The sequence below is a fragment of the Sphingopyxis sp. BSNA05 genome, from assembly GCF_013265645.1.
Lineage (GTDB): Bacteria > Pseudomonadota > Alphaproteobacteria > Sphingomonadales > Sphingomonadaceae > Parasphingorhabdus.
Genome location: NZ_PYIA01000120.1, coordinates 1 through 56,325 on the forward strand (window position 1 = coordinate 1; position 56,325 = coordinate 56,325).

Annotated in this window: 61 protein-coding genes, 1 tRNA gene and 7 pseudogenes (1 of these 69 only partly in view); 20 read left to right on the forward strand and 49 right to left on the reverse strand. The window is 58.3% G+C overall.

The window, feature by feature from the left end; all coding sequences use genetic code 11:
• The 8 genes and pseudogenes from C8024_RS14275 to C8024_RS14310 form a co-directional block, all read right to left on the reverse strand.
• The coding region (locus tag C8024_RS14275) for an aminopeptidase (RefSeq protein WP_173206371.1) at positions 1-2,509 on the reverse strand (2,509 nt) is incomplete at its 3' end.
• Complete coding sequence (locus C8024_RS14280) at positions 2,491-2,967, reverse strand: ABC transporter permease (protein ID WP_173206374.1); 477 nt, start codon at positions 2,965-2,967, stop codon at positions 2,491-2,493. The genes C8024_RS14280 and C8024_RS14275, both read right to left, overlap by 19 nt.
• Before the next feature lie 14 nt (positions 2,968-2,981).
• Positions 2,982-3,879, reverse strand: a pseudogene (locus C8024_RS14285) (ABC transporter ATP-binding protein).
• Between the two features lie 205 nt (positions 3,880-4,084).
• Positions 4,085-4,435 (reverse strand): annotated as a pseudogene (locus tag C8024_RS14290) (SGNH hydrolase domain-containing protein); the annotation flags it as partial.
• Positions 4,436-4,472: 37 nt separating this feature from the next.
• Positions 4,473-4,928, reverse strand: coding sequence for a hypothetical protein (locus C8024_RS14295; protein ID WP_217272221.1), 456 nt, complete (start codon positions 4,926-4,928; stop codon positions 4,473-4,475).
• Complete coding sequence (locus C8024_RS14300) at positions 4,889-5,377, reverse strand: acyltransferase (RefSeq protein ID WP_217272222.1); 489 nt, start codon at positions 5,375-5,377, stop codon at positions 4,889-4,891. Before C8024_RS14300 ends, C8024_RS14295 begins: the two co-directional genes overlap by 40 nt.
• Before the next feature lie 272 nt (positions 5,378-5,649).
• Entirely contained in the window at positions 5,650-6,138 is a 489-nt protein-coding gene (locus C8024_RS14305) for an acyltransferase (protein WP_173206385.1), read from the reverse strand.
• A gap of 53 nt (positions 6,139-6,191) precedes the next feature.
• A tRNA-Tyr gene (locus C8024_RS14310) sits at positions 6,192-6,277 on the reverse strand.
• Positions 6,278-6,412: 135 nt separating this feature from the next.
• Here C8024_RS14310 and rlmB point away from each other — a divergent pair.
• Both rlmB and C8024_RS14320 read left to right on the forward strand, forming a co-directional pair.
• A pseudogene (rlmB, locus tag C8024_RS14315) lies at positions 6,413-7,158 on the forward strand (23S rRNA (guanosine(2251)-2'-O)-methyltransferase RlmB).
• A gap of 2 nt (positions 7,159-7,160) precedes the next feature.
• A complete protein-coding gene (locus C8024_RS14320) occupies positions 7,161-7,904 on the forward strand; it encodes a hypothetical protein (RefSeq protein ID WP_173206388.1) in 744 nt (247 codons plus the stop codon).
• 65 nt (positions 7,905-7,969) lie between these two features.
• On the opposite strand, the gene C8024_RS14325 is transcribed toward C8024_RS14320, so the two are convergent.
• Positions 7,970-8,287: a 2Fe-2S iron-sulfur cluster-binding protein gene (locus C8024_RS14325; protein ID WP_100092549.1), complete on the reverse strand. Its 318-nt coding sequence runs from the start codon at positions 8,285-8,287 to the stop codon at positions 7,970-7,972.
• A gap of 92 nt (positions 8,288-8,379) precedes the next feature.
• On the opposite strand from C8024_RS14325, the pseudogene C8024_RS14330 reads away from it, so the two are divergent.
• A pseudogene (locus C8024_RS14330) lies at positions 8,380-8,996 on the forward strand (DNA-3-methyladenine glycosylase).
• Positions 8,997-8,999: 3 nt separating this feature from the next.
• On the opposite strand, the gene C8024_RS14335 reads toward C8024_RS14330, so the two are convergent.
• From C8024_RS14335 to C8024_RS14350, 4 genes are read right to left on the reverse strand one after another with little or no spacing between them, the layout of a single operon-like run.
• On the reverse strand, positions 9,000-9,761 hold the full coding sequence (locus tag C8024_RS14335) for an SDR family NAD(P)-dependent oxidoreductase (protein ID WP_254305951.1): 762 nt from the start codon (positions 9,759-9,761) through the stop codon (positions 9,000-9,002).
• 32 nt (positions 9,762-9,793) lie between these two features.
• Positions 9,794-10,318 (reverse strand): hypothetical protein, encoded by a 525-nt coding sequence (locus C8024_RS14340; RefSeq protein WP_367947356.1) that lies wholly within the window; start codon positions 10,316-10,318, stop codon positions 9,794-9,796.
• Between the two features lie 2 nt (positions 10,319-10,320).
• On the reverse strand, positions 10,321-11,856 hold the full coding sequence (locus C8024_RS14345) for an ABC transporter permease/substrate-binding protein (protein ID WP_173206396.1): 1,536 nt from the start codon (positions 11,854-11,856) through the stop codon (positions 10,321-10,323).
• Positions 11,853-12,626, reverse strand: coding sequence for an ABC transporter ATP-binding protein (locus tag C8024_RS14350; RefSeq protein WP_173206399.1), 774 nt, complete (start codon positions 12,624-12,626; stop codon positions 11,853-11,855). Before C8024_RS14350 ends, C8024_RS14345 begins: the two co-directional genes overlap by 4 nt.
• A gap of 109 nt (positions 12,627-12,735) precedes the next feature.
• Between C8024_RS14350 and C8024_RS14355 the strand changes: the two genes are divergently transcribed.
• Entirely contained in the window at positions 12,736-13,569 is an 834-nt protein-coding gene (locus C8024_RS14355) for an SDR family oxidoreductase (RefSeq protein ID WP_173206402.1), read from the forward strand.
• Positions 13,570-13,572: 3 nt separating this feature from the next.
• Here C8024_RS14355 and C8024_RS14360 read toward each other — a convergent pair whose 3' ends face one another.
• Entirely contained in the window at positions 13,573-13,869 is a 297-nt protein-coding gene (locus C8024_RS14360; protein WP_173206404.1) for a 4a-hydroxytetrahydrobiopterin dehydratase, read from the reverse strand.
• A 175-nt stretch (positions 13,870-14,044) separates the two neighbouring features.
• On the opposite strand from C8024_RS14360, the gene C8024_RS14365 reads away from it, so the two are divergent.
• Together C8024_RS14365 and C8024_RS14370 are read left to right on the forward strand one after the other, a co-directional pair.
• Complete coding sequence (locus C8024_RS14365; RefSeq protein WP_367947357.1) at positions 14,045-14,548, forward strand: ATP-binding cassette domain-containing protein; 504 nt, start codon at positions 14,045-14,047, stop codon at positions 14,546-14,548.
• Positions 14,548-15,195, forward strand: coding sequence for a heme exporter protein CcmB (locus tag C8024_RS14370; protein ID WP_173206516.1), 648 nt, complete (start codon positions 14,548-14,550; stop codon positions 15,193-15,195). Before C8024_RS14365 ends, C8024_RS14370 begins: the two co-directional genes overlap by 1 nt.
• 16 nt (positions 15,196-15,211) lie before the next feature.
• Here the strand turns inward: C8024_RS14370 and C8024_RS14375 are convergent, their stop codons facing one another.
• Positions 15,212-15,832 (reverse strand): TetR/AcrR family transcriptional regulator, encoded by a 621-nt coding sequence (locus tag C8024_RS14375; protein WP_173206409.1) that lies wholly within the window; start codon positions 15,830-15,832, stop codon positions 15,212-15,214.
• A 157-nt stretch (positions 15,833-15,989) separates the two neighbouring features.
• On the opposite strand from C8024_RS14375, the gene C8024_RS14380 reads away from it, so the two are divergent.
• From C8024_RS14380 to C8024_RS14400, 5 genes are all read left to right on the forward strand, one after another.
• The gene (locus C8024_RS14380) at positions 15,990-17,471 is read left to right on the forward strand and encodes a TolC family protein (RefSeq protein ID WP_367947358.1); all 1,482 of its coding nucleotides are present in this window, start codon (positions 15,990-15,992) and stop codon (positions 17,469-17,471) included.
• Positions 17,472-18,842, forward strand: a complete 1,371-nt coding sequence (locus C8024_RS14385; protein ID WP_173206411.1) for an HlyD family efflux transporter periplasmic adaptor subunit — start codon at positions 17,472-17,474, stop codon at positions 18,840-18,842.
• Complete coding sequence (locus C8024_RS14390; RefSeq protein ID WP_173206417.1) at positions 18,839-20,755, forward strand: efflux RND transporter permease subunit; 1,917 nt, start codon at positions 18,839-18,841, stop codon at positions 20,753-20,755. Before C8024_RS14385 ends, C8024_RS14390 begins: the two co-directional genes overlap by 4 nt.
• Positions 20,653-22,074: an efflux RND transporter permease subunit gene (locus C8024_RS14395; protein WP_173206420.1), complete on the forward strand. Its 1,422-nt coding sequence runs from the start codon at positions 20,653-20,655 to the stop codon at positions 22,072-22,074. The genes C8024_RS14390 and C8024_RS14395 overlap by 103 nt, the downstream gene beginning before the upstream one ends.
• 143 nt (positions 22,075-22,217) lie before the next feature.
• The gene (locus tag C8024_RS14400; RefSeq protein WP_367947359.1) at positions 22,218-22,940 is read left to right on the forward strand and encodes a siderophore-interacting protein; all 723 of its coding nucleotides are present in this window, start codon (positions 22,218-22,220) and stop codon (positions 22,938-22,940) included.
• Positions 22,941-22,943: 3 nt separating this feature from the next.
• Here C8024_RS14400 and C8024_RS14405 read toward each other — a convergent pair whose 3' ends face one another.
• From C8024_RS14405 to C8024_RS14415, 3 genes are all read right to left on the reverse strand, one after another.
• Positions 22,944-23,249 carry a DUF1971 domain-containing protein gene (locus C8024_RS14405; protein WP_173206425.1) on the reverse strand — a complete coding sequence of 102 codons (306 nt, stop codon included), beginning with the start codon at positions 23,247-23,249 and terminating at the stop codon, positions 22,944-22,946.
• Positions 23,249-23,611 carry a hypothetical protein gene (locus C8024_RS14410; RefSeq protein WP_173206428.1) on the reverse strand — a complete coding sequence of 121 codons (363 nt, stop codon included), beginning with the start codon at positions 23,609-23,611 and terminating at the stop codon, positions 23,249-23,251. The genes C8024_RS14405 and C8024_RS14410 overlap by 1 nt, the downstream gene beginning before the upstream one ends.
• A gap of 73 nt (positions 23,612-23,684) precedes the next feature.
• Positions 23,685-24,149: a group III truncated hemoglobin gene (locus C8024_RS14415; RefSeq protein WP_173206431.1), complete on the reverse strand. Its 465-nt coding sequence runs from the start codon at positions 24,147-24,149 to the stop codon at positions 23,685-23,687.
• A 202-nt stretch (positions 24,150-24,351) separates the two neighbouring features.
• Between C8024_RS14415 and C8024_RS14420 the strand changes: the two genes are divergently transcribed.
• The 3 genes from C8024_RS14420 to C8024_RS20400 all read left to right on the forward strand — a co-directional run bounded on the left by C8024_RS14420 (position 24,352) and on the right by C8024_RS20400 (position 25,196).
• Positions 24,352-24,708 carry an Rrf2 family transcriptional regulator gene (locus tag C8024_RS14420; protein WP_367947360.1) on the forward strand — a complete coding sequence of 119 codons (357 nt, stop codon included), beginning with the start codon at positions 24,352-24,354 and terminating at the stop codon, positions 24,706-24,708.
• 138 nt (positions 24,709-24,846) lie between these two features.
• Positions 24,847-25,011, forward strand: coding sequence for a winged helix-turn-helix domain-containing protein (locus tag C8024_RS23585; protein WP_367947365.1), 165 nt, complete (start codon positions 24,847-24,849; stop codon positions 25,009-25,011).
• The gene (locus tag C8024_RS20400) at positions 24,957-25,196 is read left to right on the forward strand and encodes a MarR family winged helix-turn-helix transcriptional regulator (protein WP_217272223.1); all 240 of its coding nucleotides are present in this window, start codon (positions 24,957-24,959) and stop codon (positions 25,194-25,196) included. The genes C8024_RS23585 and C8024_RS20400 overlap by 55 nt, the downstream gene beginning before the upstream one ends.
• Here the strand turns inward: C8024_RS20400 and proB are convergent.
• Positions 25,193-26,359: a glutamate 5-kinase gene (gene proB, locus C8024_RS14430; RefSeq protein WP_100092565.1), complete on the reverse strand. Its 1,167-nt coding sequence runs from the start codon at positions 26,357-26,359 to the stop codon at positions 25,193-25,195. The two genes, C8024_RS20400 and proB, sit on opposite strands and share 4 nt — an antisense overlap.
• A gap of 183 nt (positions 26,360-26,542) precedes the next feature.
• Here proB and C8024_RS14435 point away from each other — a divergent pair, with 183 nt between their 5' ends.
• A complete protein-coding gene (locus tag C8024_RS14435; RefSeq protein WP_254305952.1) occupies positions 26,543-27,325 on the forward strand; it encodes a pyrroline-5-carboxylate reductase in 783 nt (260 codons plus the stop codon).
• Positions 27,326-27,369: 44 nt separating this feature from the next.
• Here the strand turns inward: C8024_RS14435 and C8024_RS14440 are convergent, their stop codons facing one another.
• The 10 genes and pseudogenes from C8024_RS14440 to C8024_RS22605 all read right to left on the reverse strand — a co-directional run bounded on the left by C8024_RS14440 (position 27,370) and on the right by C8024_RS22605 (position 33,863).
• On the reverse strand, positions 27,370-27,645 hold the full coding sequence (locus C8024_RS14440) for a PepSY domain-containing protein (protein ID WP_173206525.1): 276 nt from the start codon (positions 27,643-27,645) through the stop codon (positions 27,370-27,372).
• A gap of 43 nt (positions 27,646-27,688) precedes the next feature.
• Entirely contained in the window at positions 27,689-28,027 is a 339-nt protein-coding gene (locus C8024_RS14445; protein WP_254305953.1) for a hypothetical protein, read from the reverse strand.
• On the reverse strand, positions 28,015-28,278 hold the full coding sequence (locus tag C8024_RS14450; protein WP_173206434.1) for a hypothetical protein: 264 nt from the start codon (positions 28,276-28,278) through the stop codon (positions 28,015-28,017). The genes C8024_RS14445 and C8024_RS14450 overlap by 13 nt, the downstream gene beginning before the upstream one ends.
• On the reverse strand, positions 28,275-28,724 hold the full coding sequence (locus C8024_RS20405) for a Fe2+-dependent dioxygenase (protein ID WP_367947366.1): 450 nt from the start codon (positions 28,722-28,724) through the stop codon (positions 28,275-28,277). The genes C8024_RS14450 and C8024_RS20405 overlap by 4 nt, the downstream gene beginning before the upstream one ends.
• Positions 28,655-28,840 carry a hypothetical protein gene (locus tag C8024_RS20410; protein ID WP_217272234.1) on the reverse strand — a complete coding sequence of 62 codons (186 nt, stop codon included), beginning with the start codon at positions 28,838-28,840 and terminating at the stop codon, positions 28,655-28,657. Before C8024_RS20410 ends, C8024_RS20405 begins: the two co-directional genes overlap by 70 nt.
• Positions 28,837-31,383 carry a TonB-dependent siderophore receptor gene (locus C8024_RS14460; protein WP_217272224.1) on the reverse strand — a complete coding sequence of 849 codons (2,547 nt, stop codon included), beginning with the start codon at positions 31,381-31,383 and terminating at the stop codon, positions 28,837-28,839. Before C8024_RS14460 ends, C8024_RS20410 begins: the two co-directional genes overlap by 4 nt.
• A gap of 16 nt (positions 31,384-31,399) precedes the next feature.
• On the reverse strand, positions 31,400-31,966 hold the full coding sequence (locus C8024_RS14465; protein WP_173206437.1) for an energy transducer TonB: 567 nt from the start codon (positions 31,964-31,966) through the stop codon (positions 31,400-31,402).
• A gap of 175 nt (positions 31,967-32,141) precedes the next feature.
• Positions 32,142-32,566, reverse strand: a pseudogene (gene exbD, locus C8024_RS14470) (TonB system transport protein ExbD).
• 4 nt (positions 32,567-32,570) lie between these two features.
• Positions 32,571-33,308, reverse strand: a complete 738-nt coding sequence (gene exbB, locus C8024_RS14475) for a tonB-system energizer ExbB (RefSeq protein ID WP_217272227.1) — start codon at positions 33,306-33,308, stop codon at positions 32,571-32,573.
• 426 nt (positions 33,309-33,734) lie between these two features.
• Positions 33,735-33,863, reverse strand: a complete 129-nt coding sequence (locus C8024_RS22605; protein ID WP_302051637.1) for a hypothetical protein — start codon at positions 33,861-33,863, stop codon at positions 33,735-33,737.
• Between the two features lie 39 nt (positions 33,864-33,902).
• Here C8024_RS22605 and C8024_RS14480 point away from each other — a divergent pair, with 39 nt between their 5' ends.
• Positions 33,903-34,616 (forward strand): hypothetical protein, encoded by a 714-nt coding sequence (locus C8024_RS14480; RefSeq protein ID WP_173206440.1) that lies wholly within the window; start codon positions 33,903-33,905, stop codon positions 34,614-34,616.
• Positions 34,617-34,618: 2 nt separating this feature from the next.
• A complete protein-coding gene (locus C8024_RS14485; RefSeq protein WP_173206443.1) occupies positions 34,619-35,473 on the forward strand; it encodes a sulfotransferase domain-containing protein in 855 nt (284 codons plus the stop codon).
• Positions 35,474-35,537: 64 nt separating this feature from the next.
• On the opposite strand, the gene C8024_RS14490 is transcribed toward C8024_RS14485, so the two are convergent.
• The 5 genes from C8024_RS14490 to C8024_RS14510 all read right to left on the reverse strand — a co-directional run bounded on the left by C8024_RS14490 (position 35,538) and on the right by C8024_RS14510 (position 38,578).
• Positions 35,538-36,158, reverse strand: a complete 621-nt coding sequence (locus C8024_RS14490) for a sugar-transfer associated ATP-grasp domain-containing protein (protein WP_173206446.1) — start codon at positions 36,156-36,158, stop codon at positions 35,538-35,540.
• A 78-nt stretch (positions 36,159-36,236) separates the two neighbouring features.
• Positions 36,237-36,803, reverse strand: coding sequence for a hypothetical protein (locus C8024_RS14495; protein WP_173206449.1), 567 nt, complete (start codon positions 36,801-36,803; stop codon positions 36,237-36,239).
• Positions 36,796-37,035 (reverse strand): hypothetical protein, encoded by a 240-nt coding sequence (locus C8024_RS14500; RefSeq protein WP_173206368.1) that lies wholly within the window; start codon positions 37,033-37,035, stop codon positions 36,796-36,798. Before C8024_RS14500 ends, C8024_RS14495 begins: the two co-directional genes overlap by 8 nt.
• Entirely contained in the window at positions 36,987-37,322 is a 336-nt protein-coding gene (locus tag C8024_RS23590) for an asparagine synthase-related protein (protein WP_367947361.1), read from the reverse strand. Before C8024_RS23590 ends, C8024_RS14500 begins: the two co-directional genes overlap by 49 nt.
• Positions 37,214-38,578, reverse strand: coding sequence for an asparagine synthase-related protein (locus C8024_RS14510; RefSeq protein WP_173206458.1), 1,365 nt, complete (start codon positions 38,576-38,578; stop codon positions 37,214-37,216). Before C8024_RS14510 ends, C8024_RS23590 begins: the two co-directional genes overlap by 109 nt.
• A 276-nt stretch (positions 38,579-38,854) precedes the next feature.
• On the opposite strand from C8024_RS14510, the gene C8024_RS14515 reads away from it, so the two are divergent.
• Positions 38,855-39,139 (forward strand): lasso peptide biosynthesis PqqD family chaperone, encoded by a 285-nt coding sequence (locus C8024_RS14515; RefSeq protein WP_173206460.1) that lies wholly within the window; start codon positions 38,855-38,857, stop codon positions 39,137-39,139.
• A 35-nt stretch (positions 39,140-39,174) separates the two neighbouring features.
• Positions 39,175-39,648 carry a lasso peptide biosynthesis B2 protein gene (locus tag C8024_RS14520; RefSeq protein WP_173206463.1) on the forward strand — a complete coding sequence of 158 codons (474 nt, stop codon included), beginning with the start codon at positions 39,175-39,177 and terminating at the stop codon, positions 39,646-39,648.
• Between the two features lie 84 nt (positions 39,649-39,732).
• Here C8024_RS14520 and C8024_RS14525 read toward each other — a convergent pair whose 3' ends face one another.
• Positions 39,733-40,452, reverse strand: coding sequence for an SDR family oxidoreductase (locus C8024_RS14525; protein ID WP_173206467.1), 720 nt, complete (start codon positions 40,450-40,452; stop codon positions 39,733-39,735).
• 103 nt (positions 40,453-40,555) lie between these two features.
• A pseudogene (locus C8024_RS14530) lies at positions 40,556-42,720 on the reverse strand (CapA family protein).
• A 138-nt stretch (positions 42,721-42,858) separates the two neighbouring features.
• Between C8024_RS14530 and C8024_RS14540 the strand changes: the two are divergent.
• Positions 42,859-44,055 carry an FAD-dependent oxidoreductase gene (locus tag C8024_RS14540; protein WP_217272228.1) on the forward strand — a complete coding sequence of 399 codons (1,197 nt, stop codon included), beginning with the start codon at positions 42,859-42,861 and terminating at the stop codon, positions 44,053-44,055.
• Between the two features lie 8 nt (positions 44,056-44,063).
• Here the strand turns inward: C8024_RS14540 and C8024_RS23595 are convergent.
• The 13 genes and pseudogenes from C8024_RS23595 to C8024_RS14595 all read right to left on the reverse strand — a co-directional run.
• Positions 44,064-44,923 (reverse strand): annotated as a pseudogene (locus C8024_RS23595) (dicarboxylate/amino acid:cation symporter).
• A 53-nt stretch (positions 44,924-44,976) separates the two neighbouring features.
• A complete protein-coding gene (locus tag C8024_RS21975) occupies positions 44,977-45,300 on the reverse strand; it encodes a dicarboxylate/amino acid:cation symporter (protein ID WP_254305955.1) in 324 nt (107 codons plus the stop codon).
• Positions 45,294-46,529, reverse strand: a complete 1,236-nt coding sequence (locus tag C8024_RS14550; protein ID WP_367947362.1) for an amidohydrolase family protein — start codon at positions 46,527-46,529, stop codon at positions 45,294-45,296. The genes C8024_RS21975 and C8024_RS14550 overlap by 7 nt, the downstream gene beginning before the upstream one ends.
• Positions 46,523-46,894 carry a hypothetical protein gene (locus C8024_RS21980; protein WP_254305956.1) on the reverse strand — a complete coding sequence of 124 codons (372 nt, stop codon included), beginning with the start codon at positions 46,892-46,894 and terminating at the stop codon, positions 46,523-46,525. The genes C8024_RS14550 and C8024_RS21980 overlap by 7 nt, the downstream gene beginning before the upstream one ends.
• Entirely contained in the window at positions 46,891-47,598 is a 708-nt protein-coding gene (locus C8024_RS14555; protein ID WP_367947367.1) for a M14 family metallopeptidase, read from the reverse strand. The genes C8024_RS21980 and C8024_RS14555 overlap by 4 nt, the downstream gene beginning before the upstream one ends.
• Complete coding sequence (locus C8024_RS14560; RefSeq protein WP_173206488.1) at positions 47,490-48,140, reverse strand: M14-type cytosolic carboxypeptidase; 651 nt, start codon at positions 48,138-48,140, stop codon at positions 47,490-47,492. The genes C8024_RS14555 and C8024_RS14560 overlap by 109 nt, the downstream gene beginning before the upstream one ends.
• Positions 48,141-48,143: 3 nt before the next feature.
• Positions 48,144-50,246 carry a TonB-dependent receptor gene (locus C8024_RS14565; protein ID WP_173206491.1) on the reverse strand — a complete coding sequence of 701 codons (2,103 nt, stop codon included), beginning with the start codon at positions 50,244-50,246 and terminating at the stop codon, positions 48,144-48,146.
• Between the two features lie 62 nt (positions 50,247-50,308).
• Entirely contained in the window at positions 50,309-51,205 is an 897-nt protein-coding gene (locus tag C8024_RS14570) for a TonB-dependent siderophore receptor (protein ID WP_217272229.1), read from the reverse strand.
• Between the two features lie 231 nt (positions 51,206-51,436).
• A complete protein-coding gene (locus C8024_RS14575; protein ID WP_173206497.1) occupies positions 51,437-52,336 on the reverse strand; it encodes a LysR family transcriptional regulator in 900 nt (299 codons plus the stop codon).
• Positions 52,337-52,539: 203 nt separating this feature from the next.
• Positions 52,540-53,460 carry a DUF2860 family protein gene (locus C8024_RS23600; protein ID WP_173206500.1) on the reverse strand — a complete coding sequence of 307 codons (921 nt, stop codon included), beginning with the start codon at positions 53,458-53,460 and terminating at the stop codon, positions 52,540-52,542.
• Positions 53,444-53,653: a hypothetical protein gene (locus tag C8024_RS14585; protein WP_173206502.1), complete on the reverse strand. Its 210-nt coding sequence runs from the start codon at positions 53,651-53,653 to the stop codon at positions 53,444-53,446. The genes C8024_RS23600 and C8024_RS14585 overlap by 17 nt, the downstream gene beginning before the upstream one ends.
• Positions 53,647-55,272 carry a glycosyltransferase family 2 protein gene (locus C8024_RS14590; RefSeq protein ID WP_173206505.1) on the reverse strand — a complete coding sequence of 542 codons (1,626 nt, stop codon included), beginning with the start codon at positions 55,270-55,272 and terminating at the stop codon, positions 53,647-53,649. The genes C8024_RS14585 and C8024_RS14590 overlap by 7 nt, the downstream gene beginning before the upstream one ends.
• Positions 55,269-56,325 carry the 3' portion of a hypothetical protein gene (locus C8024_RS14595; protein ID WP_173206508.1) on the reverse strand. The gene runs 509 nt beyond the window's last position, so the window shows 1,057 of its 1,566 coding nt (coding positions 510-1,566); the start codon falls outside the window, past its right edge; its stop codon occupies positions 55,269-55,271. The genes C8024_RS14590 and C8024_RS14595 overlap by 4 nt, the downstream gene beginning before the upstream one ends.

The window sequence follows — 56,325 nt, forward strand, 5'->3', positions numbered from 1 at the left end:
TGAGATAATTGTCGAGCTCATATTTGAGGAAGCGGCGGATTTTATCCTCGCCGTAGATCTGCTTCATCACCATCAGTGCCGAATATTGCGCCATGGTTTCCACCATCAGTGTCCCGCCCTGCATATTGGCGCTGATTAGCTGATGCGCCCAATATTGATGGCCGAATTCATGCGCTGTCACATAGGTCACATAGTCAATATTGTCCGGATCGGTTATATTGGCCAGAAACCCTATCCGCTCGGAATAGGGGACGGTCCCGGCAAAGGCCTGCGCGAAGCTGGCATAGCCGGGAAACTCGATTATCCGCGCATAGTCGAACTGATAGGGTCCGAAATTCTTCTGGAAATAAGCCAGCGATATTTCGGTCGCATCCAGCATGGTCTCGACATTATAGCCATGCTCCGGTTGATAATAGACCGCCATGTCGACGCCGTTGGCGCTGCGTTCGGCGACCGCATATTCTGCCGACTGGATCGAGAAAAAGGCGAGGATCGGATTGGTCGAGACAAATCTCGCGATGCGCCGGTCGCCCTTCACCTCGTCCGATATTTTGCTACCGGGCGCGATCGGGGTCTGCTCCTTGCTGGTACTCAGAGTGATATCGGACATTACCCAGTCGGCATTGCCAACATAATTTTGCTCCCGCGCGCTTTCGTCGCCAAGCTTCGGTGGCCGAAGTTCCGAGGGTAGCCCGTATTTGCGGCGCGTTGTCCGGTCGGTCAGCAATCCGGCGCGATTCATCCCCAGTTGCGGCGAAAATTCGCTGTTGTTCAGGAAAGTACCGTTGCTGACGAGGCGCACATCATTGTCACGGGCCTTAAAGCCCCTGGCCTGGCGACGGGCCTTGAAGGCGATGCTTCTATGTTCGCCGACCGCCATAGGAGTGTCGAGCCGGTAGATGCGATATTTATATTTTTCGTCGTTCATTTCCAGCTTTGAATCGGGAATATCGACGGACAGGACCTCGACGACAGGATCCTGGAAACGCACGTGCAGAACCTCTACCGGAGCGCCGGTGTCGTTCACAATGTCCGCAGAACCGGAAACGTCCAGCTTTTTCTCTTCGGGGAAAATATCGATATCCAGCTTGATGCTGGTGAAGGCCGGCTGCTTCAGCCCTTCATATTTCAGATATTTCTTCTCATATTCGGCCTGCATTTTCTCAAGGCCGTCACGCGCGACATATTCGTTCAGCACATTGGTGTTCTGGTAGATGTAAAAGCCGGTCGCGGCAGTGAACGCTACCAATATCGCCAGCAATCCGCCTGCCGGACTGACCAGCCGGCGCGGCAGCTGACGGATGCGCGGCAGCAGGCTCGTTTCAGTCCCGCGCCGCCAGATGAAATGCGCCAGCAGTGCCAATATCGCAGCAAAGGCACCCCAATAGAGACGGACCCACCAGGCGCCGACACCGCTGACCATATCGCCGTTGATATCCGAAAGCGGCACCGGAATGCCCTGACCGAACAGATAGAGCGGATGATTCCATCCGATGATGTTGAAGACAATCGTCGCCACCATGTAGAGGACCATGATGCCCCAGCCGATATATTTGTTCGGGCTGAGCGCCTGGACAAATACCGACAAGATGCCGAGCGTGACCATTTCCACCGTGCCGGGCAACAGATACCATTGCAGATATTTGCCGAATTCCAGATCGGTATAGCCCTTGCCCAGCTGAATGAGCATCGCCGACAACATGGAAATGACCAGTGCAGCCAGCAGCACGCCGATAACCGCCAGGGCCTTGGGCACCATATAGGCCCAGTTCGGCAAGGAGGTGGAATCGATGATCTCGTGCATTTTCCGGTCGCGATCACGCCAGACCAGCTCGCCGCCGTAAAAAATGGCGAGGATCATTGGAAATAGCGTGAAACCGCCTTCGAGGATGCCGATCACATAGAATGTCCTGGGATAGGCAGGCGTGCCATAGGGCACGGTGTTCAGCAGAAGGGCGGCCCCGGAGGAGAACAGGCCGATGAAGACGATGATGAAAAAGGCAGGGCTTTTGAAGATCTGGGACATTTCGAAGCGCGTTCGAGCGGCCAGTCTCGCCCAGGTGGCTGCGCCCGGCCTGGCGGCGGGCAAGGTTGCGAGCAATACCGGCTTCTCCTTAGCGAGCGCTGCGGCCTTCTTCTGCTGCTTCTTCAGCTTCCGTTTCGACACCCCGCGCTCGGCAAAGCTGAAGCGCGAATAGGCGAAGGCCAGGAACGCCAAGGAAATGCTGATCCAGATCAGCCGGTTGGCCAGCAGCACCCCGTCAAAGGGCGCCATCATGCTGTTGCTTTCCGCTGCGGTCCAATAGCGGGTTATATATTCATAGGCGGCTCCGCCAAACGGCTCGGCATAGGCGCTGAACAAGAGCAACGCGGGATCGAATTCGGTGACCGCGCTGAACACCAGATAAAGCACCAGAAAGATGATGACGGCGACATAGCTGTACATCATCGACCGGGTGACGGTGGCAACGGCGAAGAAAAGACAGGATGTCAGGAATATCGAAGGCAAGGCCAGCAGGAAATAGGCGTAGAGATAATCACCGAGCCGGTTGGGACCAAGCGTTTCCGGGTCGACCAGGGCATGTGACTGCCGAGAAAAACCGCCAGGGGCACGGTCAGAAAAGCGATCGCGGATATGCCGAAAGCGCCGGTGAACCGGCCGATCAGATAGTCAAACTTGCTAACCCGGGTCGACCGCACCATCGGCCCGAACCCGCTGTCATCATCCCGGACAATGACATTCGCGACGAAGGCGGTGGTCACGAACATGAAGAAAATCGACAATATGATCGTCGTTTCGGCCAGCGCCGCCGGGCTGTTGGCGTGGACATTGCCGCCATCGCCGATGCGCACATTTTCCGATGTTGCCGCCCCGAAGGTGAGCAGGAAGAAGATAGTGGTAACCACCCAGAAAACCGGGTTGCGAAGCTGGTAACGCAGTTCAAACGCAGCGATTTTGCCGAACATCCTGTCTCTCCCGCTCAGGCCGCCGTGGCTTCGGTGATGATATCCTTGCGCGCGCCGGCCAAAGTCGAGAAATAGACATCCTCCAGCCCGCCATTCACCGCTGCGAAGCCGTCCTTCGGATCGCTGGAGCTGAGGATGTGGATGACCGTCGAGCCCGCGAAAAGGCGGGTGGAGATGACTTCATATTTGGCTCGATAGTCGTCGAGCTGCTCGCGCCGGATCGTTTTGGACCAGATCGTCCCGCCGGTTTTCTCGATCAGGTCGAGCGGTGCACCCTCGAGCTCGATCCGGCCGTTGGCGATGACCGCCATCTGCGGGCAGAGGTCGGCGACATCCTCGACAATATGGGTCGACAATATGATCACGACATTCTCGCCGATTTCGGCGAGCAGGTTGAGGAAGCGGTTGCGTTCCTCGGGATCAAGGCCCGCTGTCGGCTCGTCGACGATGATCAGCTCGGGATTGCCGATCAGCGCCTGGGCGATGCCGAAACGTTGTCGCATCCCGCCGGAAAACCGGCGATCGCCTTTTGCGGACATCCCAGAGATTGGTCTGGCTGAGCAGGGTCTCGACCGTAGCCTTGCGATCCGCTGCCGACGCGATCCCCTTCAATACAGCCATATGGTCGAGCATGTCATAAGCCGAAACACGCGGATAGACGCCGAAATCCTGCGGCAGATAACCAAGCGATTCGCGCAGTTTCTCCGGCTCCTGCAAAATATCCAGATCGCCGAAATAAATCTCGCCCTGCGTGGGAGTCTGCAGCGTCGCCACCGTCCGCATCAAGGTCGATTTTCCCGCGCCATTGGGACCGAGCAAACCGAACATGCCCTTGGGGATCGACAGGCTGACATCGTCCAGCGCTTTCGTACCGTTCGGGTAGATATGGGTCACATTCTTGAGTTCCAGCATACACGGATTCCTGTTTCAATCGCGATCAACAAGACGGTGTATTACCCAGATAGTGCACCTGATGCAATGTGCAATTTCGAAAATCCGGCAGAGCGCGACAAACAGGATGGTGCAACAGCCCGGCGCGTCACAGCGCCCGACACCCATTCATGGGCAGCAGGCCAGCACGAATACCCGGTCCGGGCGACAATACATGACGCTGGCGCTACTCCAAAAGACCTTGTTCAAGGGCACGCCGCACAAAGTAGCGCGCGCCGTCCAACGTCCAGTGATGCCCGTCAAACATCGCCTTCTTCCCATCAGGCGTCATCAGATGACAAGACCCGACCGCATCGTCACACACCAAATCCCTGCGCGAGACAAACCGGATATCCAGTTGCTCAGCAAGGTCACGCAAAGCCAGGTTGAGCGGCGCGACGCTGGCAACCTCATAGCGCGGAGCAAGCGCATTCAGTTTCTCAAGGCTCGCGTGATCACCGGAACGCCGCAAGTACCAATCGAATATCGGCAGCACCCCGGGTGATTCAAACTCTGCCGTGTTCCCAATCAGAATGACCCTTTTTCGCGCGTGCGCATGCTTTTAAGGGCGGCGCTCAGGTTCGCCATCTTGGTGGAATCATATTTTGTCGCGACCATGACAATATCGGCTGCGGCAAAGTTCGGCGAGGCGAAAAGTGTATCCACTTCGGACTTGCCAAATTGTTGCGAAGGCCATAGCGCGCGACCTCATACCCATCAGCGTTCAGATACAGCCCATTGAAGAAATCCTTGCTGTGGGAATTTCCGACGACCAATATCTTCGGACCGCCTGCATCTTTGAACCAAAGATCTTCTTTCTCGTGGCGTGACGCCACATGGGCCTCCGGTTCGCCTTCGCTTGAATCGGGATTCAAATCCTTCAGGATCGACCAAGATTGCTTTTGCAGCACTTCATTATCGTAGATATTGTCCTGATAGAGCGCGTCGAGCTTGGCAAGCCGGTGCTGCGACAGCACATCGGTGAAACTGCTTAGCCCCGCAAAACCGCGATCGCGAGAGTGGCCGTGCATGTCGTCGCCACAAAGGCCCGGCCCGGTATGCGAAAGCGAAACGGCTTTTCGATCGCGTAGTAGCCCGCAGCCGAGAGGGCGAGGGTTACAACAATCCAAAGCGCGTGGTCCGCTGCGGTCACGCCGTCCAAGTTGGTCAGTCGACCGAAGGCAAACACCGGAAAGTGCCAAAGATAAATTGAGTAAGAGAGCTTTCCGATGAACACGAAGGGAGAGGTGGACAGAAGTTTCGTCACCGGTTCACCCGGCTGGGTAAACCACAAAAGCCCACAGCACGCCAAGATGAAAGGCAAAGTGGGCAGGCCAGGATGTGTGTATTGGCCAAAGTGAAAGGCGACAAAATAGCCGACGATAACGAGAAGCGAAAACAACGGAATAAGCCCGCGATCCGTCCACTGCGCAGAGCATCCGGGCGTTTTGAGACAGATATGCAAGCCCGGATCCGGCAAGCAATTCCCACGCCCGGCTAAGGGGAGAGAAAAACGAAAGATCTGCCCGGTGGATCGTGGTCATATGGGCGATCACAAGGCTGATAAGGGCCATGGCAACGATTCCGATCCAGATCGCATTTTTGTACCGATCTTGAACAAACCGAGCAGAACCAGAGGGAAAAGAAGGTAGAACTGCTCTTCGATCGCAAGGCTCCATGTATGCAGAAACGGTTGCAGCAGGCTTGACTGCGCTCCATAGCTGCCAAGCTGATCTGCCCAGAAAAGGTTGCTCACGAAAAAAGATTGGCAATCAGCGACGAACCAAAACGGCTTAGCTCACTCGGAAGCAAAACGGCCAAGGCCACAGGAAGACTGACCAGCATGACCAAGAGCAAGGGGGGAAGAATACGTCGCGCACGCCGTGCATAGAACCGGCCAAAGCTGATCCTGCCCTGCGTTTGCAATTCCTCCAAGAGGATTTTGGTAATCAGGAAACCTGACAGAACGAAAAACAAATCAACGCCAAGAAAGCCCCCTGGCAGAATAGAGCTTCCTGCGACGGTGATCTTCAGGTGATAAATCAAGACAGCCGCAACAGCGATGCAGCGCATACCGTCGATTTCCGGGCGATAGGTAAGTTTATGTCCTGAACTATGCATTGGGAAACCGTTCTGTAAATGCCCAGCCTCTTGCCGAATTCCCTCTACGAATGCAACTTCGACTTGCCCCCGTACAGCGTCACGCTCAGGCTTATGTGCCAAAGGCCCGAAGCCGGCCATATTTCGACGAAAACGCAGAAGGGGATAGTCAGGGATGTTGGGATATAGGGTAATGGTGGACAGGATAGGATTCGAACCTATGTACGCTTACGCGGGCAGATTTACAGTCTGCTGCCTTTAACCACTCGGCCACCTGTCCATCCGGGTATCCAAGGCCGCCATCGGCGACAAGAGCGGCTCAATGACGAAGGGATGACAAACTGTCAATGCCTGCCCATTGAAATTTGCAGAAAAAAAGGCTGTCGGCAGCAGACATAGCGTCTAGAGAGCCAATATGGCACGCAAGAACAAATCGATAAAGAAAACCGGTGGTGGTCTCAAATTCTGGGGACGTCATGCTGTAGAAGCCGCGCTCGACAATCCGAGACGGGTGATCAAGAAAATCTCGATCACCCGCGAGGCCCTGGCAACGCTTGAGATTCCCGACGATATTCCGGTGGTGATCAGTGACGTTGCCGATCTGGGACGCGTGATTCCGCGCGATGCACCGCATCAGGCATGGTCGCCGATGTCGACCCCCTGCCCGATATCTGGCTCGGCGATATACTCGACCAGCAGAGCGAGCGACCGTTGCTGCTGCTGGATCAGGTCACCGACCCGCATAATGTCGGCGCGATATTGCGCTCCGCCGCTGCCTTTGACGCGGCGGCGATCATCACCCAGGACCGGCATGCCCCGCCCGAATCGGGGGTCGTGGCAAAATCGGCATCCGGGGCGCTGGAAATCGTCCCCTGGGTCCGCGTGGTCAATCTGGCCCGCGCCCTCGACGATATTGCCGATGCCGGATACTGGCGAATCGGACTCGATGGCGATGCTGCCGACGAGCTCGAGCCGGCGATGGGCACGGGCAAGATCGCGCTGGTCATGGGGGCTGAAGGCGAAGGCCTGCGACAGAATGTCGCGGGACATTGCGACACATTGGCCCGCTTGCCGATGAGCAGCAAGATGGAAAGCCTGAACGTGTCGAACGCCGCCGCGATCGCCTTATATGCGGAGTTTACCAGACAAAGGGGAGAATAGCCGTGGAGAGATTTTGCAAATGGTTGCTGGCTCTGGTCGCGCCGCTGCTGCTGGTCGGCTGCCTGCTCATTCCGGGCAAATTCGAATCGGAACTGCGCCTGATGAACGACGGCAGCTATAGTTTTGTCTATAATGGGCAGATGCAGCTCGCTGAGGGCGGTGACGATGCCATGTCTTCGCCGTCGGGCATCGCAGATGGCGAGCAGGCTGAAAGCGGTTCAAGCGAGGAAGACCAGAAAAACGCCGCGATGCGCTCTATTTTCGGAGGAGCGGTACCCGGCGATGATGAAGGCCTGAAGCTTTTTGCCGCGAAACTCGCCAAATATGATGGCTGGAACAAGGTCGAATATATCGGTGATAATATGTTCGAGGTCGAATATGCCATCAGCGGCCAATTCGACCGGATGCTGGCTTTTCCCACGATACCGGGGGCAACGATGCAATTTCCCTTCGTCCAGGTCATCAGGCGCAGCAAGGGCGAACTCGAGATACTGACGCCGGCCATGGCAAGCGCTGGCGGACTGGTGGGCAATTTGCGCCCGCCTTCGCTGGGCGGTCCATCGGACGTATCAAAAGCGCAACTGATCGACGGGACCTTCACCATCGTCACCGATGGCACCGTGCTGTCCAACAATACCGAAGATGGCCTCACCGTCGATGGTTCGCTGAAAAACATGCACTGGAAGGTAGACGCGACGAGCGGCCCGGAAGGAAGCCCGCGCGCGATTGTCAAACTGGCCAACTAGATTTTGAACCGGACAAAAAAGGGGCTGCTGAAAAGCGGCCCCTTTTTGCATTCGGTCTGAAGCAATCAGTCTTCTTCGGCGATCCGGACCTTCAGGCCGTCGAGTTCGTCGGACAATTCGATCTGGCAGCTGAGCCGCGAATATTCGTCGCGATGGTCGCTGCTTTCCAGCAGGTCATCTTCGTCTTCGCTCATTTCCGGCAATTTGGCTTTCCAGTCCGCGTCGATGTGGACATGGCAGGTTGCGCAGGAGCAGCAGCCGCCGCACAGAGCGAGCAATTCGTCAAATCCGTTGTCGCGGATCGCTTCCATGACGCTGACTCCGGCATCGACGGAAACCGCTTTTTCTTCGCCATCGCGGCCGGTTACGTGAATCGTTGGCATAGCTACCCCTTAGTGACTGTTCATTGAAAATCCCGCACGCTATGTCTGGACCTTCAAAAAGAATCAAGGGCCGAAACAAGAGCGGGAAATCGATGGGCCTATCAAAAGAAATGATCAAAGCCGGACTGGACCATGCCGCTGCGGTTGAACCGCGACTGGCCGCCGCCATTGAATCCTCCGGCTATCCCGAGCCGCGCATCCGGCCGGAAGGCTATGAAACTCTGCTCCGTACCATCGTCGGCCAGCAGGTCAGCGTGGCGTCGGCAGCAGCGGTCTGGAACAAGCTGGAAGCGCGGCTGGGCGACGGTTGCCCGGCTGAAGCGCTGATTGCCACCGAATTTGACGAGCTGCGCGCCTGCGGCCTGTCGCGCCAGAAACAGGGCTATGCGCGAAGCCTGGCGGAGCTGATATTGTCCGGCGGGCTCGACCTCAAAACCTGCCGCAGGATGACGAGGAGGCGATCGCGCTGCTGACCAAGGTCAAGGGCATTGGCCGCTGGTCGGCGGAAATCTATCTGCTGTTCGCGCAGGGCCGCCCCGATATCTGGCCGGCTGGTGATCTTGCGATACAGGTGGGTGTTGGCGATTTTCTCGGCCTGCCGGCGCGCCCATCGGAAAAGGAAGTTCGCGATATCGCGCAAAGTTGGTCCCCGCATCGCGGCGCCGTGGCGATATTCACCTGGCACCATTATCATGTGATGGTGATGTAGCGGCTAGAGATCGACCGGATGATTCCACCAGGCGCTGTCGGTAAAGGCACGCATATCGAGTTCAAACGTCCAGGCCGAGCGGTGCTGGTGCGCGATATGGAAATAGGTGTCGGCGATTGCCGCCGGTTCCATGATCTCGTCCTTGCCGTTAGCCTTGGCTTCCCGCAATTTGGCGAAACGCTCCGGCCCGAGCAGCTTGCCCAGCGTGTCCGGCGCGTTGACCGCGCTATCGATCAATATATGCGCGACATGGATATTCTGCGGCGCAAATTCCGCGTTGAGCGTCTGGCACAGCATCCGCCGGCCGCCCATCGCGGCCGCGTGACTATGCTGCCCGGCATTGCCGCGCATCGCCGAGGTCGCGGAGGTCACCAATAGCGCCCCTCCCCCGCGTTCAACCATCTTCGGGAACAGCTTTTGTGCCACCCGGAACACACCGAGCGTGCCCATCCGCCAGCCCAGTTCAAATGTCTTCAGCGGCGTATCCGCCAGCGCCCGGTTGCCGATCTGCGCCCCGAGATTATAGACCACTACATTGATCGGCCCGATATCGGCCTCGACATCGTCGATCAGCTTCTCGATCGCGCCCTCGTCCACCGCGTTGAGCAAATGGCCCGAGGCCTTGCCGCCGGCGGTTTCGATTTCGGCGACCATATCGTCGAGACCGGCCTGATCGCTGCGACGACACAAGGCGACATGATAGCCGTCCTGCGCGAAACGCTTGCCGACATGGCCGCCAATGCCGGCGCCTGCCCCGATGATCATGCAAACGTCCGTCATATCGCGCGCCTCTTTTATTATTTCAGAAAGGGATTGAGCTTCATGACCTCTTCCATGAAGGACCGCGGCTTTTTCCAGTTGGCCGTTTTCAAATTGGTCTTGAGGTCCAGCGTCTTGATCACGTCATTGATGAAATGCACGCAATTGCGCTTGTTGAGACTATAGCTTTTCTGCGGGATAGCCTGCCATTTTTTGACCACGCCGAGCAGTTCGCGATATTTCTTGTCGCTCACTTTCACGGTGAAATGCGGGTTGCTGCTCGCGATATAGTCGGCGGATGGAGCTTTGACGTGGCCCTTGACCGATCCGAACAAGATGCCCGGCGACACGTTGATTGCGGTAAAGCCGAATCCGGTGTCGACTTTCTGGCCATCGGCCAGTTCCCCCTTCGCGACGAAGAAAGCGTGCGGGAAATTCTTGCCGAAATCATGCGAATAGAAAGTGACCGTCACTTCCGCCCGCGCCGCGACCGAGAAGCTTGCCATGAACAGCAGTGCGACCAGACCGGCCATTCTTAACAGATTTGCAAAAGCAGATTTCACATTCATTCCCTCAATTTATCGTTCAGCCAGCGTGCGGCTTGCCGGGGTGTTTTCTTGTCCGCGTCCCGGTCGACCGTATAATTGGCCTCGCGCATATTTTCTACCGTGATTGCGCCGATCAGGGGTTTTAGTGCGGCAACAAATTTATCGTCGCCACCGCGCTTCGGTGCCAGCAACAGTATAGCTTCGTAGGATGGAACGGCCCCCTTTATATCGTCCAGCACGACGAAATTATTGGCGGCAATCCGCCCGTCTGAGGAAAAAGCCGAGATAACGTCAACCTCGCCACTGGCGAGCGCCGGATACATGAAGGTCGGGCTGAACGAGCGGGCATGTTTGAAGCGGATCGGATAGGCATCGCGCACCATTTGCCATTCGGGCCGTTCGAGAAACTCGACATCGGTGCCGAAATTGAAATCACTAGACACCCGCGCCAGATCATCCAGTGTCCGGAGCGATTTTGTCCGGGCGTCTTCCGGCCGCACGGCGAAGGCATAGGTATTTTCAAAGCCCAGCGCGCCGAGCATTTTAACCCCGTGATTGGCGCTGGTCCATTGACCGATCGTGTCGAGCATCGCCGATTTCGGCTGGCTGTCGCTGCGCTGCATCTGGTTGGTCCAGATCGTGCCGGAATAGTCGACATAGACATCGACATCGCCCTCAGACAAAGCCTGATAGACCACAGCGGAACCCAGCCCGTCGCGGTAGCGAACGGCATAGCCCGCCTCTTCCAGCCGCGACCCGATCAGCCGCGCGAGTATATATTGTTCGGAAAAGCCCTTGGCCCCGATCACCACAATATTGTCGCGGGCGATCATCAGCGGCAGCGTCGCGACCAGCAGGCCTGCGGCAATAATCGCCATCCCGGCCCATGCCAATATCCGGCGCCGTTCGCGGATGCCCCGCTCGATCAGCCCGAGCAGAAGATCGACCGAAATCGCAAGCGCCGCGGAGAACAGGCAACCGGCCAGCACCAATGTCCAGTTCTGCGTCTGCAATCCGGCGAAAATCAGATCGCCAAGGCTGGGCTGGCCAACCGTGGTGGACAGCGTCGCTGCGCCGATGGTCCAGACCGCAGCGGTGCGGATACCGGCCATGATCGTAGGCGCCGCCAGAGGCGCTTCGACATAATATAATTTCTGGCTGCTGGTCATGCCGAGACCGTCCGCCGCTTCCTTCGCTGCCGGATCGACCCCGGACAATCCGGTCACCGCGTTGCGCAGGATCGGCAACAAGGCATAGAGAGTCAGCGCGAGCAGAGCCGGCAGGAAACCGAAGGCGGAGATGCCGCCACCGATCAGCGCCGATATACCGAGCAGCAGCGGATAGAAGAGCGCCAGCAGCGCCAGTCCGGGGATCGTCTGGATCAGGCTGGCGAGCGTCAGCGCGACCGCAGCCACTCTGGGTGACCGCGCCGCCCAGATGGCGAGCGGGAGGCAGATGAGCATCGCCAAGGCAAGCGCCGAGACGCTGATCTGGACATGGGCGGCGAGCAATTCCGGCACCCGCGACAAAGCCTGTTGCCACGCCTCGGTCATGACTTTTTACCCAAGGCGATGAGATGCGCGGCCTGCGCCCGGGGGATGGCGACCAGCGCCTCGGCTTCTTCGCCGACATTGCCGGACAGCAGCTCGGCGGGCGTGGCATCCGCCTTGATCTGCCCGCCCTCCATCACCAGGATGCGATCCGCCAGATAGAGCGCTTCGGCCATGTCATGGGTGACGATGATCGTGGTAAGACCGAGCCGCTGGTGCAGCGCCTTATACTGGTCGGTCAGGCTATCGCGGGTCACCGGGTCGAGCGCGCCAAAGGGCTCGTCCATCAGCATCAGGCCGGGCCGCGTCGCCAGCGCCCGGGCGACGCCGACGCGCTGTTGCTGGCCGCCGCTCAACTGATCCGGCATGCGCGAGGCCATGTCCTGCGGCAGTTCGACCAGATCGAGCAATTCGGTGACCCTCTCGTCCCTGCCCTCTGTCTCGCCTGCCAGTTCCAGCCCGATGGCGATATTGCGCGCGATGGTCATATGCGGGAACAGGCCGATATTCTGGAACACATAACCGATACGGCGGCGCAGGATATGGGGATCGACCGAGTCGATGGCTTCGTCAGCGATGAAAATTGTACCGCTATCCGGTTCGACCAACCGGTTTATCATCTTCAGCAGGGTCGATTTTCCCGAGCCCGACAGGCCGACCAGGGCGACCAGACTGCCCGCCGCTATTTCCAGCGAAACCCCGTCAACAGCGCGAACCGTACCGTAATGGCGGCTCAGCTTGTGCAGGCTGATGGAAGGACCGGAAACAGGCATCGGAATATATAGTGACGCGCTTTATCGCGCATGTCCAACTTGACTTGACGTTCGCGCCAAAAACCGCTCGAATGAACATCAATGTTAATAACGAGGCGGGAGCGGATTCATGGGCTATCAAAGTGGGCAGAAGACTATTTTCATCACCGGAGGGGCCTCCGGTCTCGGTCGCGAAGTCGGTCGCTATTTTGCAGCGCAAGGCTGGTTCGTCGGGATTGCCGATGTCAATGACAAGGGCATGGCCGAAACGGCAGCGCTGTTGCCCGACGGTCAAAGCTCTATCCACAAGCTCGACGTCACCGACCGGGCGCAATGGAAACAGGCGGTTTCCGAATTTGGCGCGATCACCGGCGGCACGATGAATGTCCTGTTCAACAATGCCGGTATCGGTGAAGGCGGTGCGATCCAGGATATGGAGGACGCGGCCATCGACCGGATGATCGCGATCAACCTGACCGGCGTAATTAGCGGCACCCGCGCCTGTTTCGAGATGCTCAAGAGCACGCCTGACAGCTGCATTCTCTATACGGCTTCGGCAGCGGGCATTTACGGGGTCGCCGACCTGAGCGTCTACAGCGCGACCAAATTTGCCGTGCGCGGCCTGGCCGAATCGCATGATATCGAATTGCGCAAATATGGCATCAAGTCGCGCTCGCTGATGCCGGGCTTCATCGACACCAATATCATTTCCGAGGTCGTCGAAGGCACCAACCAGAGCGGCAAGGAACGGCTTGAGGAAGCGGGCGTCATGGTCAGTCCGGTCTCTATCATCGGTCCAGCGGCCTGGGGCGCGGTGCACGGCGACAAGCTGCACACCCCGGTCAACAAAATGGCGAAACAGCTGGCTTTTGCCGCCCGCTGGATGCCCGGCCGCGTGCGCAAACAGTCGGTCAGTCTGGCGAGCAACCTTGGCGACGTTCTTGCCGGATCGGAAGAGAAATAGCGCCTAGGCGCAGGCCTCGATCACAGCAGCCAGATCGAGGTCGCGCTGCGACAATCCGCCATTTTCACCCGCGTCATGCGTGGTCAGCAATATGTCGACGCGATTGAAGACATTGAACCATTCGGGATGGTGATCGGCCTTTTCTGCGTGCAAGGCGACGCGGGTCATGAAGGCGAAGGCTTCGGTGAAATCGGAGAATTTGAACGAGCGGCTGATGGCATCGCGCTCCCCGTCATATTGCCAGCCCGGCAGCTTGGCGAGAGCCGCCTTGCGTTCGTCGTCATTCAGTTGCGCCACCATATTTATCGCTCCTTGCTTGGCTTTCACGCCAATCCATGTCTTAAGTCTGTGCGATGAGCAAGACCCAGTCAACCGGAAGCCATAATCGGCTAGTCGTCGAGGCGTTGAGCTGTGTGCGCGGCGAACGACTATTGTTCCGCAACCTTACTTTTCGCTGCAGCCGGGACAGGCCGGATTGCTCACCGGCCCCAATGGCGTCGGCAAATCCAGCCTGCTGCGGCTGCTGGCCGGTCTGCTCCAGCCGGCGGCGGGAACCTTCATGGCTCCGGACAGAAAAGCCCTATGCGATGACCGGCTGGCGCTGGACGAACATCTGCCGCTCGAACAGGCATTGGCCTTCTGGGCGAAACTGGACGGCAAGACACCGGACGATGCCGCTGCTGCGATGACGCGGGCGGGGCTGGACCATCTGGCAGAAGTGCCGGTGCGCTATTTTTCAACCGGGCAGAGACAGCGGGCGCGGCTGGCACGCACCTATCTGGCAGATGCCAGGCTGTGGCTGCTCGACGAGCCAGCCAATGGCCTGGATAGCGATTCGGTGGATCAAATGGGACGCATGTTACAGGAGCATCTCGATAGCGGTGGGATCATTCTTGCGGCCAGCCATATCCCGCTTCCGATTGCTTTTGATTACGCCCTGCAGCTCGAACCGCTGGAAGAGTTGGAGGCATGTTTGTGATGCACAGCTTTGCCACCATCATCTGGCGCGATGTGCGGCAGAGCTATGCGAGCGGCGGAACCTGGCTGCCGGTGATATTCTATCTTTCGGCAGCAACATTATTTCCCTTTGCTGTGGGTCCGGACCGCGCTTTGCTGCTGCAGACCGGCGGCGGCATCCTGTGGATCGCGGCCTTGCTGGCGACTCTGCTGCCGCTCGACCGGCTGATCCAGCCCGATCTGGAAAATGGTGTGTACGACCAGATGATCGTACGCGGCCTGTCCGACGAGACAATCGCCGCCGCGCGGCTGGTGTCCCACTGGCTGGCTTTTGGTCCGCCGCTTCTGCTGGCTGCATTTCTGGCGAGCGGACTGATGGGTCTGGAATGCGAAGCCCTTGGCAGGCTGCTCGCGAGTCTGGCGATCGCGACACCGGCGCTGGCCGGCCTTGCGGTGATGATCGCGGCACTCACCGCCGGGATGAAGGGAGCGGGCGCGCTGGGCGGACTGCTGCTGGTTCCGCTTGCCATTCCCCTGCTGATTTTCGGCGCGGGAAGCCTTTCGGCGCAGGGCAGCAGCGCCCTGCTGTTTCTCTCGGCCATTTCGCTGCTGCTGGTCGCCATCACCCCTTTTGTCGCGGGTGCTGCGCTGGGCGCGGTTCGGGAATAAACCGCTTTTCGCCAGATTATTTCTGGTGGATGAGCATCCAGGCATCGACGGCCCGCTTGGCGCGCTCGCGTTTCTGTGGCGTGGTCAGCTTGATTGTCTCGCCATAGCGAAGAAACACATCGATTCTCCCGATCACGAGACTCACGAACATTTCTGCCGAAAAGACCAGATTGTCACTCTGGATTTCGCCCTTGTCCCGCGAGATTTTGAGCAGATCGATGAGATTTTGCAACAGCGCACGGGGGCCATTGTCGAGAAAATAGGCGCCGACTTTGGGATCCCGGTTGACTTCTGCGGCCATTATCCGGTCAAAACGGATTCTTTCCTCTACCATTATCGCGCTCAGCATATTTTCGGCCGCCGAGATCAGGGTCTCGCGCAGACTTCTGGTCTTTGAATTTTCGCCGACCAGGCTTTCGCTCATTTCACGGCATTGCGCCTTGACCACCTCGGCGAAAAGATTTTCCTTGTTTTTAAACCAGCTATAGATGGTGACCTTCGAGACTTCGGCGCGCGCGGCGATCGCCTCGATGCTGGAGGCGGAAAAGCCGGAAGTGAAGAATTCGATACGGGCAGCGGCCAGAATCTTGGCGATCTTGCGCTGGCTGGACGGGCGGTCGGCCCGTTCTTTCAGCATATCAACCTCCGTATTTTCCACGATTATATTCCTTTCCGGACGAAAATATTTACAAATTGAACGCTTGCGTTCAATTTAAACGTTGACGTTCAATTTCTTTGATGGCATATTATTGATGCTTGGTAAAGGCCAAGCCGATTCAACCGCGGATAAATTTGTGACAAAACAGTTCAGGAGCCCCCGTTTTACGCTGCTTGCGATGGCGTTCGCCGTCAGTGGCTGCGCGAGTCTCGCACCCGATTCGCCAGCCCCCGGGATCGCCGCCGGCATGCCGCCAGCCTTCGAACAGGGCGAGGCCGATGGTCGCTATCAACCCGCGCGCTGGTGGACATCGTTCGAGGATCCGGTGCTCGACAATCTGCTCGACGAAGCGCTGAGCAAGAATCTGGATCTGGCAGAGGCGTCAGCCAGATTGCGCGCCGCCGAGGCGCGGGCGCGTATCTCCAAAAGCGGTCTGTTCCCGCAGATCAATGCCGGACTGGACAGCAGCTATTCGGATTCCCCGACCGCCGGAACCAGCTTTGGTGCGGTGGCCGGAGGAGGACGGCTGCAGAATGAAACCTATTCCTCCAGCCTCGCCTTTTCCTATGAGCTGGATATCTGGGGCAAGCTGCGCAATGATGCGCGGGCCGGCCGCGCCGACGCCATTGCCTCCGCCGCCGATCTGCAAGCCGTTCGCCTGGCGGTACTGGCGGAAGCGATCACCAGCTATTTCGACATCGTCGATGCGCGCCACCAGATCGCGCTCACCACCCGCATCATCGATGTCCTCGGTGATCGGGTCGAGCAAAGCGAGAACCGCTATAGCCGCGGCCTGATCACCTCTTTTGAACTCTATCAGGTCCGTCAGGATTTCCGCAACGTACAAGCCAGTCTGCCGCAGCGGGAAAGCCAGCTGGCGGCGACGGAAGGTCAACTGGCCGTTCTGGTCGGCCGATATGCCAATAATATGGACGAGCTGATCGGCGGGAGCCTGACCCCCAAGCTGGACTTCGCACCGGTCCCCTCCGGCCTGCCGATCGACCTGCTGGCCCAGCGGCCGGATGTCTTTGCCGAAGGCCAGCGGCTCGAATCGGCACGCTATAATCTCGGCGCGCGGCGAGCGGAACGCTTCCCGTCGCTCAGCCTTTCTGCGAGCACCGGCAGCCAGGCGGGAGCAGCATCGGATGTGTTCGACATATTTGACAATTGGGTGCTGAACCTGGGCGCGGGCCTGACCGCCCCGCTGTTCCAGGGTGGCCGGATCCAGGCCAATATCGAGGTCGCGGATGCCGAATATGCGCAACAGACAGCCGTCTATGCGCGCACCGTGCTGACCGCCTATCAGGAAGTCACCACGGCTATCGAACGGTATGAAGAAGAGCGGCAGCGCTACCGGTTCCTGTTCTCCCAACTGGACGAGGCGGAAGCGGCAGCAGGCCTGCAGTCCCGCCGCTTTGCCAATGGCGTCGGCAGCTATGTCGATTATCTCGACGCGTTGCGGGCGCAATATCAGGTAGAATCATCGCTTTCATCGGCCGCGCGCGACGTGGCATTGGCACGGCTCGGCGTACACCGGGCCCTGGGTGGCAGCTGGGACGATGTTCCCCAGGCGCCAGATATCATGGCCGCCCCTTCGGCCATTCAAGGAGAAAATTAAGTGCAAAGGCAACGCGTAATCGGCGGCCTGATCCTGCTCGCGGCAATATTGATCGCTGCGGTCCTGATCCTGCTCCGTTCCGATCCGGAAGAAAAGGCGCCGGATGAACTCGTCCCGCTGGTCCAAGCGGAAAAGCTGGAAATCCGTTCCGGCAATCTCATGGTCAGGGGCGCGGGAACCGTGCGGGCCCGCGAGGAACTGACCCTCGCCGCAGAAGTTTCCGGCAAGCTTGTCTATGTCAATCCGGACCTGCGCGAAGGCCAGCGCATCGCGCGGGGGGCGGTGCTGTTCCGCATCGACACATCCGATTATCGCAACGCCGTGCAAACCGCGCAGGCCGATGTCGCATCGCAGGGCATTTCGGTCCTGCAGGCACAAGAGGAAGTGACTCTGGCGAAAGCCGAACTCGACCGCTTCCAGCAGCGCGCCGTCAGCGGCGGCAATGCCTATGCAAGCGTTGACGGCAATGACTATGCGGCAAAAATCCTGCCGCCGGATGCCTTGGCCAGGAAAAATGGCGCGGACACGCCACAGGCCCGTCAGAATATCGCGACCAATGGTCTGGCAACAAGAGAGCCGCAACTGCAATCCGCCCGCGCCGGGCTGCGAAGGGCGCAGGCCAATCTGGCCAATGCCCAGACGGCGCTGCAACGCACCGTGGTTCGCGCGCCTTTTTCCGGCATTGTGCGTACCGAGGACATAGCCGTCGGCAGCTATGTTCAGCCCGGTCAGGCGCTGGGTTCGATGGTGGCGACCGCAGATTATGAAGCGGTTATTCCGCTCTCCGAACAGGATGCGGCGCTTATCCCGCAGCTGTTCCGCGCCGGTTCGGGCAACCGGATCGAAGCCGCGATATATTCCGACTATGGCGGCATCCGCTATCGCTGGCCTGCCTATGTTGACCGCGTCAACGGCGTGCTCAACCCGCAGACCCGCACAATTGACGTATATCTGCGCATCCCGAATCCGCTGCGGGGTGGCGCGCCGGCGGCTGTTGCCGAAAATGACGGAAAGTCAGCCACGGCATCCTCCGCCCCTCCCCTGTTCGTCGGCAGTTTTGTCGACACCGAGATCAGCGGCCGGGCGCTGGATGAATATGCCGTGCTGCCGCTGGCAGCCCTGCAGGCGGGGAACGAGGTCTGGCTGGTGCGGGACGGCAAATTGCATATCGTCACCGTGGAAATATATCAGCGAACCGACAAGAGCGCGCTGATCAGCACCAAGGGACTGGGACCCGATCCGGTCGCCGTTACCGGCAATCTGAAGGTTGCGACCGAAGGCCTGCGCGTTCGGGTTGCCCAGCCGCGGACATCGGCTGCAGCTGCGAAGCCCGCCGCCAAGGCGGAACCAAAGGCCAAAGCGGTAAAATGACAGATTCAGCCAATCGAGATCCGTCCCTGCCGGAACAGCCGAGCACGGAGATATTGCAGCAGAGCGGCGTTGTCGCCTTCATGGCGCGCAACGGTGTCGCCGCCAATCTGCTGATGATATTCCTGATCGTCGCCGGTATCATGTCCTACCGGACGATTGTCCAGGAGGTGTTCGCGGAGAACAGTCTCGACACGATCCAGGTCAGCGTGGCCTATCCCGGCGCCACGCCGGACGAGGTCGAGGAGTCGATCGTCCAGAAGATCGAGGAAGCCGTCGAGGCGGTGGAGAATGTCAAACAGATCAAGTCGACTGCTGCCGAGAATACCGGATCGGTGTCGATCGAACTGGAACTGGGTACCGATATCGACCGGGCGCTGGATGATGTCAAAGCCGAGATAGACCAGATCCAGTCCTTCCCCGCCGAAGCGGAAGAACCCAGCGTACGTGAACTGACCACGCGGCAAAGCGTCGTGCGCATCGCCATTTTCGGCGATGTTTCGGAAAGCGCGCTGAAGGAGACCGCCTATCGGCTGGAGGACTCGCTCGCTGCGCTGCCGGAAATCTCCTTCGTCGACACCAGCTCGATCCGCGATTACGAAGTGTCGATCGAGGTGCCGCAGGATACGCTGCAGGCTTTCGGGCTTTCGCTGAACGACATATCGCGCACCGTCGCCGCCAGCAGTCTCGACAGTCCCGCCGGCTCGATCGATACCGACAGCGAAGAAGTGCGCGTCCGGACCATCGGCCAGAATTACAACCAGCAGAATTTCGAAGACATCGTGCTGGTGAGCAACGAAAATGGCGCGCTGATCCGGCTTGGACAGATCGCGAATATCCGCGACGAGTTCGAGGATGCCGATCTCGTGTCCCTGTACAACGGCAAGCCGGTGGCCTTTGTCGAGGTTTTCCGCAGCAGCGACGAGCGTGTGCTTGATGTGTCCCGCGCCACCAGGGAATATCTCGAAGGGCCGTTCGCCCACTCGCTGCCGGAGGGCATTTCCTATGCGATCTGGAGCGATGACAGCGAATTGCTGAACGACCGGCTGACGCTTTTGCTGAAAAACGCGGCGATCGGTCTGTTTCTGGTGCTGATCGCACTTACCCTGTTTCTCGACATACGGCTCGCGGCCTGGACCGCGCTGGGCATCGGGGTTACATTTGTCGGCGCGATTTTCCTGCTCGATCTGGCGGGATCGAGCATCAACATGTTCTCCCTGTTCGGCTTCATTCTGGCCCTCGGGCTGGTGGTCGATGACGCGATTGTCGTCGGCGAGAGCGTCTATGCCCGGCGCGAGGCCGGCCGCACCGGAATGGGTGCAGCGGTCAGCGGCGCCCGGCGGGTCACCATGCCGGTCATCTTTGCCGTTCTGACAACCGTTGCCGCCTTTTCCCCCCTGTTTGCGATCGGCGGCGTCATGGGCAAGATTCTGGCCGACATCCCGCTCGTCGTCGTGGCGGTCCTCTTCCTGTCGCTGGTTGAAAGCCTGTTGATTCTGCCCAATCATCTCAGCCACTTGCCGGCCCCCGGTACGCCGACACGCAATCCCGTCACCCGCTTTTTCGAACGGGTGCAGACCAAGGTCGATGTCGAATATCAGAAGTTCGTCAACGGACCGCTCGATCGGGCGGTCCGCTATGCCGTGCGCATGCCGTTCGTGATCCTCGCCGGCAGTCTGGCCCTGCTCATCCTGATCGGCTCGCTGATCCCGGCGGGCATTATCAAGAATTCCTTCTTTCCGGCTATCGAAGCCGATGTCGTCACCGCCAGTCTGGAAATGCCGACCGGAACGACAATTGCGGAGACCGAAAAATGGCCCGCTTCATCGAGCAGAAGGGCCGCGAGACATTTGCGGAATTTGAAAAGCGGGAAGACGAGGACGCTGAGTCGCCCCTGCGCGGCATATTCACCCTGATCGGGCAGGAGCCCCGGAGCAGCGGCCCGGACTTCACAAATGGCGGCTTCTCCTCGAATATTGCCAGCGTCCAGTTCAGCTTCACCCCCGGGGACGAGCGCGCGCTGGCTTCCCGGGACTTTGAAAATGCATGGCGCGAAAAGGTCGGGCCAGTCGTCGAAGCGCGCTCGCTGGTCTTCGCATCGGACCTGATATCGATCGGCGCGCCGGTCGATGTACAGCTTTCCGATCCCGATCCGGCGGTGGTGGAATCCGCCTCGCTGAAACTGATGGAGAGGCTGAACCGCTTTTCCGGCGTGTTCGATATCGAGAGCGATCAGGATCAGGGCCTCAAGGAAATCCAGTTGCGGCTGAAGCCCGAGGCGCGGTCGCTGGGCGTAACCCTGCAGGATGTCGCGCTGCAGGTGCGTGCCGCCTTCTTCGGTAGCGAGGCGCTGCGCGTACAGCGCGGGTCGGAAGACATGCGCGTCTATATCCGCTTGCCGGAAGAGGAACGCAATTCGATCATCGACGTCGAGCGCTTCCGCGTCCGCGTTCCGGGCGGTGAAGTCCCGCTCGCCACCTTGGCCGAGGTCTCCTTCGGCCAGGCCCCTGCGGTCATCCGCCGGACCGACGGCAGACGGATCACGACGGTAACCGCCGATATCGACACCAATATCGTCACCAGCCAGGAAATCGCCAAGCAACTGACCGACGAGATCATGCCCGAACTGCAGGCGGACTATCCGCAATTGCTGTACAGTTTCGGCGGCGAACAGCAGGAGCAGGAAGATTCCTTCGGTGATCTGGGTATCGCCTTTGGCGCGGCCTTGCTGATGATCTACGCGCTGCTGGCGATACCTTTTCGCTCCTATATGCAGCCGCTGATCATCATGGCGGTGATCCCCTTTGGCATCATCGGCGCGCTGATCGGCCACCTGATTCTGGGACTGCCGCTCGGCGTACTCAGCATGTTCGGCATGATCGCCCTGTCCGGCGTGATCGTGAACGGATCGCTTATCCTGATCGACTTTACCAACGAAAATCTCCGCGAGGGCATGGCAATCGAGGATGCAATCATCAGCGCAACCAAATCGCGGTTCCGGCCGATCATGCTGACCTCGCTGACGACCTTCCTGGGCGTCGCCCCGATCACCTTCGAGACCAGCCTGCAAGCGCAGTTCCTGATCCCGATGTCGGCAAGCCTGGGTTTCGGCGTGTTGTTCGGAGCGATCATATTGCAACTGCTGATTCCCGCCATGACCATGATGGAATATAGCGCCAAGCAGCGGATCAAACGATATTGGAGCGACCTGTTTTCCCCCTCTGTCCCGGCCTGATTGCAGGGGACAGATACATTGGCCGGCCGCGTGCCGCTACACTTGCGAGCCCGTGGCACCGTGGCGCTTCGGGCAGGAATGGATAACCACAAGACCAAATGAATGGAAAAAATATGGCACGACCAGAACCGAGAAACTTGACAGTGACGGACAGCGTTCGCGTCACCCCCAATATGCACCGCGTGACATTGGGCGGTGACGGCTTGGCCGGTTTCCCCGCCGGCCAGAGCGGCGGCTATGTCAAGCTGATGCTGCCCGGGCCCGAAGGCGGGCGGCCTCTGGTGCGGACCTATACGATCCGCCACCAGTCAGAAAACGGCATTGCCGTCGATTTTGCCCTGCACGGGTCGGACGAGGATTCCGGGCCCGCGACAGGCTGGGCGCTCAAGGCGCAGCCGGGCGACATGATCCGGCTTGGCGGTCCTGGCGATGCCAAGCCGTTGCCCGAGGGGCGCGGACCGTTCCTGCTGGTCGGTGACATGACCGCCCTGCCCGCCATTTCGGTCAATCTGGAAGCCCTGCCCGCGGACGCGACCGGGGATGCGATCCTGCTTGTCCGGGACGAGGCCGACAGGCAGGCGCTCACCAAGCCGGACGGCGTCACGGTCCACTGGCTGGTCGACGCCGATCTGGGTGCCAATCCCGCGCTTCTCGCCGATGCCGCGCGCGCGCTGCCTGCGGTGGGCGATCTGGCTTATGCCTGGGTTGCCTGCGAGTTCGAGGCGATGAAGCTGCTGCGTGAATATCTGCGCGTCGAGCAGGGTTTCGGGCCCGATCGCCTCTATATCTCAAGCTACTGGAAGCGCGGCCTGATCGAAGACGACCACAAGCAGGTCAAGCGCGCCGATGCGCAGGCCGGCGGCTGATCGTCAGGCGGCCCCGCCCTGCTGCGGCAGGGGATGTTCGCGGTAAAATTCGACCTGCATCTTCATCGGACCGGTCAGCCTGACAAAATGCAGATCCTGCGGCGGGATCGGCGCGGGATTGTCGACGGTGACCAGACGCCGTGATGGCGGGTCGATGAAGACCAGCTCGACCTCGCCCTCCAGCACCCGCAGCAGCCCCCAGGTGCCGTCTTTGGTGCTATGCTCGTTGCGCAGCTTGTCCGGCAGGCTCTGTTCGTCGAATATCCGCGATGCGGCGTAGGGGACCGCCGGCTCGGCGGGGCCGGCCATCAGACCAGCGCCCGGATAAAGGCAAAGGCGCAGGCGAAGACCGCCAGCAAAATCGGCACGGTCAAAATCTGGGCATGAACCGCCGCATCATCCATCCAGCCGGTCTGCGTATCGATGCCGCCGGTGGCATGAGCCTGCGGCAATATTTCCCGTTCGCGTGCGCTGACTCTGTTCAACACCGCCGCCGTACCAAAATACATGACCGTATAGGCAATACTGATCAGCAGCGCGAATATCGCCGCCACGCCCCGACCGGTGGCGACGAACAGGGCTCCGAAAAAGACGGCATAGGAACCGAACATCGTGGTCCATATCGACGCGGGCAGTTCAAAGGTCCGGCTTTCGTGCGCGGCGCCCGACACCGGTCTGACAAACCCTGCATTTCCGCGTTGATCTCTGCCGCAACCGCCTGGCCGCCTTCGATCTGGAAATCCATCAGCATGACAATGTCTTCCTTGCAGAAGAGCCCGACCCGAGGCCGTCTCTTTGAACCTTGATGCCGGTGAGCAGGCTGGATGCGATCCGCCCGGCCGCCTCGCGAAAGACCTGGCCCGCCGCATCATTGGGGGCAACGTCGTCCAGCGTCCGGTTCCACAGTACCAGCCAGCGATCGAAATGCACATGATCGAGACCGCCGACTGCAATATGCTTGAGCATCGGATTGCCGCGAAACCGCCCCGGCTCCAGCGCTACAGATGCCCAGAAATCCTTCATTCTCGCGAGATGGGGTGTCCATTCCGCGACATGGGCCTCGAATATCGGCCCGAGCAGCGCGTCGCTGCGGACCGCGCGATAGAAAGTCTCGACCAGATCGGAGATAAGCGCATCGTCGATGCCCATCGCATGGGCTTGCGCCATTTTCTTCGCTCGGGCGCGTTCGGCATATCCTGGTTCGGTCATTGTCTCGACTCGCTTAAGATGCATTTGATATACACCTTTTATCGCCCTTTGCCTTTAAAAGCAATATATGATATGCATCTTTTATGAGATTGTCCGTTCAAACCGACTATGCGCTGCGTACATTGATGTATCTGGCCGCGCACGAAGGTCACCATTCGATTGCCGAGATCGCCCGGCAATACAGGATTTCAAAAACCATTTGATGAAAGTCGCCCAGCGGCTGGCGGCCGAGGGTTTTGTCGACAGCGTGAAGGGGCGCAGCGGCGGCCTGTTGCTCGCCCAGCCTGCCGAATCCATCAATGTCGGCCACGTCGTCCGCACGTTCGAGGATTATGGTGCCTTCGTGCAATGTTTCCCCGAAGCCGATGACAGCTGTGTCGTGACGCCCGTTTGCGGCCTGCGCCATGTACTCGCCGACGGAATCGACGCATTCCTCCGGCATCTCGACGGATACACCCTGGCCGACATTGTCGGTGACAAGGCGCGGTTCATATCCGTCTGGCAAGGATCCGGTCCGACCCCGACCAGCCGAAACATCAGCAATATTGTGGGCGATTGACGGAAAAATCTGTATCAGACCTGCCATGTCAAATTCAAATGCACTTCTGGTCGCCTTGCGGCAGATTAACCGGGCGATCGATCTCCAGTCCAAAAACTGGAACGGGAGACCGGCCAGACAACCCCGCAACTCCTGCTCCTGAAAGCCCTGGAAAAAGACGGGCGGGCCAAACCGTCGGTAATCGCCAAATCGGTGCATCTGTCGCATGCCACGGTCACATCGATTGTCGACCGGCTGGAAAATCCGGGATGGTCACCCGCGAAAAAAGCGAAGATGACCGGCGCTCGGTGGAAATTGTCCTGACCGACAAAGGCCGTACATGCGTCGAAAATGCGCCGGAGCTGCTGCAGGAAGATTTTCTGGTCGCCCTGTCAAAGCTCGAACCGTGGGAGCAGAATCTGCTGATCTCCTCGGTCCAGCGCATCGCGGTAATGATGGACGCGAACCAGATAGAATCCGCACCAATACTGGAGATTGGCGAAATCTAGTTCTGCGGTATGACTTCGGTCATGACCTCGCCAGCCGGCAAGTCCCACGTCAGGTGCCGGTCATCCAGCACGACCATATTCTTATCGGTGATCAGCGTGCCGAGGGTTTTGTAACCCAGCAACTGCATGGCCGACAGGGTCGGGTTGCGGGCCAGCGCCATCGTCTCGTCGGACGAGAAATTGGTCAGACCCCTGGCCAGCTCGTCGCCGGATTCGCCATAAATATGGATCACATCGCCTTTGACATACGGACCCTGGATGGAAAGCACATCTTCCCGGCCGATATTCCGCCGTCCGTGTTTGAAAGCTTCGGCGGTCGCCGCGTTGACGACAATACTGCCCGCCATTTGCAGACGATCCGACAGCCAGTTGGCCCATGCGGATTCGGGCCGTTCATTCGCCATTATTCTCGTGTGCCGCCGTTCTTCGTTCAGGACCGACGTCACCGGATGCTCATATTCGCCATGCGCGATCCGCGTGTCACAGCCGGCATTTTGCGCCATATGGGCAGCCTGGATTTTCGTCAGCATCCCGCCGCTGCCGAGGCTGCTGACACCTTCGGTCACCGCAAGATAGGGCGAAACATCGGTCACTTTTTCAACCAGTTGCGCTCCGGCTTCGGACGGATCCTTGTCGTAAAGGCCGTCCACCTGTGTCAGGATGATCAGTTCGTCGGCCTGCAGCATCTGCGCGATTTTTGCTGACAGCCGGTCATTATCACCAACCCGGATTTCTTCCGTGGTGATCGTGTCATTCTCGTTGATGATCGGCATGATATTGGCATCGAGCAGACGGTCGACCGTATTCTTGGTGTTCAGGAACCGCTTGCGGTCTTCCAGATCGCGCAAGGTCACCAGTACCTGCGCTATTTCGAAGCTATATTCATGGGCCACCTGCTTATAGGCGTTTAGCAACAGCGGCATACCGCAGGCCGCCGCTGCCTGCTTGTCGCGCAGACCGGCCGTCTCCGGCCGTTCGCCGATCATGTTCATGCCCAGCGCAACCGAACCGGAAGAACAGAGGATGACTTTCGCGCCGCCTTCCCGCAGCCGGGCGATATCCTCGAGCAGATTATGCATGAAAGCCCAGCGCGGCGTGAGCCGCTGTTCGTTGGCGAGCAGGCTGGAGCCGACTTTAACAACGATTGTTTTGCCTTGTACCATTTGACGTGATGCCCTTATTACTCTGTGACGGAGGTAGGGATTGAACCTGACCAGTGCAATAATTTAGTGATCAAAACATTTAATTTTGCGTGAAAGCTATATAAAATAAGCATTTGTTGACATATCTGTTTTGAATACTAAGCACATCGCAAGATCCATATTCACCAACGGCAAGAGATTGAATTGACAAAAATATTACTCCTCGGATGCGGCAATATGGGCGGAGCGCTGCTCAAGGCCTGGGCCGCTCACACCGAACATGAATTTACCGTGGCAGACCCGGCCAGCCCCGACCTGCCGGAAGGCGTGTCCCTGGTCGGTTCGGTCGAGGAACTGGGCGAACAGCTTTTCGACTATCTGATCGTGGCGCTGAAACCGCAACTGATCGATGATGTGCTTCCCGGCTATCTGCCAAGACTGAAGCCGTCGGGCGTCATAAGCTCGATCGCCGCCGGCTATTCCGCCGCAAAGCTGGCCGCCCATGCACCCGGCCGGTCGGTCATCCGGATCATGCCGAACCTGCCCGCTGTCATCGGCAAGGGCGTCAGCGGTCTCTACGCCCATGGGACCGTGCCCGAAATGGCATCCGGCACCATCGAGCAGCTCGCCTCTTGTTCCGGCGACGTCGTCTGGGTCGACAGCGAGGATATGCTGGATCGTCTGACCGCAGTCGCCGGAAGCGGCCCGGGCTATGTTTTCGAGATGCTGCGCGCCTATGTCGAAGCTGCCGAGAAACTGGGTTTCAGCGGGGAAGACGCGAAAAATCTGGTTCTGGGAACCGTCCGCGGGACGCTCGATCTGGCGCTGGATTCCGACCTGTCGCTCGAGGACCTGCGCAAGAATGTCACCAGCAAGGGCGGCACCACTGCAGCCGGCCTCGCCGCGCTGAACGGTAGCGAGGAATTTTCGACGCTGATCCGCGACACGCTGCAAGCGGCCTATGAGCGCGCCGTCGAGCTACGATAGGATTCAGGCTGGCAAAATGCGCGATTGCTCCGCACCTGAAATGTCTAGCCAGTAAAACCGGGCGCCCGGTAGATTTCGGTTCCGCGCCGGAAGACGACCAGCTTCTTGAGCGTCACCGGGTGGAAGAAGGCTTCGATTGCCTGACCGCTTTCGGTTCTGGCATAGACTTCATAACAGTCGCCCTCGACCTGGGTCTTGAGCAGTTCCCAGCCTTCCATCCAGGCCTTTTTCTTCAGTTTCGCAATCGGCTTCCATTTCTCGGTCGGGCCGGCGTTGCATTTGATATCGCCGTCCGCATAGGCCGCTGCGCCAGCATCAATGTGGCCAGAACGGTGGCGGCCTTATATTTGCGGGAAATTTTTCTCATGTCATACTCCGTTGCGTGCGTTGTCGCCGGCTGCGGCCGATATAGCGTAAAATCCAGGCCAATATGAGCGGGGCGAGATGAACCATTGCTGGCTGCCAGACCCAATCCAGTAAAATCCAGTGAACCAGCGCGATAATCAGTGCAGGATAGACGAGGCGCTGGATATTTTTCCACTGTCGTCCGAGCCGGCGCATCGCATAGTTGAAGCTGATCACCGCGGGGAGCAACATCAGCACAAGCGACAACCAGCCCGTCCAGATACCGGGGATGCCGATCTCTTCGAGCATCGCCGCGAGACTGTTCATGTCGAATATGTAGAATATCAGATGCAGCATGGCATAGCCGAAAGCCGCGACGCCGAGATTGCGACGGATCTTGATCCATCCCCTGAAAAAGCGGTTGAGACCGAAAATTCAGACAAGGGTCCGGGCAACATCGCGAGGATCATCAGCCGCACCGACATTTCCCCGCTGGGATGCAGCATGTCCATCGCCAGGACATCGCCTTGCGAGAAGGACCAGAGCATCAGGATGCCGGGGAGCGCAAGAACCAGCCACAGCAGGCCTTTTGCAATAGAAACTCTCATAGCGTTGCCCACCGCCGCAGCAAATTGTGATAGACGTGGATCAGACGATCGATTTCTGGATCATCATGGGGTCGGTCGGGCGTCAGCGACTGGATCGATTGGTCGAGGTCGAACAGCAGTTCCCGCGCCGAGGCATCGGCAACCGCGCTCTGCATCCAGGTGATCGCGCAAATCCGCTGGCCGCGCGTAACCGGCATTACCTGATGCAGGCTGGAAGACGGATACAGCACCATGTCGCCTGCCGCGAGCTTGACCGGCTGCGCGCCATATTGTTGTTCGATCACCAGTTCGCCGCCGTCATATTCGTCCGGATCGGACAGAAATATCGTGGCAGACAGATCGCTGCGAATGGTCAGATTGGCTTCGGGGAGGCGCATCAGCGCGGCATCGCTGTGCGTGCCGTAATGGCCGCCGTCCTGATAGAGATTGAAAATGGGAGGCCAGATTTTTCGGCCAGCGAGGCGGAGATGAACAGCGGGTCATTGCCCAGTTTGCGCAATATGACGTTGCCCAGTTCGACCGAAAGCGCGTTCTGCCGATCGATCTGCAAATTCTGCTTCACCTTGACCGAACGGGTACCCGCCGAGGCCGCGCCATCGGACCATTCGGCGGCTTCGAGCTTCCTTCGGAAATCCCGGACCTGCTCCTCGTCCAGAATATTTTCGATGATTGTAAGCATGGGACCAGCCGTTTGTTGGATTGAAGGAGGGGCGACGAATCGCCGCCCCTCCTTCTCGTATCAGAACGTCCGGTGAGCGTTAGCGTCGCGCGGCGTTCGTCCCCCTTGTAGAGGAAGTGACCGCTGCGATAACCGGCAAGATAATAGTCCTCGTTGGTCACGTTGGTCATATTCACCCGGGCCGAGAGATTCTCGTTTACCTTGTAGCTGGCGAAAGCGTCAAAGGTCCAGTAATCCGGAACGCGGTAGGTATAGACGTCCAGCGTCGTATTATAGCTGGCCGCATCGTCCGGCTGGCCGGTGAACATCTCTCCCTTGTAGGTAGCGGTGCCACCAAAGGCGAAGGCCTCTGTCGCCTGATAGCGCAGCTGCGCCGATGCCTGGGTGTTGGAGAAGTTGCTCAGACGGCGACCGATCTTGGAGGCGTCATTCGAATCCGTGACTTCCGAATCCATGAAGGTAACCGATGCCTGGCCGGAGAGTTTCGGCGTGATATTGCCGACGAGGCCCAGTTCGATACCGCGAACACGGTTTTCACCGGTGTTCAGGCTTCCGCCCGCGGCATAGTCATCGCCAGCCGACTCAAACACGTCGCTCTTGGTGATCTGGAAAGCCGCCGCGGTAAGCATGAGATGATCGTCGAACAGATCCGCCTTCACGCCCAGCTCGTAGCTGGTCGAGCTTTCCGGACGTCCGTCACCAATGCCGGTTCCGTCATCGACGCAGATGCCGCCATAGCCGCAGTTGCCGCCCAGATCGGACTCGCCACCATTGATATTCTTGGCGGTGCCCCAGTTGAAATAGACATAGACCTCATCCATCGGCTTCACGCCAATGCCGGCATGACCGTTCCACAATGTATCCTTGTAACGATAGCCGGTTTCGTCTCCGCGGCTGACAACATCATTGCTGTAATCAAACGCATCAACCCGGACACCACCATGGATGGAAAGCCAGGGATTGATATCGACCGTATCCATCAGATAGACCGACATGGTCTCTACCTGCCAAGCGCTGTCAACATCGCCATCGAGTATCTCGCGCTGCAAGATGTTGTGGATGTCATCAACGTTCACATTGCGATTTTCATCGGTAATACAATATGAGGGATTCAGGCTGCCACCTCTGCCCGCCGTAATACAATTTGTCGCTCCGGTGCTGGTCGTATCATAGGTCCCGTTCGCGACTTTCAGGTTCGAATATTCGACGCCTGCAACCACGTTGTGCGCGATTGAACCCGTATTGAAATCGGCCAGAACATTGAGCTGGTTGACGAAATATTCGACTTCCTGATTGCCCTGATGGTCGCTCAGAGTCAGGGGGCCGAATGTATCCGTGTCGGTATCATAGGCACCGCCTCGAAGGCCGGTCAGCACATAGCCGTTGGACGTTTCACCATAGCGTGTGGAGTTCACGATCGTGAACCCGTCAAACGGTGTGATGAAGATACGGCCAGTGAACGTATCGACGGTCGTGTTGAGAAAGTCCTCGGTCTGGGTGTAATTGGGAACATCGTCCCATGGACCATGGATCGTGACATCGTCGGGTCCGGTGCCGGTTGGCGCCGGAACATAGCCGCCCAGATCCGGCGTATCGTCGGCTTCGAGGTGATAATAGTCGAGCAGAACACGAACCGTGTCGTTCAGCCGGAAGCTGCCGGAGATCGCCGCGCCGATACGCTCGCGATCCGAGAAATTGCGGTTCGGCGCTTCGTCATAGCCGTAAAGCAGGTTGGCACGCAGCGCGATATCGTCGCTCAGCGCCCAGTTGCTGTCCAGGGTGACGCGGTAGAAATCGTCGGTGCCGATACCCAGGTCGATGCGGTTGAAATTATAGTCGGTGCTGGCCTGTTTGGTGATTGAGTTCACCGCGCCACCGGTCGAACCGCGACCGGCGAAGGAAGAGCTAGGGCCCTTGGTGATTTCAATCTGTTCGACCGCAAAGGTTTCGCGCGTTGTCATGCCGGGGTCGCGCAGACCATCGACAAACACGTCGCTGCGCGCTTCATGGCCGCGGATGATATAGCGATCACCGAAAGCGTTGCCGTTTTCACCGGTACCGACGGTGACGCCGGGCTGGTTGTCGAGAATATCGCGCAGGTTGGTGGCGCCCTGCTCGTCGAGCTGGCTTTCCGTCAGCACGGTGATCGTTGCCGGCGTTTCCGACAATGGCTTCACGCGGCGCAGATCGCCCGAGACGCGGGCCTTATAGGGCGCGCCCTTCTGGGTGTAGGGATTTACGTCGGCCGCATTGTCTTCGATCTGGAGCGTTTCCAGCTCGACTTCTTCCGGCTCGGCATCCTGGGCAAAGGCGGGAGCGGTCGACAGCGCGGTGGTAAGGCCCAACGCTACAACAGCGCTGCGCTTGCCGAAACTGCCAAAGCGCAGACTGGCCGGCCTTTGCATCTGGGACATGTCTTTCTTCATCGTGAAACTTCCTTTTTCAACGGGTTCTGAGGGAATAATCAATGGGCAGCGAGATCGTGACTTGGTCTCGCTCCATGGATGCAGGCATGGCCGGCAAGGGCGCGACGCGTTGCATCAGCGCCAGGGTGGCCTGGTCGAGAATGGTATGCCCGCTGGAACCGGTGATCGACACATTGGAGATATTGCCGGTACGATCGACCGTGAACCGGACCTTGACCACACCCTGTTCGCGGGCCTTGCGGGCTTCGGTGGGATATTTCTTGCGCTGGTTCAGATGTGCGCTGACCATCGCATAATAGTTGGCGCGCTCTTTCTTGGCTTTGGGGCTGTTTCCGGAAGTGCTGCTTGGCGCAGACTTAGTAGCAGCGACCGGCGGTGCTTCGCTTCGGGCGGGAGCCGCCAACGCGACCGGCGTAACCTCGGCCTGCTGAACCGGCCTGACAGGGGCCGCAGGCTGCTTGGCCTCTGGTGGCAATATGACCGCATCATCCGGCAACGGTGCGCGCACGGTAGGGACCTCGAACGGAAGTGCCTGTTGCGGCGGGATATAGTCCGGCTGCGATGCGGGCGTCGGCTCAGACATGGCCTCGCTCGCACTCGCAGGGGGAAGCTCCACGAGAACCACCGGTTCAGGGATGGGGCGGTCGTGTGGAGCCTTCCATGCCATGGCAGCCACACCGAGAAAGGCATGGGCTGCTACAGCAATGGCTGCGGCGGTAACCCAGCGACGCTTTTCGTCAGACTGAGCATCGCCTTGTTCATTTTGTCGAACCCGATTCCGCGCCCACCAGGGCAACGTGCAGATAGCCGGCAGAGCGCAAGGAGTTCATCGCGCCCATGATCGTGTCATACGTGATGGTCTTGTCGGCGCGCAGAAAGATACGCTGCTCCCTGTCGGAACGGGTCGCCGTCTCGATCGCAGCTCCCAGGCCCGCTTCGGAGACGGGTGTTTCGTTGACGAGAATATTGCCGTCGGCCTGAATGGAGAGGAAAACAGGCTTGTCGGGTTTCGGCGCGGCATTGGCGGTAGAGACCGGCAGGTCGACCTTCACATCGACCGTCGCCAGGGTGCCGCGACCATGAAGATGATCAACAGCACCAGCATCACGTCGATGAACGGCGTAACGTTGATGTCATGATTTACCGGAAGGTCATCGCTATTGTCGTTGAGCCGGATCGACATCGTTTCAATCCTTTTCGATCTTCACGGTGCCGCGGCTGAGGTCGCGGGAGACCAGCCGCAATATTGCGGCGGCGGTGTCCGAAACAAGCGCGCGATAGGCAGATATCTGGCGAGAGAAATGGTTGTACATGACGACCGCAGGAATTGCCGCAACGAGACCGAGCGCCGTCGCAAGCAAGGCTTCTGCGATACCGGGCGCGACAACGGCGAGATTAGTGGTCTGCTTCTCAGCGATACCGATGAAGCTGTTCATAATGCCCCAGACCGTGCCGAACAGTCCGACAAAGGGAGCCGTCGCGCCAATGGTCGCGAGAATATTGACGCCGCGCGTCATCTTGCGGGAAAGCGCCGCTTCATAACGTTCGAAGCGGGAAACAATGCGCTCCTTGACACCATCGCCGTCCTGCAGGGCATCGGCGGACAGCGCGAGCTCGGTCGACGCTTCCTGCACCAGAGCCGTTTTGGACAAAACCGCATCGCCGTTGGCATCATCAAGTGACCGCAGCTTGGCGACTTCATCATGGATGAGACGCTCTGCTGCCATCGCCTTGCGCAGCTCGGAGAGTTTGGCGATGAAGATTGTCCAGCTGACCAATGAAGCGATGATCAGGCCGATGATGACGATCTTCACGATCCAGTCCGCCTGCGCGAACATGCCGCCCACGCTCAGCTCGACGGGGATGGTCGACAGGGAAGACGCCGCGGCTGCGCCGGCGGATGTCAGCAACGCTGCAATTGCCACGGATTTTATAACATGTCCCATAAGTCTCTTAGCCACTGTTGCCCCCTGATATGACTCATGCGAATCATTCGCATCGACGAGAGGCCAATTACAGCTTCTTATTGCTATTGCAAGTGATTCTCATTAATTTACTGATCATGAACCGGGCGGCCAAATATCCTGTTGTTCGTTTACCTATGGGACGAACGTGGTTCTCGGCTGGCGTCGGCTGGACATGTGCAGATTATCCGAAACGGTCCTCGCCCGGTTTGGCCACTTTCTTCGCCAGAACGCGATGATCCTCCGACGATTTTACCAAACTCGCCCTGACAAAGATGTACGGGCTTGATTGATCGGGGTAAATCTTTAGGAAATTCATCATTACCATGTCGAATTTTACCTTCAGAACTTAAAGTTACAGGCGTCCATGAACTATTTTTACAATTGCTATGATCTGGCCATCGAAAGCGAAATGGCCCTATCCGAAATGGTCGCCTTGTCCGACACGCCGGAAACCATAGATGTGCGCATCACGCAGGCGCGATCAATCCGGATGGCCTGGAAGGAGCCGAGCAAATCGGTCCCTTCCTGTGGGCCACGCCGAATGCCCTGCAATTGCACATTCCGGATGTCGCCCGTTTTCTGGTTCGCGACGGCAACAGCATCGTATTTGATCCGGCACCGGGCATAGACGAGGACAGCGTGAGGGTTTTCATGCTCGGTTCGGCGCTCGGTGCATTATTATTCCAGCGCGGCTATCTTGTGCTGCACGGCAACGCTGTTCAGATCGGCGACGGTTGCATCATCTGCGTCGGTCACTCGGGCGCAGGAAAATCAACGCTCGCCGCCGCTTTCATGCAGCGGGGCTATAAATTGCTGGCCGATGATGTCGTGCCAATCGACAATGATTGCCTTGCCATCCCGGGATTCCCACGGATCAAGCTATGGCAGGATGCGGCGGACAAGCTGGAAATCGACACCACGCCCCTCACCCGGATCCGACCGGACATGGAAAAATTCAACCTGCCGATCACCGACAATTTTGTACCCGAGCCGCTGCCGGTGAAACATATCTACATCTTGCGCAGCGACGATGAGGATGGCTTTTCCTCTACCGCTATCAAGGGCTTGCAAAAATTCCCGGCCCTCCATGCCAATACCTATCGCCAGAAATTTCTCGACAGCATGGATTTGCGTCCGGACCATCTCAATCTTTGCGGGAAGCTTTCGGGGCAAACAGCGATTACCCGTGTTGTCCGGCCGCGAATGGGGTTTGAAGTCGATCAGCTGGTCGACCATATTCTGGCTGACCTTTCCGAAAGCGTTTAGACGTGGGCGCGATATACTGGCTTTCCTCCTATCCCAAATCCGGCAACACTTGGTTCCGCACATTCCTGCAGAACCTGACGCAGAATGGCGATGCGCCGGTTGATATCAACGAACTGCATACCGGCTCCATTGCCAGTGGCCGTGGCTGGCTGGACGAAGTTCTGGGATTTGACACCGCCGACATGCGGCATGACGATATTGATGCCCTGCGGCCCGCGGTATACGACTGGAGCCTGCAATCGCCGGATCTGGAATATCACAAGATTCATGATGCCTATACATTTCTGCCGTCCGGAGAGCCATTGGTCAGCAGCAGGGCAACACGGGGCGCAGTCTATTTCGTTCGCAATCCGCTCGACGTGGCATCTTCCTTCGCCAATCACCTGCAGTGCAGCGTCGATGATGCGATCGTGCGGATGGCATCTCCGAAGATGAGCTTTGTGAAGTCGGAAAAGAGGCTGAACGGCCAGGTACGGCAAAAATTGTTCAGCTGGTCCGACCATGTGCTGAGCTGGGTCGATGCGCCCGATCTCAATCTGGAAATCCTGCGCTACGAGGATATGCTCGAAGACAGCCTGGCCACATTCACCCGGGCAGCGCGCTTTCTCGAACTGCCCCATGACCAGCCGCGGGTTGAGAAAGCGATTCATTTCAGTCGCTTTGATCGCTTGCAGGAACAGGAAAAATCTACCGGATTCAAGGAAAAACCGGCCAACACGCCTTCCTTTTTCCGTCAGGGCAAGAGCGGCGGCTGGCGGCAGGAACTGAACGAGGAACAGATTACCCGAATCATCGCCGATCACGGACCGGTGATGCGGCGGTTCAACTATCTCGACGAGCACGACAACCCGCTGTAGATTTCCGCCTTACGGATATTCCGCCCGGCATCCCGAAAGGCAGGGCGGAACGTCGCAAGCCTGTTTACCCTGGCAAGGAAGCCAGACGATTTCTCGTCTGAAGCTCCGACAGAAATCCTCCCGTCAGGATTTGTGGCAGACTACCGCCGAAGCCGTTGTTGCCTTCCAGCAATATCGGCCCCTGAGGGGTCAAGACCCAGTCCCAGGCGATGGCCCAGAAATCGGCATAGTGATCATGCGCCGCCAGGCTGTGATCAATCAGCGATTGCCAATCGGGCAGCGGCAAGTGATCGTCGCGTTGCGCCAGCATATCGCGCTGGTTCTGCCGTACTTCGGCAAGCAGCAGCATATCGTCCGCTATCGGCTGTACCAGCCCGCTTTCAGCATCGACTGGCAGGATGACATAGACGTCGCGCTTGTCAGACGGCTTCCGCATGGTCGGAATTTCCAGTGTCGCAGACAAAATGCTGCTGCCTTGTTCGCTTCGCCGGGTAATACAGCGGACGGTGATCGCCCGCCCATCCGGTACCAGCGGTGCCAGTTGCGGATGATTTTGCAGCGCCGGCTGCACCAGACCAATGTCCAGCTGCAGCAACGCTTCCCATGCCGCCATCACGGATCGTCGATCGGGCAGCGGGTCGCCCTCGAACGTCCACCCCTCTATGACCTGTCCCTTTTCCAACATTCAAAAGCACCGAGCCCGCGATTACCCGATCTGCTTTTGCAAAACAGCCGACGATGTTTTTCAAGAGCGGCGTCAAAATCAAATCCGGTGTCTGCTGAGGCGATTGCCAGGATTGGCGCCATCGGTATGCCGCGCGCTGCAGGAAATCCGTGGCGGCAGCTTGTCAGCCAGCCGGACCGTCGTCTCCGGCGATATGGCCCGGCGGCTATTCCGCCATTTATGAAACGCAGCGATATGGCGGTCGCTGACATAGTTCCACAGGCGCGCGGGATGTTCGACAAGTCCGAAGCGATAGGCCTCACCGGGCGGCATGCACGCCCCGATGCTGATCCGGACGAGCGTGCAGAACTGGCGTGGTCGTGAAACACCCCGTTCGTCGCGAAGCCTGGAGCCATAACCGCGCAGCGCCCTGAACAGGGCCAGCCAGCCGAACAGCCCTGCCCATTTCAGCCATAATATCGCTTCAACCAGCACGTAGAGCGGCTTCGGCATACCGGGCAAGGCAGTCCAGAATATCTGCCTGTGCGCCTCAATCTGCGGGTTGCTGGTCGACAAATAGCGCCAACTGACCATACCGTGCGGGATGTTGCGCCACCAAAGCTCCCGACGAAGCGCCTTGAGCCATCTTGTGACCTTGCTAGGCAACCGATAGGCCATTGAGCCAGACGTTGAGCCACTTCACAGCCAGCATGTGCCGCCTGATCTGGAAATTCGCCTCGGGATCAAAGCCATGTTTCTCCATCTGGTCGATCTTAGCCCGCCATTTGTCCCGATCTATCATGTCGGCCAGCAGCGGGTGCAGCTCGTCATCAATCTGCTTCATCGTCTTCACGATTTCGCTGCTGTTGTTCCGCGAGGGAGACTGTCGCTCCCCCATATATTTCGATCTTTTCCATGCCACCGATCGGGTACTGTTCCGGTAATGGCCCGGCGGTGCAAATAGCGGCCAATACCGCCCGGACCTGCGCGCTCGATAATCGGCGTGGACAGATATTGCTGGACCAGCCGTTTGTCCCAAAGCGGCCAGCGATAGTCGATCCCGTAAGATGCAGCCATTAGCGTGCAATTCTCAAGCCGCGTCGGCACATAGGCCATCTGCAACAATCCGCTGATGATCCAGTCATTATGCTTGCGATGCACGGCATCGTAGCGCGCCGTTTCCATATATTCCCGCTCCAGATCATAGCGGGCGACAATCTCGTCGCGGAGCGGCTGCTCCGGCCATCTTTTTTCCAGACGGCTAGAAAATTCGCATTGTATCCGGCATTTTTGCGCTCCTTATATATACGTCTGAGCAACCGGTAGATGCGCAGCGGCAGCTTCCCCCGCATCAAGTCTATCGCGGCCTTGTAAGCGCCCTTGTCGATGAGTTCCCGCTGGATGTGGTTGGCGTAATTGGTGACCACCTCGTCGCCACCATAGCCGGAGAACAATGTCCTGATGCCGTATAGCTGGCACTGATCGTAGAACGGCCGGTGCGACGTGGCATTGCCATGTTCTTCCGGATAGCCGAGAATTTCCAGATCTTCCCGCATCTGCTCGTCCGAAAAGCCGGACCTCCCATATTGGGAAGTATTGATATGGTTATGGACGATTGACGCCGCCTGACTGGTTTCCAGAATATAGGCCGGCTCCTCTTCCGAGAGCGCGAAGCCGAAACTGTGCAACCGATCGCCCGGATCGCCCATGAACTTGCCAAGATAGGCCGTGATGGTCGCGGAATCGATACCACCGCTATTTTCCGTGCCAAGCGTATAGTCGCTGATCATCTGGGAGCGCATTGTCTCCTCCAGAACCGCGCGATAGGCCTCGACACGTGCCGGGTCGCGGGTAAAGACATCCCGTGCATCATCGCGCCAATGATGATAGCGGCGCAATTCATGACGCCCCTCGCCGATGCTCAGCGAATGACCGCCGGGCAATTTCATGATTTCCTTGAAGGCCGTCCGGTCATGGCTCTTTGATTGGCCGATTACATAGCGCGCGATCCATTCCGGATCGGGGGTTGGTCGTGCATTTTTTAGTTTGAGCAGCGCTGCTGAAGTGGAAGCGAAAAGCAGACCCTGTTCATGCGGCCAGTAATAGAGCGGCTTTACTCCGACCGGATCGCGGGCGAGAAAGGCCGTCCGCCGTTCGCTGTCCATAATGGCCAGTGCAAAATCGCCGGTCAGCTTCTCGGGCAGGCTCTCCCCCCATTTCAACCATCCGGCAAGTATAAGTCTCGCATCGGGGGTTTCATCCAGTGGCCGGTCGAGCACGAGTTGCGCAGCCAATTCATCGCGATTGTCCAGCCTGCCCCAGAACGCGACGCGGAGCCGGTCTGACACCAGCGGGACCGATCCGATATGACGGGATGACGGCGTATTGAAAATATCCGCCTCGACCAGCAAGCCATGCTCATCGCGCTGGTAGCCACTCACGTCCGGCCTGTACCGAGGGTAAAGGGAAGAGACCCAGACGTCCGGTGTAATCCATGCTTCAACCGGGGGAGAATTATCGAAACACAGCAGTCCGGCAAACATATATTTGATCACACGATTGTTGATAGGGTTTTGAAGACAACTAGGGCGATATCACGCTTGAGGCCAGCGCTTTTCACAATGCGGCAAGCCTCTTCCCCTCACCCGCTCGTATGGATTGCAAGCCAGACTTGCCTTTGATAGTGCTGTGGCAAATCTAATCACGAAAGACTTTTTATGAGCGAACTGAAACTCGACAGCATCGTCCGGAGAAACCCTGAAATGGTGTCCGCCGACATGGATGGCGAAATGGTGATGATGAGTATCGAAGACAGCGCCTATTACGGGTTGAACGCGGTCGGTTCCAATCTGTGGGAGGCCATGGAAGAACCTGTAAGCGTTACAGCCCTATGTGAACATGTGACCCGAAATTTCGATATCGACCTGGCGACTTGCCAGAGCGATGTCATGGAATTGCTGACAGATTTGCGCGAGCGCAATCTGGTGCAATTGGCAGGATAGCAAATGGAGGGTTTTCTCCTCCCGTTGCAACGGACATGATCAAGACCCTGAAAAGAAAATTTGCGACGGCCAGGCAACTGCCGCCCCTATTCTATCTCTGGCTCGGGCCGGCGTGGGTACTGTTGGGACTGAGCCGCTTCGTCATTCTGACCATGACGTTCAAACGTTTCGCCCATTGGCTCGGCATGCACGACGGTCTCGCCCCGCGCACACCGCTGATCACGGCTGCTCAGGAAAAGCGCGCCCGGGCGATCAGCAGCGCAATCATCTTCGCGGCGAGATTTGCACCCTGGAAAGCCAATTGTTTTCCCCAGGCGATCACCGCGCGGCTGATATTGGGACTATATGATATCCCCTATGCGCTCTTCTTCGGCTTGATGCGCAGCAAGCAGGAAGAGGATCGGGGCGAGATCAAGGCCCATGCATGGGTTGTGTCGGGCCGTGTCAATGTTACCGGCGGCCGCAGCTTTGGGCAATTTACGTCGGTGGGCTGCTTCGTTTCGAAATAAGCCTTCCGGCCCATTGCCACTGCTGTTTCCATTGCGCCAAACCGGAACGGCGTGCGATCGGGAACTATCGCTCCCGCCGGTGTGTCACCAGGGCAATTCATTCCCGTCGTAGGACAGAAAAGAGCCCGACTTTTCCAGCGTCATGGCATCGATCCGGGCGCGCACGCCGGCGATCGATTCTTCCACCTCGATATCCGCTCCTTCGCCGCTCATGTCGGTTTTGACATAGCCCGGATGTATCGGATTCACGATGATCATCTCGGGCTTCAATGCCACAGCGAGATTGCTGGCGGTCATGTTGGCCGCCGCTTTCGACGCCGCATAGCCGAACATGAAGCCATGGGCGGTTGTGATCGATCCGATGATGCTGGTCAGGATCACCACTTTCCTTTCCCCCGATGCAGCGACATTCCGGACCAACGTTTCGACCATTTTCATCGGTCCGATTGCATTGGTCCGGAAGGGTGCGATCCAGTCGGCTTCGAAATCCGATTTTCCAAAAGTCTGATCGGTGAATCCCGTGGTAGCAGGCGGGTTCTTGCCGAAAATTCCGGCATTGTTGATCAATATGTCGATCGGGATCCCATCAAGCCGCTGACCAAGCCGCTCGATCGATTTCTCGTCGGCAACATCCAGCTTTTCAATTTGAATACGACCTGTTTCGGCCGCAAGCGCCTGCAATTCGTCAGCATCGGCTGGCGAACGGCAGCATGCGATGATCGATACGTCATCCTCTCCCGCATAGGATCTGGCCAGCCCCAGTCCCAGCCCCCTGTTCGCTCCTGTGATCAATATCGTTGTCATGGGCCATCCATCCTTGCCGGCAATAACCGGTCATATCACCAATTCAGTGTCCATGGACAGGCTCGAAAGCGCATCAGTCAAGGTTACGGAAAATCATGGTCGTTCAGCGAGCAGGGCCGTCAATCCAGAAATTCTGGCGCAAGGGATCATCTGCACCGGCGCTGCTGTCCGGTTCCGATTGTTCAATAACCACGAAGTCATCAAGCAGGATCGCGCCTCCTCCGTCTCCTTTCATCTGCAGGATCGGGCGGGTCGGCAGCGGCTTGCCTTTTGCCGTACGCGGTGGCGGGAAATCAAAGCGGAAATGCTGCCAGCTTCCCGCCGCTATCGCTTTTGATCCTGCCGCTTTCCACTCGGCTTCTTTCAGGGACAGAAACCGTCCAACGCCCGGCGATCGTGATTGCAGGGACAGCGAAAGCTGTAGTGGCGCGTCTGCTCTGATCCATCCGGCAACGGAATAAGCCGAGCCTTCCAGTACCCGCAGGAATGTCCGTGGCATTATCGCGACCTCGTCCCCGCCCGGCCTTTTCTGAAGCGCCAGTGCGTATCGGCCGGACCGGCTGTCTTGGGACAGCGCGGCCTCGGCATTTCGAACCTCCCAGCTCTGGTCAACCACGTCTTCATAGCGAGCTGCCTCAAAATCCCCACGATGCCAGATATCCTTAGCTGCAGCCAGATTGCCGATATCTTGACCGGCGCAGGACACGGGACTTTGTTCAAGGTCGAATGGCAAGCGCCACATTCCGTTTTCGGCGGTTTCTGCAACAGGGCAGGCCGGAGCCGGACTGCCGGAGATATGGGCTTTATTGCTGATAACTCCATGACCACCTGACATCGACATTTCAGTGCCCAGGGCCCGTGACTGGCTGAACAGCCGGCGCAACACACCTTCCCGCATGCCGGCAACGGCCGGCACCGGTCGATAGTCCAGCAATTGCACCGGAATGGCTTCCGCCCGGTAGAATTGTTCACCGTCCATCCAGACCTTGAGCACATAGGCGAGCTGCGCTTCGAAAAAATACTGGTCGAAGACGAAATTCCCCAGCGAATAGGCGATCAGTTTGCCCTGATATATCTCCAGCCCGTGGGTGACGTGCGGATGATGGGCGACCACCAGGTCGGCCCCCGCGTCGACGGCCGTCCGCAGGCGGGATTGCGTGATTTCCGTCGGTGAATCGCTATATTCGCGACTGCCGTGATATTGCACGACCGCGATCCTGCCGGCAGCGGATTCGCGTTTCACCGCCCGGCCTATATTGCCGGCGCTCCCGTGGGCCGCCCCGCCCTTGTCTTTGCCGGCAACCTGATTGGGAGAGACTCTGCCCGCCCATCCGACAAAGCCGAGCATCGAATAATCATGCCCACCAATATCAATTTGTGCGGCCTTGAGCGCTTGCTCTGCCCTGCGGCCCGCGCCGGAATACAGCAGACCTGCCGCATCCAGCGCCGCCGTCGTCGATTCTAGGCCAACATCGAGATAGTCGTAGATATGGTTGTTGCCCAAGGTCACATAGTCGATGCCGGCGTTTTCAGGGCCGCAGCGCTATCGGGGTGGCTGTAGAAGGTAATCGATTTCGGCGCCCGCTGCGCCGGCTTGCTGGCCGAAACTATTGTTTCCAGGTTCACCGCGGCGAAATCCGATGCCTGCAAATAGGGCGCCATTGGCGCCAACAGCGCTTGCATATCGCTGGCCCTGCTAGCCGGGCGGATCAGCGGCGACGCGCGGAAGCTGGGCTTTTCATAACGGCGCCCCATCATGACATCACCGCCGAAGATCATTTCGACCCGGCCCGGCTTGCGTGCAACAAGTTCGATCTTCGGAACGATATAATGACCATCGTCCGAACGCTGCAATTCTGTCTGGGCGAACGTATAGATGCCTGTGAAGAGCGACCGGCTGTCAAAACGAAGCTGATAGATATCCGCCTGCACCACGCGTCCGGCATAGCGACCGTCATCCTGCGCCCCGAGTTTTTGACCGTTGACCGAAATCGACACATCATCGGCGGAAAGCGGTCCTTCATCGGCGACCACCCTTCCCTCGATCATAACCATTTCAGGCTGGCTGGCGAGAAGCGGCATGTAAGCGGCGAGGCAGGCCATAAACGCGAACGCAAGGATATGGCAGCCAGCTCTGACAAGGCTGAACTGATGCCGGCTTGCAGCCTGCGGCTTCCCAAAACTCATGATGACCCTCGCTTTCCCGATATGCGTGCCTTTTCCAGTCAGGCGACGTCGACAATTTGATAACCGAAAGCCGGAAAACATCCAACATGCTCATCGTTCAAAGGCGCATAGCCAAAGGCTATGCCAGACATGTCGAACGATATTGGATGATCGCCGGCAATATGCACAGAGTAGCTGCTCTAGTCATTGGAAGAACGTTTGAGCAAAATTCGCACAGCCTTGATCATCGGCGCCGGCGTTGTCGGCATAGCAAGCGCTTATGCACTGGCGCGGCGCGGAATCGCCGTGACGGTTCTCGACGCCATGCCCGGCCCTGCCATGGGAGCATCCTTCGGCAACGGACGGCAATTGAGCTATGGCTATACCGATGCCCTTGCCAGCGCGGATCTGCTGCGCAAGATTCCGCGCCTGGCGCTCGGCAGGGATCCGGCTTTCCGGATATATCCCGCATTCGATCTCGCGTCGATCCGCTGGAAATTGCAGTTTCTGGCCAATTGTACCGAACGGAAATTCCGCAAGAACAGTCTGGCCAGTCTGCAACTTGCCCGCAAATCGCGCAATGCCATGGCGGCGCTGCTGCAACGGCACGAGATTGAATTCGGTCACCGGACCGCAGGCAAGATGCTGCTCTTCGGCAACGCGCAGTCTTTCGCCCGGGGCTGCGAAATCATGAACATGAAGGTCAGCAACCAGGAACGGCAGATGGCTCTGAGCCCCGATGTCGCCAGGGAGATAGAACCCGCTCTCGATGCTGCGGGCAGCACCTTTACCGGCGTGATCTACGCCCCGACAGAGGAAACCGGCAATGCAGCTGTTTTTTCCGAAAATCTGGCTGACATTCTCCACCGGGAATATGGCACATCATTCCGATATGATGCGCGGGTCTGCAAGATTGCTACAGATAGCGAATCTGCCCGGGTCATTCTGGATAGCGGCGAAGAACTGACAGCCGACCTGGCGATTGTCTGTTCGGGTGCCGCGGCGGGGAAATTATTGCGTAAAACGAAAGTCAACACGCCGATTTACCCGATGAAGGGATATTCCTTCATCGCCCCGGCAACCGCTGCCAGTCCCGAGGTCAGTATCACCGATGTGGCGCGGAAACTGGTCTTCACCCGGATCGGGGACGAGATGCTGATTGCCGGACTTGCCGACCTGGGTGATGACAGCAGCATTGTCAGACCAGACAGAATGGCCGATTTGATTACATCCGCCCGCGCGTCCCTGCCCGAGGCGGCAGATTATGATGCAACCCGGAACCACTGGTCCGGTCTTCGCCCCATGACGCCCAATTCGCTGCCAGTGATCGCGCGGCCAAGCGCCACATTGGCGATCAATGCCGGGCACGGGATGCTCGGCTGGACGCTCGCCATGGGATCGGGTGAACAGCTGGCTGAACTGATTTGTGAAGGCTAGCGGCGAGGCTAGACATCGTCAGCGGAAATATATTCCTCGACGTCGATCTCGCCCGCCATCCGGCCAACCGCAACGGCCACTGTCGCATCACCCGTAACATTGGTCATCGTGCGCATCATGTCCATGATGTGATTGATACCGGCGACAAAGGCGATGGTTTCAAGCGGCACGCCGATCGAGCTGAGCACCAGACTCATCATCACCAGCCCGGAACCCGGTATGCCGGCAGCGCCGACGGATCCCAGTGTCGCGGTCAGGCCGATGAGCAGATAGGATGTCCAGGTCAGGTCGATCCCGTATATCTGCGCGCCGAACAATGCCACCAAGCCCAGATACATGGCGGTTCCGTTCATGTTGATCGTCGCGCCCAAAGCCACGGTGAAGCTGGCAACGCTTTTCGACACGCCAAGATTGCGCTGCACACAGCGCAAGGTGACCGGCAAAGCTGCGTTCGACGATGCGGTGGAAAAGGCAACCGCCTGTGCATCAACGATACCGCGAAAGAAATCGATGACGGGAAGCTTGGCGATGGTCTTCAAGATCACCGGATAGACCACCAAATGATGATGAAACAGCCAGCATAGTTGAGCGCCACCATTTTCGCGAGCGGCAGCAGGGCCTCGAAACCAAAGGTCCCGGCGACCCAGGCCATCAGCGCAAACACGCCAAAGGGTGTCAGTTCCATCACCAGCATGGTCATCTTCTGCATGACGACGGATCCGGCATCGACGCCACGAATGATCGGAGCGGCGTCCTTGCCGGCCATCAGCAAGGCGATGCCGAACAGCATGGCAAAGATGATGAGCGGCAATATTTGTCCCTCCGCCATCGACATAACCGGGTTCTCCGGGATCAGTGCCAGGATCATGTCCGTTGGCGATGTCGCGGCCGGTTGCGGGATTTCAACGCCGGTCGGCAGGCTTATGTCCAGCCTATACCGGGCTGGAATATCGACCCCATGGTGAGGCCGAGCGAAACCGAAATGATCGCCGTGGTAACGAAAAGCAGCAAGGCCTTGCCGCCGACATTGCCGAGTTTCTTCAAATCCCCCAATGCCGCGATACCGGACACCAGCGAGAAGAAAATCAGGGGAACGATCAGCATCTTGATTGCGCGGATGAACAGATCGCCGATCCACTTGATGCTTTCAGCTCCCGGCCCCCAGAACAATCCCGCGGCTATGCCCAGCACAAGCGCCCCGACGACCCGTTGCCACAAGGGAATTTTGAACCAGAATTTCAGCATTGGGTTTCCTTAAGCAGGGGTCTTCCGGGCAATGCTCCGGTCGATTGTCCGCCGGATATCACGGGCTGGCCGTTGACAAACAGATGCCGCACGCCAGTCGATAGCAAGCGCGGTTGTTCATATGTCGCCCTCGGTGCGAATGATTCCGAATCAAAGATTACAAGATCTGCCGCCATCCCGACCTTCAGATAGCCGCGATCTGTCAGACCCACAATGTCGGCCGTCTGCCCGCTGCTCCGACGAATGAACCGGGAGAGGGACATTGATTTCCCGTCCACCACAAGGTCCCGATAGGCCTTGGGAAAACTCGCATATTTGCGCGGATGTCCCGTACTGCCGTCCGACCCTGTCACGACCCAGTCTTGCCGGGCAAAGGCTCTGATATCATCCGCATGCATGTTGAAGGAGGCGACACGCGCATCACCGGTCTTCAGGATATCGATCGCGACATCCAGCGGATTGCTCCCGCTTCGGGCGGCAAGCTCGGCCAGCGTCTGGCCGATTTCGATTGCAGCTTCGCCCAGTCCACCGGTGATGAGCAGTTTTTCCGCTCCGCCGCGCCGTACCAGATTCCCCGCCATTTCGCTCCTGATCCGGTCCAGCATCGCCGCATTTTCCAGCCGCTCGCGCAAACCGGCCAGACCTCCATCCAGCGCCCATCGCGGAACGAGCGCGTTGCTTATCCGCGTACCCGAAGCGGCCCAGGGATATTGGTCGGCGGTTATGCTTTGGCCCTTTTCTCGTGCCGTATTGACCAGAGAGATTATCCGGCCGCTCTGTCCCCAGACAGCCGGTCCCAGCGCCTTGATATGGGAAATATGCACGGCCGCGCCGGATTGCGCACCGATGTCAATCGCTTCGCTCACCGCGCCGATCAGACCGATATTATAGCTGCTTTCATCGCGCAAATGGCTGTCATAATAGCCGCCCTTGCGACCGGCAATTTTGGCCATTTCAACGACTTCCGCGGTTCTGGCGAAATTTTGCGGGGTATAATATAGCCCGGCGGACAGGCCGAATGCGCCCTCGCACATCGCCCGGGTCATCATATCCTTCATCCGTGAGAGTTCGGCTTCCGACGGCGCACGATCATCATCGCCGATCACGCTTCTGCGGATATAGCCGAAGCCGGCGAGATAGGCGACATTCGTCCCGATGCCCTGCTGTCGCGCACCGGTTGCCATCTTCGCTATTTCGCTGCTGCCATAGCCGTCATTACCGGTCAGCACGGTCGTGACCCCCTGAAAGGCGAAGGCCTTGTTCTGGCGTTGCTCGGGATCGGCCGAAGCCAGCTGGTTGTCGGCATGGGTGTGCGGGTCGATAAACCGGGAGCCACGATCAGGCCTGAAGCGTCGATTCTTTTGGCATCGGCGAACTGATCGTCAGTCGCGTCGCCGATGAAGACGATCCGGTCCGATCTGACCGCGATATCGGCGATCCGGGGCGCGGTGCCGCTGCCATCATAAACCAGGCCATCTTCGATCAGATAGTCGGCTGCAATCCGTTGCGGCGGCTTGAATGTTGTCTGACAGGCCGAGAGCAGCAAAGGCGCGAGACCAGCGACCAGAAGCGCAAAGCTTTCGCGCCCTTTCATCGGGGCGTTTCGGTTTCCAGCAGCGTTTCCATCATCGAGGTCGCTGCCGCAACGGCAATTTTTCGGACAAGCCGACGATCCGTTTCATCACCCATTTCATAGGTCATGGTGGGAACCCCATATCTCTTGTGGACATAATTTTTCGAATTGGACTGACCCAGATTATGGCCAGCGTCCCGGTTGATCTCATAGCCCGGCATCCGCTGTTGCAGCAAATCCAGCCAGTTTTTCAGGAACAGCGGCGGCGTCGTCTGATAATCGTCGGGGATGGTGTAGAAAATATCATATCTGGTGGAATGAAAATCGACAAACAGGCGAAGGTTCTTGTTCGGCTCCTCTTCAATACCGTCCAGCAGGTCTTTCATCAGTCGCGTTTCCGGCTGCGTGAACGGCCCCCAGTCCCGGTTCAGATCGACATGACCGGTACTGTGGCGCCAATAGCCGCGCACGACGCCATCGGGATTGAGCATCGGCACGACGATTGTCTCGAATCGTTCCCGGTAGCGTTTTGCCAGCGGCGTATCCGCCAGCAGCGTTTCGACGAAGGGCAAAATCGCCAGCGCGCCGGTCACCTCGGGAGGGTGCTGCCGACCGATCAGAACGACCTGCTCGAGCGGCTGCGTCTCCTTTTGCGAATTGTAAGCGCGGGAATATCCCGCCCTTCCGCGGATTTGCCGAGCAACCAGCTTTCGGCCGCCGGTGATTTCGCCGTCTGGCCAAGCCAGGCATTGTACACCGACGGTGGCAAAATTTCCTGGGCGGAAACAAATAGCGGAACATTGTCGAGCTTTACGGTAACCCGCGCCCGCTTCAGTCCGTCTACCTCTTCGACCTTTACAAATTTCTTAGGCAGATAGTCCCAGTTAACCCCGTCCGTACTGATCTTGGGCCAGTAGCGATGTCCGCAGGCTTCATAATTCAGCATCAGGGTAATCTTGCCGGGCTTGCGGGGCGTCAGACGAAATGCGTACCAGGCACTACAGTTGATCGGCGGCTTGTCCTCGGGTGCCAGTGTGACCTCGATTCGTTTCGATCCCGAAGGCCTGCAAGACGCAACGTTGCCGGAAGGGAAAGCCGTGTCCAGCGCAACATTGTCCGTTTCACACCGGATTTTGTTGTCGGCCCCCGCGGCATGCGCGGGAGCCGGCAGAAAAGCGGCCAAAACAAATGCCACCATCCCGATCGAAATCATTTTCAGATCGAAACGGAAAATGCGACCCGGCATCATTTCAGCTACTTTATACATTGATCAGAACTTCTTCTGGATCTCGAAGCGGAACTGACGGCCCCTGGCGCTGTGCAATGCACCGTCGAAACCGAACAATTCATCAGACAGCGGCGGTTCCTCATCAAAGATGTTGTTGAACCCGAATTTTAGCCGCGTTCCATCCAGCGCAGTATCATTGTTGATCGTGTAGCTGATCGAGGCATTCATGGTGAACCAGTCATCGACCCGGTAGAAAGCACCGGTATCATCCTGAACGGCACCGACATCGAATATCTTGCCAACATAACGGCCAAACAGGTTGACCGAGACCGGACCCGACCGCCAGTTCAGCGATCCGCTGAGCCGCCATTTCGGCCGACCATCCAGTTCGAGCTGCTCGCCAAAGCCTTCCGGCCGCAAGGTTGCGATACTGCCAGCCGAAACCTCCGGAATCGCCGCCAGCAGATCGGGCAGTTCGGTAAGCAGCGGCAGGCCGTCCGCGCCAGGCGTCTGGTAAATACTCTTCAGTCGCGCGGCGTTCAGGGTGAGCTTGAATTTGCCGAGGCCGAAGTCCGGCACGGTATAGAATACGCCGAAATCAAAGCCTTTGCTGACCCTGGAATCCAGATTGCGATACGGGTTCAAGATCTCGATAATATCACCGGCCGGCAGAATGCCGGTTCCGGCGTACAGGTCGAGCTGATCAGCATCTGGATCAGCGCGCACGACATTCGGATTGCTCCGGCCTTGCAGACGCTCGACCAGATCCAGGTACAGGGCGTTCTGGGCACCAAAAATGCCGACTATGCCGGTTTGTTTGACGCGCCAATAGTCAGCCGTCAGCGTTAGCCCGGGAATGAAAGCTGGGGAAACGACGACACCAAAATTGATACTCTGGCTCTTCTCCGGCTCAAGATCGTCGCCGGTCCGATAGTCGACAACCGATCGGGTGCCGCAATCTCCAGCATCCGTTTCGATGCCCTTGATAAGCTCGGCAACACATTCCACTGCCGGCCGTTCGGAGTTCGAACGGGTCGTGCCGGTATCATTGACCTGGATCAGGTTCGGAGCCCGGAATCCTCGCGACCATGCACCGCGCAGGATCACACCTGAAAAGGGCGTCCACGCAGCGGCGGCCCGGGGAACGAACGTGCTGCTGGTATCCGAGAAGCTTTCAAAACGGCCGGCCAGCTGCAGGTTCAACGAATGGACCAGCGGAATTTCCATGTCCTCCGATATCAGGGGCACGAATGTTTCGACAAAGGCCGAATATACTTCGCGGTTACCGCTGGTATCCGGCGTCGGGCTGCTGCCCACCACGTCGCTGCCGTTGGTTGCGCCATTGACGGCATTGGTAAAGGTTATCGTTCCGTCCAGTCTGGGATCGCGATCATCCAGAAAAGTCTCCCGGCGGAATTCTATCCCGCCAGCCAGGCCGACATCACCCGCTGGCAGGGTGAAGATATCGGGTCTGGAGACCTTGAAATCGGCGAGCGCCAATGTCGTCTCGCCCTTGCGGAACACGTCAATGGAAATATCTTCCAGAACCTGGGCATTGCTCGGGGTACAATCGCCGACATTTACATTGTCGAGACAGCCCCCGTTGAACGGATTATATGCGGTCGCGTCATTGCGGTTGATCGCATCCTGCAACAGGCTGCTGGATATCCGGTTGCGGGCCAGATCGGTGGTATTGGCCTGCGAATAGAGAAAGCCGGTATCGAAATCCCAGCCCCACAAGTCACCTTTCAGGCCTGCGACCACACGATAGGTGTTTTTTGACACCGTGATGCTGCGCGGCCCCGCGTCGATTACACGATAATTTTCCAGCAACAGATCGCGACCGGAATCGCTCACTCCGGACCCAAGTCCGTCAAGCCGGTTCGGGTTGGGAGACCCGTCGAGCAATGTCGTGGCGCCCAGAGGATTATAATAGGCCGATGACAGAACGCCCAGCGGCACGGCTGACAGTGGGCCACTTTGTTCACGAACGCGCGTCGACTTCGATCGATAGAACGACCCTTCGGCGTAAAATTCAACGGCATCGCTCAGTTCGTGGTTGAAGAGCGCGGAGATATTGTAGCGGTCTTTCTCGGAATAGAGGCTCCGGTCCGTGTTTGAATCATATCGGAGATCGGAATCCACGCTGGATCCGTTATCTGCGCAAAGGCCGTTGCCAAGTTCGACAGATCGTGTGTCGCCTGCCGTCAGGAAGCTGCATGGCTGGATGTGAAAATCGTCATCGCGTATGGCCCAGATATTGCTGGAAGTCGCACCCGATCCCTGAATGTCGAATGTCGCCCAAGGGGTATCCGAGGTCCTGTTGTGGAAATTGGCGTCGCCCTCGAATTCCGTACCTTCGACGAACGGACGGAGATCGCTGCTCGCAGAATAGTCGCGCATCGAAGTCGCGCGCCATTTTCATGATAATAATAGCCGTAAAGCGTCAGGTTGCTGCGGCCTTCGTTGAAATCGAAGCCATAGCCGCCACGAATGCTCGAATTGTAAAGGCTCGTCCCCATGGACGCGGCATAGTTCGCGCGCAGGAACCCGCCGTCCAGATTGTCTTTCAGGATCGTGTTCACCACACCGGCAACGGCGTCAGCGCCGTAGAGCGCGGAGGCACCGTCCCGCAGGACTTCGATGCGGCGGACGGCACCGGGTGCGATTTCGTTCGTGTCCGACGATACGACTGGAACGAACAATTCGGTCTGGAAACCGGGATTGAGGACCATCCGGCGACCGTTGATCAGAAGCAGTGTGTTGCCCGTGCCCAGTCCGCGCAAATTGATCGACGCAATGTCGCCGCGCGCAGCGTTCGGACTGTTCGACTGGCTGCTCTGATCGTTGAACTCGACCGTACCGGCTTGCGGTATGGCCCGGAAAAGATCATCGCCCGAATCCGCACCCGTGGCTTCGATTGCCACTTCATCAAGCACCGTTACCGGTAGGATATCATCGATTTTCGCGCCCTTGATCTGCGAGCCGGTGACTACGATCACATTTTCATCGATTGCAACATCCTGTGCCGCCGCATCCTGCGCCGCAATTTCTTGCGCGAATGCGGTGCCCGTCCCTGTCGCGAATAAAGCTGTTGTGCACATTAACGCACAGATTCGTGTTCTTGATTGTGACATTTCTGCCTCCCTGTTTCGGCGACCCCGGCCGTTTTTTACTTGTCGGTGGATTACTGATTTTTCCAGTTGCCCCGGCATGTTGTCGCATAAACGCAACCGCATTGGCAACGCCGGGGACCCGACATTTTGGGGCCAAAGTTATAGACCAAGGCTATGCCTTGGTCATCACCGTAATCCGGGATTTCAGCTGTAAGTCTTTCAATTTCCGGTGGAAGACATCTTTTCGATAACTTCGGAAAGCGCAGAGAGGCAGCTTTCTATGAGTTCGGGCTGCTGGCTATCCTTGTGGCTCACTGCGCACACCGGAAGAACCAGCGGGTCGACAAAATGATGCTTGGTCAGGTCATCCACCCAGGAACTGGCCGCTGTATACTGATCGACGACAGATATGCCGACGCCCTTGCCGACCAGCGACAGAGCGATGTGGTAGGTATGCGCTGTAACGACTTCATGCGGGAGGATTTCGCGCTCAGCCATGGATTTGGATAATAGAACGCCCGCCGGGCCACTATCCTGCAGACCAATGAAATCGGCCTGATGCAGAAAGCCGAGGTCTACCTTCCCTTCAGGAATGCCCTCATAACCGGAGGGTGCAACCAGCAGCAATTCTGCATCGCCAAGCTGTTGACTGGCGAGCCGCTCGTCGGCTTCATTGCCGAAGCCGATACAGATATCGCACCGTTTTTCCAGCAACGACAGATTCATTTCGCTGGAATGCAGGGTCGTTACTTCAAAGCTCATCTCCGGGTCAGCCAGGCGCATGGCCGCTATGCACTCGGGCAACAGATCGAGACTGAGCGAGGGCAGAACTCCAAAGCGGATATGCCCGCCTTTACGCTTTCTGATATTCCGGGTGGTCCGGTCGAATGCGCTGATCCGGTTGTAGATGTCCTCGATTTCCACGAACAGTTCATCGGCGGCGGGCGTCGCAAACAACCGGCCCTTTTCCCGTCTGAACAGGGCAAATCCAAGCTGATCTTCCGCATATCGGAGCACCTTGCTTACCGAAGGCTGCGACACATGCAATTCGCGCGCTGCGCTGCTGATCGAACCCTCTCGATAGACGTGATAAAATATTTCAATCTGTCGTAACCGCATAGCCTGTCATGCCATTGGAAAAAGCGATTGGCAAACGGAGACGGCAAGATCGACCGACCTGGACATTCCCGGCAGGCCGGCTCTGCCAGGGGGCGATTGTCACCGGACTGGAGCATGTTGCGGAACGCAGAGCTACGGGAGCGACTGCCTGCATCGGGTGGTTGCGGAGGATATCCTCAAGTCGCCGCCCGCACAATCGGCCATCAGTCTTCGAACGTGAAGCGCAGCCCGAGGCGGCCGACAAATCCGTCAAAATCGCGCACCGGAATATTCGAAGCATTGCTGACATATCCGGCTTCGGCAAATATTGAGACCCGGTCCCATGCCTGATAGTCCAGACCGGCGGTTGCGCGTATATGGGTGTCGGACCGGTTTACCGGATATAGTTGAGAGAAATCATCCTCGTAATCGCGCTGCACGACAGAAATGCGGACGAGTCCGGTCAGTTTTTCCGCCACCGGCGTGCTACCGACAAGGCGGAAACCATAACCGGTATAGCTGAAGCGATTGTCATCTGCGTCATGTTTCAATCCGAGCAGCGAGAGGTTGACGGACGTCGGGCCGCCCTCCGGACGCCAGTTGTGGCGCAATTCGGCCAACCATTCGGATTGATCAAATCCGGTGAAGCGGTCCTCGGACTGGTTGCGGAAACCAAAGCGCAGGCGCGCCGTGGTCACATGTTCCTTCGAGTGACGATGGATCAGTTGCGCCTCTGCCCGCGGACGGTCGAACACCCGCCCGTCTTCGCCCAGAACATATTGATATTCGGCGCCGAGGCGCAATTTGGTAGCCTCGTTTTCGTCCAGCGGGAAGTCGGCGCGAATTCCTGGTCCGAATGCATAGCGATTAAACCGGCTGTCTTCAGGATAGAGAGCGATGTCTGCGCCAAAATCCAGCAGCAACGGGCCCAGATCATAGCCCAGCCGGACGTCACTCTCGATGGCACCGGCGATGCGATCCTGGTCGATCCCGTTTTCGATGATATCGGCCGGCACAACGTCCTGCCCGGCCGCCACTTCTGCGGTGACAAAAAACCGTCGTCTTTTGCGATGGCTGCACTGCTGGCAGAGGCTGCGATGGCGTATGTGATAATCTGCAATGATCTTTTCATGGGCTTGCGTCACTTTGCGTCGAGAGAGAAGGTTGCCGGAAAGACTTGGCTCTCCGGTTGATCGGAATGGTCAGAACGGATTCGAGCGTGAACCAGGCGCGCATGGCCCGGAACAGGATATATTCCGGCAGCCCCAGAAGCGCAGCGGGCCTGCCGTTGATCAGGATTGCGGCCACGGCCACCAGCATCGGAGCGCCGATCAGCACGGCAGCAATGGCCTGCCAGACCAACGGACTGGTCGGGTCTGTATCGGTGAAAACTGGAAGATACCGAATAGCAAAATCGGCACCATCATCGCCCGCCGGGCAGAATTCAGCAGCATATAGGGCAGGACGAGCTTCCCGCGGATCGTCATCGATGACGATGTAATAATATCCTGGCAGCGCGAGGAAACATGATAGACGGACCGGAACCAGCGCAGTCGCTGCTCGCGCAGATGAGCAAAACTTGTCGGAACTTCCGAAACATAGCGCACCCGGTGGTCGACAATCGCCCGATAGCCCATTTCGCCGATCCGAAGCGACATGTCGGTATCTTCACCGTTCATGCCCGACGCGAACTCGCCGACGCTTTTCAGCGGCCCCGTTCGATAGACCGCGAACATGCCCGGCACGCCGACAAGGCCCCACAGCGCGCTGAGCGCCGGTGAATAATAGCCGTGCTTCACCAGCACTTCTACCAGCCGGGCGCGATCGAACATCGCGCCGCCCGGTGGCAAGGGTATGCCACCGACCACACCGATTTCCTCGTCGGAGAAATTCTGTACGGCGAGAGTGATATTGTCCGGCGCGATCAGCGTGTCAGCATCGATACGGATGGTGATCGGGTGGCTGGCCTCCATGATCCCGCGATTGAGAGCATGGGCTTTGCCGCTCTGCGCAACGTGTATGATCCGTCCCTGCAAAGCGGTCGCTTCGTCCATCGCCTGCCGCGCTATCGTTTCCGTATCATCGGTCGAGCCATTGTCGAGAATGATGAGCTCGACGGTTTCGCCATAATGCTGGGCCGCCTTGTCGATGTGGCGGATGGTCTCTGCGATGATATAGCGTTCGTTGAAGGCTGGCACTATGATGCTGACCGGGGCGCGGAAATCATCTTTGGCGTCCAGCCGCCGCTCGATCAGGCTGATCAGGTAGAGCTGAAGAAACAGCAGTGGCAGAAACAGCAGAACTCCGGGCCCGATCCCGCCCAGCAAGGTGATGTCCCGCAATCCTTCCACCACGGCAAAGTCGGAATAGCCGACAAAGCCTGAAAGGGAGGCCGCAATCACCGCGGTGGATGCAAGACGCAAGACCGGTCGGAGATTTTTCTGCTCGCCGATATCCATGTCCACTTTTTCCGGCATCGACCCGCGTTCCAGCAGCATCAGCGAGAACAGGCCGAAGCCGATCAAACCGGCGATGATCTGGACAACCGCCAGCGCATAGGGATCGCCGACAAGCGACAGGAAAATCGTGTTCAGCAGGTCGAGCAAGCAGCAGATCAGGAGAAAACGCAGCACCAGGTCGAAGGCGAACAATAGCCGCGCAATCGCTGATCCGCTGCCGAAACAGGCGAAAGCGATATAGAAGGAGACGATGTAGGTGCGGATGGCGATGGAATGCTGCCCGGCATAGGGCGCGAAAATATAATCCCGCTGGGGAAAGAGCCAGTCGAATTCGCCTGTGCCGAAGGCCCACAGCTGGAGCAATGCCAGCAGGCAAAATGTGAGCAGCATTGCCGGCACGCGCAGCGGCGATACCGACGCAGCCAGCCCGCGCGGGCGGCTGTCGACCGATCCATATTGTGCCTCTCGCCGGGAATCACTGGTCAGCGGGGTGGTCAACCATCATTTCCCGCCGGACCGGATGCTCCGCCATCTCCGGATATTGACACGAGCAATGCCACAGCCGAACTGGAAAGCGTCACGATTTCGCCGACCGGCCGAGCGACGACCCCGCCATTGCGATCCGGTGATTTGTAGACGATCCAGTCACTGGGCTGCACACCTTCTTTTGCGATTGCAGCAACAATGTCGCCGCTGACAACGCGGATTTTCGCTGCTGTGCTACCGGTAACGAAGGACAGGCCACGCGGGTCCAGTTGCCCCAGCAATTGGGCGGCGGCCTGGGCGTCGACTGCAGTTTCTATCTTGCCAAGCAGAGCGACCGTATCGACAGCCGATAGTTTCGCCCGCAGCAGAGAAAGACTGTCCGACGCGCGCTGCCCTCCCCCTGTCAACACGGTGTCGGGCAGCAGCTCGGCAATTGACTGCGTATCGGTTCCGCATCGGTTAGGATTGCTGTCGCCGGAGGCCAGCAATATTTCCACCTTGTTATCAGCCTGATGCAGACCGGCCGGAAGCGGTATCGATTGGCTGACGCGTTCCGTCTGGGATGACAGACGCCGCGAGAAGAGCAAATGATCGTTGAGAGCGACGGTAAGGTCATAGCTCGTATCATTGCCCGTCGGCCCTACAACGAGACGCATATCCAGAGCCGATGGCAATATCTGGTTGGGCAGATCGGTGACACTATAATGATAGCGCCAGCTGGTCTGCCGGTCGAATTTGCGCATGCCGCGATTGATATTTTTGCCGGTGAACGGGATGGGATAGGCGGGCTGGATAAAGACATCGCTATAGGGCTTTGCTTCGCCGGAAAGTTTTGTCAGAGCGACGCTATCAAGACCATTGGGACCGAAGTGAAGCAAATAGCCCTTCTGCACCAGCCGGGCACCGTGCACCAACGATATCAGCGCCTCTTCATTGCTGTTGCGTGCATTCCATGAAACCGGAACCCGGCCACCCCAAAGGGCGAGACGGTCGCTCGTCGTTTCAACCGGCTTGGCGAGTTCCAGACGCAATCCGCTTTGTGGCTTTATCTCGACCACGGCGGCG

Excerpts from the sequence above, each read along its gene's own strand:
- C8024_RS14280 (WP_173206374.1), bottom strand. The coding sequence starts at position 2,967 with ATGTTCGGCAAAATCGCTGCGTTTGAACTGCGTTACCAGCTTCGCAAC.
- C8024_RS14295 (WP_217272221.1), bottom strand. The coding sequence starts at position 4,928 with ATGCACGGCCACTCTCGCGATCGCGGTTTTGCGGGGCTAAGCAGTTTC.
- C8024_RS14305 (WP_173206385.1), bottom strand. The coding sequence starts at position 6,138 with ATGGCCGGCTTCGGGCCTTTGGCACATAAGCCTGAGCGTGACGCTGTA.
- C8024_RS14325 (WP_100092549.1), bottom strand. The coding sequence starts at position 8,287 with ATGCCAACGATTCACGTAACCGGCCGCGATGGCGAAGAAAAAGCGGTT.
- C8024_RS14335 (WP_254305951.1), bottom strand. The coding sequence starts at position 9,761 with ATGATCATCGGGGCAGGCGCCGGCATTGGCGGCCATGTCGGCAAGCGT.
- C8024_RS14345 (WP_173206396.1), bottom strand. The coding sequence starts at position 11,856 with ATGACCGAGGCGTGGCAACAGGCTTTGTCGCGGGTGCCGGAATTGCTC.
- C8024_RS14350 (WP_173206399.1), bottom strand. The coding sequence starts at position 12,626 with ATGCCTGTTTCCGGTCCTTCCATCAGCCTGCACAAGCTGAGCCGCCAT.
- C8024_RS14355 (WP_173206402.1), top strand. The coding sequence starts at position 12,736 with ATGGGCTATCAAAGTGGGCAGAAGACTATTTTCATCACCGGAGGGGCC.
- C8024_RS14360 (WP_173206404.1), bottom strand. The coding sequence starts at position 13,869 with ATGGTGGCGCAACTGAATGACGACGAACGCAAGGCGGCTCTCGCCAAG.
- C8024_RS14370 (WP_173206516.1), top strand. The coding sequence starts at position 14,548 with ATGCACAGCTTTGCCACCATCATCTGGCGCGATGTGCGGCAGAGCTAT.
- C8024_RS14375 (WP_173206409.1), bottom strand. The coding sequence starts at position 15,832 with ATGCTGAAAGAACGGGCCGACCGCCCGTCCAGCCAGCGCAAGATCGCC.
- C8024_RS14390 (WP_173206417.1), top strand. The coding sequence starts at position 18,839 with ATGACAGATTCAGCCAATCGAGATCCGTCCCTGCCGGAACAGCCGAGC.
- C8024_RS14395 (WP_173206420.1), top strand. The coding sequence starts at position 20,653 with ATGGCCCGCTTCATCGAGCAGAAGGGCCGCGAGACATTTGCGGAATTT.
- C8024_RS14405 (WP_173206425.1), bottom strand. The coding sequence starts at position 23,249 with ATGGCCGGCCCCGCCGAGCCGGCGGTCCCCTACGCCGCATCGCGGATA.
- C8024_RS14415 (WP_173206431.1), bottom strand. The coding sequence starts at position 24,149 with ATGACCGAACCAGGATATGCCGAACGCGCCCGAGCGAAGAAAATGGCG.
- C8024_RS14420 (WP_367947360.1), top strand. The coding sequence starts at position 24,352 with ATGAAAGTCGCCCAGCGGCTGGCGGCCGAGGGTTTTGTCGACAGCGTG.
- C8024_RS20400 (WP_217272223.1), top strand. The coding sequence starts at position 24,957 with ATGGTCACCCGCGAAAAAAGCGAAGATGACCGGCGCTCGGTGGAAATT.
- proB (WP_100092565.1), bottom strand. The coding sequence starts at position 26,359 with ATGGTACAAGGCAAAACAATCGTTGTTAAAGTCGGCTCCAGCCTGCTC.
- C8024_RS14445 (WP_254305953.1), bottom strand. The coding sequence starts at position 28,027 with ATGCTGCATCTGATATTCTACATATTCGACATGAACAGTCTCGCGGCG.
- C8024_RS14450 (WP_173206434.1), bottom strand. The coding sequence starts at position 28,278 with ATGAGAGTTTCTATTGCAAAAGGCCTGCTGTGGCTGGTTCTTGCGCTC.
- C8024_RS14460 (WP_217272224.1), bottom strand. The coding sequence starts at position 31,383 with ATGAAGAAAGACATGTCCCAGATGCAAAGGCCGGCCAGTCTGCGCTTT.
- C8024_RS14465 (WP_173206437.1), bottom strand. The coding sequence starts at position 31,966 with ATGTCTGAGCCGACGCCCGCATCGCAGCCGGACTATATCCCGCCGCAA.
- C8024_RS14490 (WP_173206446.1), bottom strand. The coding sequence starts at position 36,158 with ATGTTGGAAAAGGGACAGGTCATAGAGGGGTGGACGTTCGAGGGCGAC.
- C8024_RS14500 (WP_173206368.1), bottom strand. The coding sequence starts at position 37,035 with ATGGGGGAGCGACAGTCTCCCTCGCGGAACAACAGCAGCGAAATCGTG.
- C8024_RS23590 (WP_367947361.1), bottom strand. The coding sequence starts at position 37,322 with ATGGAAACGGCGCGCTACGATGCCGTGCATCGCAAGCATAATGACTGG.
- C8024_RS14515 (WP_173206460.1), top strand. The coding sequence starts at position 38,855 with ATGAGCGAACTGAAACTCGACAGCATCGTCCGGAGAAACCCTGAAATG.
- C8024_RS14520 (WP_173206463.1), top strand. The coding sequence starts at position 39,175 with ATGATCAAGACCCTGAAAAGAAAATTTGCGACGGCCAGGCAACTGCCG.
- C8024_RS14525 (WP_173206467.1), bottom strand. The coding sequence starts at position 40,452 with ATGACAACGATATTGATCACAGGAGCGAACAGGGGGCTGGGACTGGGG.
- C8024_RS21975 (WP_254305955.1), bottom strand. The coding sequence starts at position 45,300 with ATGCTGAAATTCTGGTTCAAAATTCCCTTGTGGCAACGGGTCGTCGGG.
- C8024_RS21980 (WP_254305956.1), bottom strand. The coding sequence starts at position 46,894 with ATGAAAGGGCGCGAAAGCTTTGCGCTTCTGGTCGCTGGTCTCGCGCCT.
- C8024_RS14560 (WP_173206488.1), bottom strand. The coding sequence starts at position 48,140 with ATGTATAAAGTAGCTGAAATGATGCCGGGTCGCATTTTCCGTTTCGAT.
- C8024_RS14570 (WP_217272229.1), bottom strand. The coding sequence starts at position 51,205 with ATGTGCACAACAGCTTTATTCGCGACAGGGACGGGCACCGCATTCGCG.
- C8024_RS14575 (WP_173206497.1), bottom strand. The coding sequence starts at position 52,336 with ATGCGGTTACGACAGATTGAAATATTTTATCACGTCTATCGAGAGGGT.